Consider the following 54267-nt stretch of genomic DNA (forward strand, 5'->3'; position numbering starts at 1 on the left):
CAACACCACGAGAGCGGTGCGAGAGGAGGAATGATCCCCTCGCACACAGCGTCCTCGCTGTGTTTGTTCTTCAAAGGAACCTCGCCCCAGCAGATACTGGAGACGGGGTATCAACATATCTGGCGTTGACTTTTGGCACGCTGTTGAGTTCTCAAGGAACGGTCGCTTCCTTTGTACTCACCCTCTCGGGCTTTCCTCCGGGCGCTTCCCTTCGGTCTTGCGTTTCCGACTCTATCAGACCTTTTTCTTGACCTGACCCCCAGTCAGCGGGGTTTGTCTCATGCTTTGGGGCTTTCGCCCTGCGGCCTTCCGACATTCACCACGTTAGCCGATTCCCCCGGCAACTCATAATCGAGATCCGCAGTTGTCGAATTCGGGCGTGCGGGCACGACGAATTCGACCCCGCAGGGGGGGTGTCGTAGGTAGTGGGTTGGCCGCTCCGGCTGCTGTCTTACCGGCAGTACCCGTTCCAGCGGCTCGGGCTACGTTACGGACCTTCCAGGGGCGAGTCAAGTCGCCGACTCACCGGCTGACCGTGAGCAAGGTGCACAGCGGCTCAGGCTCCGGCGGACGGCTTGGCTCTCGGGCTCAGTCGGTACGCCGAGACCGTCGGATCACCGGCGAGGTAGAACCGGTGTTGCCAGTCATGGGCCCTGCTCACGCCTACCCGAGGACCAACCTGGATGAGGGCGGCAGGTACCGACTCGCCCTCGGACAACATGACCGAGGTACCTGTCAGCAGGTCTGCGCCGTCGTGCTCCGCCGTGATGCCGAGTGCCTGGCAGAAGTTCCCCGGACCTCGGGCAAGGCGGGGGCTCTCGACCTTCTCCCCTCTCCGCTTGCGTGCAAGGTCCTCCCCCTCGATGACCCTGCCTGCCCGGATGAGGACGGCCGAGGCGATGCCGTCCGTCCCGGTGACGATGTTGGCGCACCAGTGGAGACCGTGGGACCGGTAGACGTACAGGTGTCCTGCGGGTCCGAACATGGCGGCGTTACGGGGCGTCCGACCTCGGTAGGCATGGGAGGCTGGGTCAGCCGTACCCGAGTACGCCTCGGTCTCCGTGATGGCGATGCTCACGGTCCCCTCTGGGGTCTTGCAGGTGAGGACGCTCCCGAGCAGCCTGGGGGCGACCTCCTCAGCAGGATGGGCGAGGAGGTCGACGTTCATGCTGACCGCCTTGACCTGCCGTAGGCGGAGTAGACGTACACGTGCCCGGGCGGACCGAACATCACGTCGTTGCGGGGCGTACGCCCCCGATAGGCGTGGGAGCCGGGGTCGTTCTGGCCGTCGTAGGCCTCCACCTCCGTCAGGCGCAGGGCGATCGGACCGTCCGGGGTGGTGCGGACCAGGGTGCGGCCGAGGAGGTCGGGGGCGACCTCCAGGACAGGCCGGTCGAAGAAGGTCCCGGGGAGGGGCGTACGGTCGGGGGTCGCGATCATGCCGTCCGAGGGTAGTGGAGCCGGGCGGTGTCACGGGGTGGTCAGCGGGCCTCCGCCTTGCCAGGGTGAGGCGCGGAACCGGTCACGGCCGGATCGCGTTTGTAGGGATCAAGGGACTCTTGGGACTCTGGAGAGGGAGAGACATGGCGTTCAAGAAGCTGCTCGCGAGTCTGGGGGCCGGTGGCGCCTCGGTCGAGACGGTGCTCACCGAGGTCAACGTGGTGCCGGGTGGTGTCGTCCAGGGTGAGGTGCGGATCCAGGGCGGGTCCGTGAACCAGCAGATCGAGGGGCTGTCCGTCGGGCTCCAGGCCCGGGTCGAGGTCGAGGGCCAGGACACGGAGTACAAGCAGGACATCGAGTTCACGAAGGTGCGGCTGGGTGGGGCCTTCGAGCTGGCGGCCGGTGCCGTGCATGCGGTGCCGTTCGGTCTGGAGATCCCGTGGGAGACCCCGGTCACGATGATCGACGGTCAGGCGCTGCGCGGGATGGACATCGGTGTGACGACGGAGCTGGCGATCGCGCGGGCCGTGGACTCCAGTGACCTGGACCCGGTCAACGTGCACCCGCTGCCCGCGCAGAAGGCGATCCTGGACGCGTTCATCCAGCTCGGCTTCCGCTTCAAGAACGCGGACATGGAACGCGGTCACATCCGTGGTACGCGGCAGAAGCTGCCGTTCTACCAGGAGATCGAGTTCTACCCGCCGCAGCAGTACCGGGGTCTGAACCAGGTCGAGTTGAGCTTCGTGGCCGACGAGCACGCCATGGACGTCGTCCTGGAGATGGACAAGAAGCCGGGGCTGTTCAGTGAGGGCAGCGACACCTTCCGGTCGTTCCAGGTGGGGCTGCACGACTACCAGTCGACCGACTGGGCGGCGTACCTGAACCAGTGGCTGTCCGAGGTCGGCAGCAAGCGGAACTGGTTCTAGGCTCGCCAGTCACGGAACCAACCGATCTGGAGGTATCCCGGTGACCGAGCTGAAGAGGCGACCGCTCCCCCACGACTTCCATCCGCCCGTGCCGTCGTTCACGGTCGTGAGTGAGGACGTCGAGGAGGGGGCGACCCTCAAGGACGCTCAGGTCTACGCGGCCGGTAACACCTCGCCGCAGCTGCGGTGGGAGGGGTTCCCGCCGGAGACCAGGAGCTTCGCCGTGACCTGCTACGACCCGGACGCCCCGACGGGGAGCGGGTTCTGGCACTGGGTGGTGTTCGACATCCCGGCCTCGGTGACGGAGTTGCCCGTGGGGGCGGGCAGCGGGAAGTTCGAGGGGCTGCCGGAAGGCGCCGTACAGGCCCGTAACGACTACGGGTCCAGGGACTTCGGGGGTGCCGCGCCGCCCCCGGGCGACGGGCCGCACCGGTACGTCTTCACCGTGTACGCGGTGGACCGGGAGAAGCTCGGTCCGGACGCGGACGCCAGTCCCGCCTTCGTCGGTTTCAACCTGCGGTTCCACACGCTGGCGCGTGCCCAGCTGATCGGTGAGTACGAGGTGCCCGCCGAGGGCTGAGCGGTTCCGAGGATTCACCGAGCGTTTGCCCGCCTCTGGTCTTGAAAGTGATCAGAGGCGGGCATTTTGTTGCCGGGGGGCGCGGGGTCGCCCCCCGCGGAGCAGCGGATATTGCGTTGTCCATCTCGGCGTGCCCGGCCAGAGTTGATCCCAGCCCGCCAGGGGGTGGGCCGGTGCGCACGGGAGGTGGGCTGGTATGCGGGACACGCTGGTACTGAACGCGAGCTTCGAGCCGTTGTCGACGGTGACGCTGAACCGAGCCGTCGTTCTGGTGCTCCAGGACAAGGCCGTCGTCGAGCAGGCCCACCCCGAACTGCGGATGCGTGGCGCGGCGGTCGACATACCGGCGCCCCGGGTGATCCGGCTGTGCAGGTACGTACGGGTGCCGTTCCGAAGACAGGCGCCGTGGTCGCGGCGGGGTGTGCTGGTGCGGGACCGGCACCGGTGCGCGTACTGCGGGCGGCGGGCGACGACCGTGGACCACGTGGTGCCGAAGTCGCACGGTGGACGGGACACCTGGCTGAACACAGTGGCCTCGTGCGCGGAGGACAACCACCGCAAGGCGGACCGGACGCCTGAGCAGGCGGGTATGCCGTTGTTGCGGGAGCCGTTCGAGCCCACTCCCGCCGATGCGATGTTGCTGGCGCTGGCCTTGGAGGATGTTGAGGCGTTGCCGGAGTGGATGGGGCGGGCCGCGTAGCCCCCTCCCCGGCCGGGGGCGCGGGTTCGTCTTCGTGCGCGGGCGCGTTGTGGCTTGTCACGCAGTTCCCCGCGCCCCCTCTGAGGCGCGGGGGCTGGCGTCTCGTTCTCAGTCGATGGACGGGTTCTCGCGGCGTTCCGTGGGCTGGCCGGGGACCTTGGGGGTCGAACCGCCGTTGTTCGGGGCGAAGTTGCCCATGGCGCCGGAGAGGCCCTTGAGGGCGTCGCCGATTTCGCTGGGGACGATCCAGAGCTTGTTGGCGTCGCCCTCGGCGATCTTCGGGAGCATCTGGAGGTACTGGTAGCTGAGGAGCTTCTGGTCCGGGTCCCCGGCGTGGATGGCCTCGAAGACCGTGCGGACGGCCTGGGCCTCGCCCTCGGCGCGCAGTGCGGCGGCCTTGGCCTCACCCTCGGCGCGCAGGATCTGGGACTGCTTCTCACCCTCGGCGCGCAGGATCTCCGACTGGCGGACACCTTCGGCCTGGAGGATCGCGGCGCGCTTGTCACGGTCGGCGCGCATCTGCTTCTCCATCGAGTCCTGGATGGAGGTGGGCGGCTCGATGGCCTTCAGCTCGACGCGGTTGACGCGGATGCCCCACTTGCCGGTCGCCTCGTCGAGGACGCCGCGCAGGGCCGCGTTGATCTCCTCGCGGGAGGTGAGGGTGCGCTCCAGGTCCATGCCGCCGATGATGTTGCGGAGGGTGGTGACCGTCAGCTGCTCGATCGCCTGGATGTAGCTGGCGACCTCGTAGGTCGCGGCGCGGGCGTCGGTGACCTGGTAGTAGATGACCGTGTCGATGTTGACGACCAGGTTGTCCTGGGTGATCACCGGCTGCGGCGGGAAGGGCACGACCTGTTCACGCAGGTCGATGCGGTTGCGGATGGTGTCGATGAACGGGACGACGATGTTGAGGCCCGCGTTCAGTGTCCGCGTGTAGCGGCCGAAGCGCTCGACGATGGCGGCGCTAGCCTGTGGGATGACTTGGATCGTCTTGATCAGGGCGATGAAGACCAACACCACCAGGATGATCAGGACGATGATGACCGGTTCCATCGTCTGTTCCCCGTACCCTTCTCCGCCTCGGCGCTCTCGGCAGACCTATGGTTGCAGATCTTATGGTTGTCGAAGATCTTGCTGGTCGAGTCTGACAGACCGTCGCGTGCCGTGTGGGATCTTCGGTCACATGACGATGGCGGTGGCGCCTTCGATGTCGACGACGTCGACTTCCTCGCCCACTTCGAAGGTACGGCCGGTGTCGAGGGCGCGCGCGGACCAGACCTCACCGGCGAGCTTGATACGGCCGCCGGAGCCGTCGACGCGTTCCAGGACGACCGCTTGTCTGCCCTTGAGGGCGTCGACTCCCGTGGCGTACCGGGGGCGTTGGGCGCGGTGCCGGTTGGCGATGGGGCGTACGACGGCGAGCAGGGCCGTCGACACGGCGACGAAGACCAGGACCTGGAAGACGGCGTCACCGCCGAAGATGCCAGCGGTCACGGAGGCGGCGACGGCGCCGACCGCCAACATGCCCAGTTCGGGCATCGCGGTGACCACCAGCGCGATGCCGAGGCCCGTAGCGCCGACCAACCACCATACCCACGCGTCGATTTCCACATGGTCATGGTAGGACCGCGGGTGCCTGTGCGGACAGGGCGCACGGAGGTCGTACGGGTTCGCCGCGCGGGGGTTCGGCAGAGTCGCCGGTCAGGAGAGGGGGAGGCCCTGCGCGGTCCAGCGGTCGCCGACCTGCTCGACGACGAGCGGGAGGCCGAAGCAGAGGGAGAGGTTGCGGGAGGTCAGTTCCAGCTCCAGCGGGCCCGCGGCGAGGACCCTGCCCTGGCGGATCATCAGGACGTGGGTGAAGCCGGGGGCGATCTCCTCGACGTGGTGGGTGACCATCAGCATCGAGGGGGCGATCGGGTCGCGGGCGAGGCGGCCGAGACGGCGTACGAGGTCCTCGCGGCCGCCGAGGTCGAGTCCGGCGGCGGGCTCGTCGAGGAGGAGGAGTTCCGGGTCGGTCATCAGGGCGCGGGCGATGAGGGTGCGCTTGCGCTCGCCCTCTGAGAGGGTGCCGAACCTGCGGTCGAGGTAGTCGGACATGCCGAGGCGGTCGAGGAAGGCGCGGGCGCGCTGCTCGTCGATGTCCTCGTACTCCTCCTGCCAGGCGGCGGTCATGCCGTACGCCGCGGTCAGCACGGTCTGGAGGACGGTCTGGCGCTTGGGGAGCTTGTCGGCCATGGCGATGCCGGCGACGCCGATGCGGGGGCGCAGTTCGAAGACGTCGGTGCCGGGGGTGCCGAGGGTCTCGCCGAGGATGGTGGCGGTGCCCTTGCTGGGGTAGAGGTAGCTGGACGCGACGTTGAGGAGGGTGGTCTTGCCGGCGCCGTTGGGGCCGAGGATGACCCAGCGCTCGCCCTCCTTGACCGACCAGGAGACCTGGTCCACCAGAGCCCGGCCCTCGCGGACCACGGATACGTCCTGAAGCTCCAGAACATCGCTCATGAGCGCGTTGTCTCCCCTTGCAGTGTGGCCGGTCTCGGCTGTCGCGTACGCCTGTGGCTCGGTCCGCCGCGCCGGTGGGCGCAGTCCTCAAGGAAATCTACGCCACCGGTCCGTCGGTCCATTCCATCGGTCCGGTACTTAGGCTGGGGTCCATGCTCTCTGAACCTCGTTCTGGACGCCTCGCCTCCTGGGGAAACGCCCTGCTTGCCGGACTTGTGTCGCCGGATGACGCCGTGCTCGCCATCGTGGGTGAGGACGCCGTGCACCGGATGGTGGGGCTGCCCGGCGAGTCGGGGCCGGTGGGGCTCACGCTGGCGTTGGGGCGGCTGCGGGCGCTGGGGGTGCGCGGGCTGCGGGTCGCGCTGCCCGCGCCGGGGCATCCGCTGGGGCTGAGTGGTCCGCCGGAGTTCAACGCGCGGGCGCTGGACGCGGAGGAAGCGGTGATCTGTCACGGCGCCGGGTTCGGGCTGGTGCCGGAGGTGACGGAGGCGGGGCCCGCCGGGGACGTTCATGTGGAGGTGGTCTGGCACTGTCTCGCGGTGCGGGAGGCGCCGCCCGCGGACGTGCCGTCGCTGGGTGAGGCGGAGCGGGAGCTGGCGGAGGCGCTGCGGGAGGCGACGGAGGTGTTGTCGCGGTTGGACGTGGCGGCGTCGGGGCCGGTGGCCGGGGCGGCGATCGACGCGTACCGGGCGCGGGCCGAGCGGGAGGCGGAGGTGTTGGCGCCGGGGTATCCGGGGCGGGCGGCGCGGGTGCTGGAGCTGGCGCGGCGGGTGGGGGTGCTGGTCGCTGTCGCGTCGGAGAACGGGCACGGGGGTGCGGTGACCGGGGGTGCGGTGAGCGCGTCGGAGATGGGGGCGCGGGCGGAGGCGTTGCGGCCGGTGGAGCGGACGGCTCGGCGGGCTCGGGTCGCGGCGTACAACTCCGTTGTGGAGGAGTGGGAGCGGGGGGTGCGGTGAGGTCGGTGCGGTGTGCTGGGCGTTGGTGCTGGGCGGGGGCGTCGCGCGGCCCGGCGCTGCGGGGCGCCGCTGCGTCCACCCGTGCCGCCCCAGCGGCACGGGTGGACGCAGCTGGGGCGGCGACGGCGGGGCGCTAGCGGTTGAGGCCGAAGTTGCCGAAGGCCGGGTTCAGGACGCCGATGACGTTGACGCTGTTGCCGACCGCGTTGACCGGGACGTGCACCGGGGCCTGGACGAGGTTGCCCGAGACGACGCCCGGGGAGCCCGCGGCCGTGCCGTGGGCCGTCGAGCTGTCGCTGGCGGCGGCCATCCCGGCGCCCGCGGCCATCAGACCACCGGCCACCATCGTCACGGCCGCCGCCTTCTTCAGGTTCTTCACTCTTCTTGAGCCCTCCTGTGCGATCGCCGCGGCGGGAGCGCCGCAGCACACCCTGGAGAACGCCGGAGCGTGACGGAGGATGCGCCATCCGGGGGACATTCCCACGACGGTATGAATCTCAGCCCGGTGTTCGTCAGCCTGTCACACCGTGGCGGACGGCCCACAGCGCGGCCTGGGTGCGGTCGGCGAGGTCCAGTTTCATCAGGATGTTCGAGACGTGGGTCTTGACCGTCTTCTCGGAGAGGATCAGGGCGCGGGCGATCTCGCGGTTGGAGCGGCCGTCGGCTATCAGGCCGAGCACCTCGCGCTCGCGGTCGGTGAGGGTGCCGCCCCTGCCCTGGCCGGTGCCGGCCTCCTCCTGGGACAGCAGGGCGGTGGCGACCTCCGGCTGGAGCAGGATGTGACCGGCGTGCACGGAACGGATGGCACCGGCGAGCGCGTCGGGGTCCACGTCCTTGTAGACGTACCCCGCGGCGCCCGCGCGCAGGGCGGGGACGACCGTGCGCTGCTCGGTGAAGCTGGTGACGATGAGCACGCGCGCGGTGTGGTTCAGCTCGCGGAGCTTGCGCAGTGCCTCGACACCGTCCATGCCCGGCATCTTGATGTCCATGAGGACGACGTCGGGGTGGAGCCGCTCGGTGAGGTCGACCCCCTCGGCGCCGTCGGCGGCCTCGCCGACGACCTCGATGTCGTCCTGCACTTCAAGGAAGGTGCGCAGGCCCCGGCGGACCACCTGATGGTCGTCGACGAGCAGGACCTTGATCGGGTCAGCCACCGGGGACCTCCATCTCGATCGTGGTGCCCTTGCCGGGCGCCGATTCCACGGTCAGCCTGCCGCCGGCACCGCTGGCGCGGTCCCGCATGGAGACCAGGCCGAGGTGGCGGCCCGCGTGCCGGACGGCCTGCGGGTCGAAGCCGCCGCCGTCGTCGGTGACGCGCAGGACGGCGCCGCCGCCGCGGCGGGCCAGGGTCACGTCGACGTGGGTGGCGCCGGAGTGCCGTAGGGCGTTGTGCAGGGCTTCCTGGGCGACGCGCAGGAGGGCCTCCTCCTGCGCGGCGGGCAGGGCGCGCACCCCGCGGGCGGTGAAGGTCACGCGCGCGGTGTGGGCGCGGTCCAGGACCTGGGCCTGGGTGCGCAGGGTGGCGATCAGGCCGTCCTCGTCGAGGGCGGCGGGGCGTAGTTCGACGACGGCGGCGCGCAGTTCGTCGCTGGCTTCGGCGGCGAGGGTGGCGACCTGGTGCAGTTCGCCCTTGGCGCGGGCGGGGTCGCGGTCGACGAGGCGGGCGGCGGCCTGGGCGGTGAGGCGCAGGGAGAACAGTTTCTGGCTGACGGCGTCGTGGAGTTCGTGGGCGAGGCGGGAGCGTTCCTCGGCGATGGTGAGTTCGCGGCTGCGCTCGTAGAGGCGGGCGTTGGTCAGGGCGATGGCGGCGTGCTGGGCGAGGATGCCGAGGAGTGCCTCGTCGTCCTGGGTGAAGCCGCAGCCGCCGTCCGCCGGCACGCGGTTCTTGTTGGCCAGGTAGAGCGCGCCGATGATCTCGTCGCCGTCGCGGATGGGCAGGCCGAGGAAGTCGACCAGCTCGGGGTGGGCGGCGGGCCAGCCCTCGAAGCGGGGGTCCTTGCGGACGTCGGGGAGGCGTTCGGCCCTGGCCTTGTGGAGCATCGCGGCGAGGACGCCGTGCTGGCGCGGGAGCGGGCCGATGGCCTTCCACTGCTCGTCGCTGACGCCGTCGACGACGAACTGGGCGAAGCCGCCGTGGTCGTCGGGGACGCCGAGGGCCGCGTATTGGGCGTCGAGCAGCTCACGGGCGGAGGCGACGATCGTCTTGAGGACGTCGTGCACCTCCAGGTGCCTGCTCATGGCCAGCAGCGCCGAGCTGATCGCCGCGAGGCCGGACCGGGGGCCGTGACTCATGTCCTCACGGTACCGGCGGGGTGTGACAGCGGGGATCGGCCCCTGGACGGCCGGTGCCTAGGGCGCTGGGCCTAGGGCGTGTGGCGAAACTCCCGGACCTGGGGCGTAGGCGGAAGGGTGCGGGTGGTTCGGGGCTCGGGACGGAGGTGGGGCGGGTGGGGGCGTTCCTAGGTTGAGGGGCGTCGGCACGTCGACGGGACGGTGCCGGGAGTGAAGGGGAACGACGTCATGCCGGTAGCGGTGATCACGGGGGCTTCGAAGGGGCTCGGGCGGGCGCTCGCCGGGGCGCTGGCGGCGCGGGGCTGGGATCTGGTGCTGGACGCCAGGGGCGCCGGGGCGCTGGAGGGGACGGCGGCGGCGTTGGAGGAGGCGTACGGGGTGCGGGTGGTGGCCGTCGCCGGGGATGTCACGGACGCGGGGCACCGGTCGTGGCTGGTGGCGGCGGCCGGGGAGCTGGGCGGTGTCGATCTGCTGGTGCACAACGCGAGCGCGCTGGGCGCCGAGCCGCTGGTGCCGCTGGCGGGGCTGCCGGTGGAAGGGCTGCGGCGGGCGCTGGAGGTGAACGTGGTGGCGGCGCTGGGGCTGGTCCAGGAGGCGTTGCCGTGGCTGCGCCGGTCGGCGGTGGGGGCGGTGGTCGCGGTCAGCTCGGACGCGGCGGTCGAGGCGTACGGGACGTGGGGCGGCTACGGGGCGTCCAAGGCGGCCCTGGACCAGTTGGCGGCAGTGCTCGGGGTGGAGGAGCCCGGGGTGCGGGTGTGGACGGTGGATCCCGGGGACATGGCCACCGACCTGTACGCGGCGGCCGTACCGGACGACGACGCTCCGCGGCCCGACCCGGCGGGTGTGGTGCCCGCGTTCCTGCGGCTGCTGGACGATCGTCCGGCGAGCGGCCGTCACACGGCGTCGGCGCTGCTGGAGGGGGTCCGGTGACGCTGGCGCTGAGGGTGCCGGAGGAGTTGTCCGCGCGGGTGCCCGCCGAGCAGCGCGGACCGGGGCTGGAGCGGGACGCCGTACGGCTGCTGGTGTCCCGGGGTACGGAGGTGTCGCACCACGCGTTCCGGGAGCTGCCCGGGCTGTTGCGGGCGGGGGACCTGCTGGTGGTGAACACGTCGGTCACGCTGGCCGCCGCGGTGGACGGGTGGGTCGGGCACGCGCGCGTGGTGGTGCACTTCTCCACCCTGGGGGACGACGGGCGGTGGGCGGTGGAGTTGCGGGAGCCGGACGGCCGGGGGACGACACGCGCGCGTGCGGGCGGGCCCGCGGGGATGGAGGTGCGGCTGCCGGAGGGGGCGCGGCTGGTGTGGGAGGAGCCGTTGAGCACGCGGGGTGGGCGGCTGTGGTGGGCGCGGGTGTCGGGGCCGGGCGTGCCGGGGCTGCTGCGCGGGCACGGGCGGCCGATCCGGTACTCCTACACCGCGCGGGACCAGCCGCTGTCGGCGTACCAGACGGTGTTCGCGCTGCCGTCCGCCGAGGGGGCGGGCAGCGCGGAGATGCCGAGCGCGGCGCGGCCCTTCACGGCGCGGCTGGTGACGGAGCTGGTGAGCCGGGGGGTGCGGTTCGCGCCGGTGACGCTGCACACCGGGGTGGCGTCGGCGGAGGCGCACGAGCCGCCGTACCCGGAGCGTTTCGTGGTGCCGGAGGCGTCGGCGCGGCTGGTCAACGCCGTGCGGGCGGGTGGCGGACGGGTGGTCGCGGTGGGGACGACGGCGGTGCGGGCGGTGGAGTCGGCGGCGGGCGCGGACGGGGTGGTCCGGGCGGCGGCGGGGTGGACGGACCTCGTCGTCACGCCGGAGCGCGGGGTGCGGGTGGTGGACGGGCTGCTGACGGGGCTGCACGAGCCGGAGGCGTCGCACCTGCTGATGCTGGAGGCGGTGGCGGGCCGGGCGGCGGTCGACCGCGGGTACGAGGAGGCGCTGCGCGGGCGCTACCTCTGGCACGAGTTCGGGGACGTGCATCTCGTCCTGCCAGCGAATGACCCTCACTCAGAGCGTTGCTGACGCAACTCATGGTGAGAGCGCCGGGCGGCTGGTGTGAGCCCGCGCATAGGGCGCAGATCACGTACGAAGGCGTATAGGAGGCCGACGCCCCGCCTCAAGCGGGACATTGGGTAATTATGTCCTGTTTCGCCGATTGTTGATCCACTACCGGGCTTCGTACGTCACACCTTTGCCACGGATTTTTGCGACCGCTAACAATGGCTGCCGTCGCTCAGCGCCGCGGGTTGCCGCCCGCGGCGTTCGTGCGGGCAGGGCCAGCCAGGGCCCGTGTCCCCGCTGGTCAGCGAGCGACCTCCGCGCTATTCGAAGAGGTCCGTCCTTGAAGCTCCAGAGCATGTCCGTCCGCGGTCGCCGTCGCGCCCTGAACAAGCGCAACAAGATCGCGATCGGCGGTGTCGCCGTCCTCGGCGCCACCGCGGTCGCCCTCTCCGCGGTCCCCAGCAACGCGGGCACGGTCACCACCGCGGAGGCCGCCCCCGCCGCGGCCCCGGTGGCGCTCGGCGCCGAGCGCGTCGAGAACGTCCGGGCGAGCGTCACCGACCAGCTCGCGACCGCCAGCCTGAAGGTGGGCGCGGTCGAGGCCAGGCAGAAGGCCGCCGCCGAGGCCGCCGCCAGGAAGGCCGCCGCGAAGAAGGCCGCCGCCGAAGCGGTGGCGAAGCGGAAGGCCGCTGCCAAGGCCGCCGCGCAGCGGAAGGCCGAGCTGGCCCGGCAGGCCAAGGAGGCCGCCAGCCGGTCCGCGCAGCGCGCCCAGGTCAAGAAGGCCGCCGTGAAGACGTACCCGAACACCCTCGACGGCTGGATCCGGCAGTCCCTGGACATCATGGAGTCCAAGGGCATACCCGGCAGCTACCACGGGCTGCACCGCAACATCATGCGGGAGTCGTCCGGCAACCCGAAGGCCATCAACGACTGGGACATCAACGCCGTCAACGGCGTCCCGTCCAAGGGCCTGCTCCAGGTGATCCCGCCGACCTTCCAGGCGTACCACGTGCCCGGTACGTCGTGGAACATCTACGACCCGGTCGCCAACATCACGGCCGCCGCCAACTACGCGGCCGACCGGTACGGCTCCATCGACAACGTGTTCAGCGCGTACTGAGGTCGCGCGGACCTCAGCCTCGCGTAGGCCGAAGGGCGGCACCCTCCTGACGGGGTGCCGCCCTTCGGCGTCGTAGCAGTCGTGTCGGGGTGCTACTTGCGCATGACCTCCGGCTCGTGGCGGCGCAGGAAGCGGGCCACGAGGACGCCGCAGACGGTGGCGAGCACCAGCAGCGCGACCATGTTCAGGCCCCAGATGCCCACGGAGTGCTCCCACAGCGGGTCCGTGTTCGACGGGTCGTCCTGGTCGGGGAAGATCTTGTTGAAGTCGAGCGTCGCCCCGGCGGCGGCGACGGCCCAGCGCGAGGGGAACAGGTACGACAGCTGGTTGACGCCGATCGCGCCGTTCAGGATGAGCAGACAGCCGGTGAAGGGCAACTGCGCGACGGCGAACATCACCAGCAGCGGCATGGTCTTCTCGGCCGTCTTCACCAGCGCGGAGATGACCAGGCCGAACATCATCGAGGCGAAGCCCAGCATCATGATCGGCAGGGACAGCTCGACGAGCACCGCCCCGCCGAGGACGAGGCCCTTCTCGGGGATCTCCCGGCTGACGAACCCGATCGCGCCGATCAGCGCGCCCTGGATCATGGTGATGGCGCCGAGCACGATCACCTTGGACATCAGATAGGCGGAACGGGACAGGCCGGTGGCGCGTTCCCGTTCGTAGATGACCCGTTCCTTGATCAGTTCTCGTACGGAGTTGGCGGCCCCGGCGAAGCAGGCGCCGACCGCGAGGATCAGCAGGACGGTGGTGGCGGTGCCGTTCGGGACGATCCGGCCCTGGGCGTTGGCGCCGTTGGGCAGCAGCCCCTTGTCCGGGTCGATGAGCAGGCTGACCGCGCCGAGCACGGCGGGCAGGGCCACCGACAGCGCCATGAAGCCCTTGTCGGAGGCGATGACGGAGACGTAGCGGCGGATCAGGGTCCACAGCTGCGAGCCCCAGCCCTGCGGCTTGGGCGGGCGGATCGCCTGCATCGGCGGCATCTGTACGGCCTGCGGCGCGACGGCGTCGATGTCCGCGGCGTACATCTGGTAGTGCTGCGAGCCCTTCCAGCGGCCCGCCCAGTCGTAGTCGCGGTAGTTCTCGAAGGCGGAGAAGACGTCGGCCCAGCTGTCGTAGCCGAAGAAGTTCAGCGCCTCCTCGGGCGGGCCGAAGTAGGCGACCGCGCCGCCCGGCGCCATCACCAGGAGCTTGTCGCACAGCGCCAGCTCGGCGACGGAGTGGGTGACGACGAGGACCGTGCGGCCGTCGTCGGCGAGGCCGCGCAGCAGCTGCATGACGTCGCGGTCCATGCCCGGGTCCAGACCCGAGGTCGGCTCGTCGAGGAAGATCAGCGACGGCTTGGTGAGCAGTTCGAGGGCGACGGAGACGCGCTTGCGCTGGCCGCCCGACAGGGACGTGACCCGCTTGTCGCGGTGGATGTCGAGCTTCAGCTCGCGCAGCACCTCGTCGATGCGGGCGTCCCGCTCGGCGGCGGTGGTGTCCGCCGGGAAGCGGAGCTTGGCCGCGTACGTGAGGGCCTTCTTGACGGTCAGTTCCTTGTGCAGGATGTCGTCCTGCGGGACCAGACCGATGCGCTGGCGCAGCTCGGCGAACTGCTTGTAGAGGTCCCGGTTGTCGTACAGGACCTCGCCCTGGTTGGCGGGGCGGTAGCCCGTGAGCGCCTTGAGCAGGGTCGACTTGCCGGACCCCGAGGGGCCGATGACCGCGATCAGCGACTTCTCCGGGACGCCGAAGGAGACGTCCTTCAGGATCTGCTTGCCGCCGTCGACCGTGACGGTCAGGTGGCGGGCGGAGAAGGACACCTCGCCGGTGTCGACGAACTCCTCCAGGCGGTCGCCGACGATACGGAACGTCGAGTGGCCGACGCCGACGATGTCGGTCGGGCCGAGCAGCTGCGAGCCGCCCTTGGCGATCGGCTGGCCGTTGACGTACGTGCCGTTGTGCGAGCCCAGGTCGCGGATCTCCAGGCGGCCGTCGGGCGTCGCGTGGAACTCCGCGTGGTTGCGGGAGACCTGGAGGTCGGAGACGACCAGGTCGTTCTCCAGCGCGCGGCCGATGCGCATGACCCGGCCGAGCGAGAACTGGTGGAACGTGGTCGGGCTGCGGTCGCCGTACATCGGTGGTGCCCCCGCCGCACCACCGGGGCCCTGCTGCTGCGGGATGTGCGGCGCGCCCTGCTGCGGCTGCTGCCAGCCCTGCTGCTGCGGCACGTGCTGCTGCGGCGGCTGCTGCTGGGGCACCTGCTGCGGCGGCGCCTGCTGCCCGGCCCAGGCCGGGTTCGCGCCCTGGACGCCCTGGGCGGCGTACGGCTGCTGCGGCTGCGCGACGGCCGCGGCGGTACCGGACAGGCTGACCTGCGGTCCGTCGGTCGCGTTGCCCAGGCGCAGTGCCGTGCCCGGCCCTATCTCCAGCTGATGGATCCGCTGGCCCTGCACGAACGTGCCGTTGGTGCTGCCATGGTCCTCGATGACCCAACCGCGGCCGTTGAAACCGACCGTGGCGTGTCGCCAGGAGACCCTGGCGTCGTCGAACACGACGTCTCCCTGCGGATCGCGTCCGAGCGTGTAGGACCTGGACGGATCGAGCGTCCACGTCCGTCCGTTAGATTCCAGTACGAGTTCCGGCACTCCATGCCCCACTGAGTTGTCCCCCGAGTTACCCCCATCACAGGGAGTCTAGGGATGTCGAACATCGGGGGGAACTATTTCAGGACCGGCCCCCTGACCGAAAGTCGGGCCTTGTGAAGAGCGCGTACGCCCGGTGCGATTGGTCCGGTCGGCGGGGTTGAAACCAGCTCGGAAAGTGGTAATCCCACCCGAGGGGGACAGGCGCGGCGGCGGTGCCGTGCCGCGGATCGGGGGGTCTGCATGAACGTCCAGCACACCCGTACCAGCCGTGCCGACGGGAAAGTGCCGTGGGTCGACGTCCTGCTGTCCGCGGTCGCCTCGGTGAGCTGGGCGCTGATCGGGATGGCGGGGGCGGCGGCGCTCGGGCTGCACCTGCTGGAGGCGGACGCGTCCGCCTCGCTCGGGCCGATGACCGCGGCGGTGGTCGCGCTGGGGGCGGGCGGTTCGGTCACCCCGTCCGGCGACGTCTCCGCGTTCGGTCTGGAGAGCGCCCAGGCGACGACGGCCATCGAGATCACGCCACTCGGCGTCAGCCTGGTCGGCGCGCTCCTTTTGTCCTGGTTCTTCCTACGGTCCCTGCGGGCGGCCGTAGTTGTGGTCTCCCCCGCCGAACTCGCCGCCCGCGCGGGCACGGTGGTCGCCCTGTTCACCGCGGTGCTGGGCGGGCTGGTCTGGGCGGGGCACGACGTCATCACCCTCGACGGCGGCTCGCTCGGGCTCGACGACCTGCCGGGCGGGTCGGGCTCGGGGGGCGTGGACATCCCCGGGCTCGGGGACGTGGGGAACATCGGCGGGCTGCTGCCCGACCGGCTCGGTGACCTCGTCGACGCGAGGGCGGCGGTCGGGTTCAGCGTGGACACGGCGCCGACGCTGCTGGGCGGCGCGGGCTGGGCGGCCGGGGTGCTGCTCATCGCGCTGCTCGCCTCACGCCGTACTCCCCTGCCGCCCGGCTGGGGCGCGGTGCACCGGGTGGTACGGCCCGCGGTGTCGGCGGTGGTCACGGTGGCGCTGGTGGCGGTGGCGGCGGGGCTCGCGGCGGCCGGGTACGCCGCGGTCGGCGACGACCATCCCCGGCGTGTCGCGGGCGCGGCGCTGCTCGGCGCGCCGAACGGGGTGTGGCTCGGGGTGCCGCTGGGGCTGTTCGTGCCGTGGGACGGGGAGGCGTCGGGGGCGCTGACGCGGTTCCTGCCCGACCCGCTGGACGACCTGCTGGTCGACAGCGACCGGCCCGTCACCCTGGGCGGGCTGGCGGAACTGGACAGCCGGGTGTGGCTGCTGGGCGTCGCGGCGGCGCTAATGATGCTGCTCGCCGGGGTGCTGACGGCGGCCCGGACGCCGGTCGCGCCGGTCGGCGGGGTGGGCGCCGTGGGGTTCGCGGGGCGGTGCGCGCTGCGGCTCGGGGGCGTCACCGCGCTGACGCTGCCGCTGCTGGCCTGGCTCACGGAGGTCTCCGTGGACGCGTCCCTCGCCGTGCTCGGCTTCGACGCCTTCGGCGCCGCGATCGACCTGCGCGGGCACCTCGGCACGGCGCTGCCGCTCGGCGCGGTGTGGGGCGCGGGGGCGGGGGCGGTCGGGGCGCTGCTGGCGTGGGCGAGCGGGGCGGCGGGGCGGTGGGCGTCCCCGCTGGCACGGGGTGACGTGGGCACGGGCGGCGCGCCCCAGGGGGGCGGAGCCGGGCCCTACACCCCCGGGACGCCGTACCGTCCGCCCAACCCGGCGACCAACCCGTACCTGCGGTTGCCGGAGGAGTTGCGGGAGCCCGAGGACGCGCCCCGCCCGCCGTCGGGCGGCGACGTGTACGGCGCCCCGACCGTGACCGGGCCCCTGGAACCGCCCCGCAGGCCGCCGCGACGGCCGGCGACCTCACCGGAGGAGGGACCGCCTCCCCCGCCGGGAAGGCCGCCGAGCTGAGGGAACGCGGTGCCGTCGCCCGTGTGACAGGCTTGGGACGGCTGCCGGACACCCACTGTTCGGTGTCCGCTGGGCGGACCTCGGGGGCGGGAGGCACTCGGTGCCGGATACGGTGGAACCACCATGAGCGCTTCGCAGACCTCTGATATCCCCACCCTCCTTGTCAAGATCTACGGCAAGGACCGGCCGGGCATCACGGCCGGACTCTTCGACACTCTCGCCGCCTTCTCCGTCGACGTGGTCGACATCGAGCAGGTCGTCACCCGTGGCCGGATGGTGCTGTGCGCTCTGGTGACGCATCCGCCCCGCGGCCTGGAGGGCGATCTGCGGTCGACCGTCCACAGCTGGGCGGAGTCGATGAAGATGGAGGCGGAGATAGTCTCCGGCCACGGCGACAACCGGCCGCGCGGGTCCGGCCGTTCCCTGGTGACGGTGCTCGGGCATCCGCTGACGGCGGAGGCGACGGCCGCCGTGGCCGCCCGGATCACCCGGGTCGGCGGCAACATCGACCGCATCTTCCGGCTCGCCAAATACCCCGTGACGGCGGTGGAGTTCGCGGTGTCCGGGGTGGAGACCGGGCCGCTGCGCACCACCCTGGTCACGGACGCGGCGGCGCTCGGGGTGGACGTCGCGGTGGTCGCGGCGGGCCTGCACCGGCGGGCCCAGCGCCTGATCGTGATGGACGTGGACTCGACCCTCATCCAGGACGAGGTGATCGAGCTGTTCGCCGCGCACGCCGGGTGTGAGGCGGAGGTCGCCGAGGTGACGGCTGCGGCGATGCGCGGTGAGCTGGACTTCGAGCAGTCGCTGCACGCGCGCGTGGCGCTCCTCGCCGGGCTGGACGCCTCGGTGGTGGAGAAGGTGCGCGGCGAGGTGCGGCTGACGCCCGGCGCGCGCACCCTGATCCGCACGCTGAAGCGACTCGGCTACCAGGTGGGCGTGGTCTCCGGCGGCTTCACCCAGGTCACGGACGACCTCAAGGACCGCCTCGGGCTGGACTTCGCCCAGGCCAACACCTTGGAGATCGTCGACGGGAAGCTGACCGGCCGGGTCACCGGCGAGATCGTGGACCGGGCGGGCAAGGCGCGGCTGCTACGCCGGTTCGCCACCGAGGCGGGTGTGCCGCTGGCGCAGACGGTGGCCATCGGCGACGGCGCCAATGACCTGGACATGCTGAACGCGGCGGGGCTCGGGGTCGCCTTCAACGCCAAGCCGGTGGTGCGGGAGGCCGCGCACACGGCGGTGAACGTGCCGTTCCTCGACACCGTGCTCTACCTGCTGGGCGTGACCCGCGAAGAGGTCGAGGCGGCGGACGCGCACGAGGAGATCACCCAGCCCCCGGCGCTCTGAGGGCGCCGGGGGTTCGGGGTCAGGTCACGCGGAGGGGGCCCAGTAGTCGAGCAGGGTCGCCACGCCCGGCTCCAGGGCCTTCCAGGGGCCGCTGAAGGACAGCACGGCGAAGGCGGCGGCCGGGAACCCCCGGCGTTTCATCCGGTCACGGGCGTCGCCCTCGGCACTGCCCGCCAGGATGTCGGCGAGGCCGTGGATTCCGGGGTTGTGGCCGACCAGGATGGCGTTCTGAACGTCGTCGGGGGTTTCGTTGAGTACGGCGATCAGCTCGCCGGGAGACGCCTCGTAGACCCGCTCCTCGTAGTGGGTCCTGGGTCGGTGGGGCAGCAGCTCGTGGACGGCCAGCTTCCAGGTCTCGCGGGTGCGCACGGCGGTGGAGACCAGCGCCAGGTCGAGGGTGATGTCGGAGTCGGCCAGCTTGCGTCCGGCGACTGCCGCGTCCATGCGGCCCCGCTCGGCGAGTGGGCGTTCATGGTCGTCCACCTGCGGCCAGTCGGCCTTCGCGTGTCGGAAGAGGACGATCTTGCGGGGTTCTGCGACGCTCATGCACTCCAGCTTCGCATGAAACACGCCACCGGGCGCGGGTAGTTGACACGCGGCTTCGTCACTGGCGGATCAGCTGCTGAGCGCGCTCGATGAAGTGTGCGAAGGCCGGGTCGGCGCTGGCCGCCTGGGCGTCGGACGGGTTGAGTATGAGCGCGAGCAGGGTGATGAAGGCGAGCGTCGGCAGGGCCAGCGCCCACCAGGGCAGCCGGGTGTCGACGCCGCCCCGGGGCGCCGGGTGTGGCCGGGTGTGCGTGGGGGCCGACATGGGTGCCTCCGCTGTCCTCGAGTGATCCGCGCTCTCGCGGCACATCTCGAATCTACGGACCCGGCGGCCCGCAACCCATCCGGAGATCCACCCACTTGACCCTGAGCCTTTCCCCCTAGGGGATGCGGGGGCTAGCCCCACCCCCGGCAGGCGGGCTCACGGCGCACGGGGACCAGAGGCTCACGGCGCGGCGATGGACGCGATGACGGCGATGATCACGAAGATGGCGAGGAACGAGCCGAAGACGAGCAGCATCTTCTTCTGGCCGTCGCGGGGGTTCGGGTCGAGCACTGGCATACCGCAAGTCTCGCACCCGGCGCCGACCGCCCGACGCCGGGGTCAGCGGCCCGCCGCCTCGTCCTCCACCGTGCGGTCGCGGCCCGCCAGGACGCCCACCGCGATCTGCGGGACCATCAGGCAGGTCATCAGGGCGAGCGGCAGTCCCCAGCCCCCGCTGTGCTGGTAGAGCACGCCCACCAGGAGCGGCCCGGGGATCGAGACCAGATAGCCGGTGCTCTGCGCGAAGGCCGACAGCTGGACGACGCCCGCGCCGGTCCTCGCCCGCATCCCGACCATGGTCAGCGCCAGCGGGAAGGCGCAGTTGGAGATGCCGAGCAGCACCGCCCACAGCCAGGCGCCCCCGGCGGGCGCGAGGTACAGCCCGGCGTACCCGGCGAGGCCGCTGACGCCGAGGGCGACGACGATCGGCCCCTGGTGGGAGAGGCGCGCGGCGACCCTGGGGATGACGAAGGAGAGCGGGACGCCCATCACCATGGTGAGGGCGAGCAGCAGCCCCGCCCGGCCCGCGGGCACGCCCGCGTCCCGGAAGATCTGCGCCATCCAGCCCATCGTGATGTAGGCGGCGGTGGCCTGGAGCCCGAAGAAGACGGCGAGCGCCCAGGCGGTACGGCTGCGGGTGATCCGCACGGCGGACGGCTGCCCCACGCGCGCGTGCCCCTCGGCACCGGCGACGGAACCGCCCCCTGAGCCGTGCCCGGCAGGGGCCCGGTCCCGCACGAAGGCCAGCCACGGCACCATGGCCGCCACCGCCAGCCCCGCCCACACCGCGAGCCCCGACCGCCAGTCGCCGCCCAGCGACCGCGTCACCGGCACGGTCGCGGCGGCGGCGACGGAGGTGCCGAGGGCGAGGGCCATGGAGTACAGGCCGGTCATGGAGCCGACCCGGTCGGGGAAGTACCGCTTGACGATGACCGGCATCAGCACGTTGCTGACGGCGATGCCCATCAGGGCGAGGGCGCTGAAGGCCAGGAACCCGGCCGTACCGCCGGTGTACGGCCGTATGAGCAGGCCCGCGGCGATGGCGGCCATGCCCGCGCAGACCACCGCGCCGGGCCCGAAGCGGCGGGCGAGGCGCGGTGCCATGACGCCGAAGACGGCGAAGCAGAGCGTGGGCACGGAGGTGAGCAGGCCCGCCACGCTGCCGCTCATGCCGAGCCCGTCGCGGACCTCTTCGAGGAGGGCGCCGAAGCTGGTGATGGCGGGGCGCAGGTTCATGGCGGCCAGCACGATGCCGACGACGAGCAGGCGGGTCACCCACGCGCGCGGGGGCGTCGGCTTCCCCGCCCCGGCGTCGGGGTCGGCCGCGGATGCGCGGGTAGTCGGGGACAGATGCGTCCGGGTTGCCTGGCGTGCCATGACGCTCATCATAGAATCATGGGATGATTGGTTGTCCAGGGTGGGGTCGCCAGTCCCCACCGGTTCCGTGCGAAGGTGGGCCATGCCCTTGAGCCACCCCCGCCGTTCGGCGCTGTCCGAGCAGGTCATCGCCGAGCTGCGCAACCAGATCACCTCGGGCGAGTGGCCGGTCGGCTCACGCGTCCCGACGGAGCCCGAGCTGGTCGAGCAGCTCGGGGTCGCCCGCAACACGGTCCGCGAGGCCGTCCGGGCGCTGGCGCACAACGGCCTGCTGGACATCCGCCAGGGCTCCGGCACCTACGTGGTCGCCACCAGCGAGCTGGCGGGCGTGATGCACCGCCGGTTCGCCGGTGCGGACCCCCGGCACATCGCCGAGTTGCGCTCCACGCTGGAGTCGGGCGCGGCGAAGCTGGCCGCCGAGCGGCGCACGGAGAAGGACCTCAAGCAGCTCGACGCGCTGCTCCGGCGCCGCGAGGACGCCTGGCTGACCGGCGACGCGGAGACGTTCGTGACGGCGGACGCCAGCTTCCACATGGCCGTGGTGGCGGCCTCCCACAACGACGCGATGACCGCGATGTACGCGGACCTCGGCGAGGTGCTGCGGGACTGGCTGCGCGCGGACGTCGGCCAGGAGCTGACGCCGGAGTCCTACATGGACCACACCCCACTGCTGGACGCGCTCCGCGCGGGCGACGCGGTGACGGCCGCGGCGGAGGCGGCGAGCTACCCGTTCTCGTGCCGTCCGGACCGGGTCAGCCCGCCACCCGCTGGTGGCTGACCCACACCGCGCGGACCTCCTTCCAGCACCGCCCGGTGATCCGTACGGTCGTCGCGGGCCCGGCGTCGGCCGGGGCGCTGTCGGTGTCCAGGTCCCACCAGCGGGCGCACTCGACGTGCAGGCGCACCCGGTCGGTGTCGACGTAGGGATTGTGGCAGTGGGCGACGACGTGGGAGCCGTGGATGCGGGTACGGCACTCGGCGCCGAACGGCGGCGGGCTCCCGGCCTTGCCGGGCGCCACGCGCGCGTGGGGCAGCGCCTCGTACGGCAGGGACAGGACGAGCGTGACGGCGACGGTCACCGCGGCCAGGCTGGGGGGCAGGCGCACAACGGGACCTCCTCGGCCGTACGGGGCAGGGAGTAACGCGCGTGGTCAACGCGTATTCCAGCGTGTACGGTCGCGGCGCGTTCCGCCCGGCCGACTGGGCCGGACGGGCGACGGCGCCCGGACTCCGGAACGCGCCGACGCCCCGCCCCCGCGAACGGCGGGAGACGGGGCGTCGTACGGACGTACCGGCGGGTGCTGTCAGGCGCCGACGGCGTGCAGGCCGCCGTCCACGTGGATGATCTCGCCCGTGGTCTTGGGGAACCAGTCGCTCAGCAGGGCCACGACGCCGCGCCCGGCGGGCTCGGGGTCCTTCAGGTCCCACTCCAGCGGGGAACGGTGGTCCCAGACGGCGGCCAGCTCGCTGAAGCCGGGGATCGACTTGGCGGCCATGGAGGCGAGCGGGCCCGCCGAGACCAGGTTGCAGCGGATGTTCTGCTTGCCCAGGTCACGGGCCATGTACCGGCTGGTGGCCTCCAGGGCGGCCTTGGCCGGGCCCATCCAGTCGTACTGCGGCCAGGCGTACTGGGCGTCGAAGGTGAGGCCGACGACGGAGCCGCCGTTCTGCATCAGCGGCAGGCACGCCATGCCCAGCGACTTCAGGGAGAACGCCGAGACGTGCATCGCCGTGGCGACGGACTCGAACGGCGTGTTGAGGAAGTTGCCGCCGAGCGCGTCCTGCGGGGCGAAGCCGATGGAGTGCACGACGCCGTCGAGCCCGCCCAGCTCCTCGCCGACCACGTCGGCGAGCCGCCCGAGGTGCTCGTCGTTGGTGACGTCCAGCTCGATGACCTTGGTGGGCTTGGGCAGCTTCTTGGCGATGCGCTCCGTCAGCGTGGGCCGCGGGAACGCCGTCAGGATGATCTCGGCGCCCTGCTCCTGGGCCAGCTTGGCGGTGTGGAAGGCGATGGAGGACTCCATCAGCACACCCGTGATCAGGACACGCTTGCCCTCGAGGATTCCGCTCATGTGTTCAGTGACCCATTCCCAGTCCGCCGTCAACCGGGATGACGGCTCCAGTGATGTACGAGGCGTCGTCCGAGGCGAGGAACCGCACCGTCGCGGCGACCTCCTCGGGCCGCGCGTAGCGGCCGAGCGGCACCGACGCCAGGATGGCGGTGCGCTGGTCGTCGCTGAGCACCTTGGTCATGTCGGTGTCCACGAAGCCGGGCGCGACGACGTTGAAGGTGATGTTGCGCGACCCCAGCTCCCGGGCGAGGGACCGCGCGAAGCCGACGAGCCCGGCCTTGGAGGCGGCGTAGTTCGCCTGCCCCGGGCCGCCGTACAGACCGACGACCGAGGAGATCAGGACGACCCGGCCCTTCTTGGCCCGCAACATGCCCCGGTTGGCGCGCTTGACCACCCGGTAGGTGCCGGTGAGGTTGGTGTCGATGACCGAGGTGAAGTCCTCCTCGGACATCCGCATCAGGAGCTGGTCCTTGGTGATGCCGGCGTTGGCGATCAGGACCTCGACGGGACCGTGCGCGTCCTCGATCTCCTTGTATGCCTGCTCCACCTGCTCGGGGTCGGTGATGTCGCACTTGACGGCGAGGAAACCGGCTGGCGGCTCGCCGGACCGGTAAGTGATCGCGACCTTGTCGCCGGAGTCGGCGAAAGCGCGGGCGATGGCGAGGCCGATGCCCCGGTTACCTCCGGTGACGAGAACCGAGCGGCTCAACGGATCACCCTTTCGATAGCGGTCAGATACCCGCCCGAACACCTCGTCCACGGGCGACGACGGCAGGCGGCTTCCCTGGAAACCTATCGGTCGCGGGCCTGCGGGAGACATTCGGGCATCCACAGTGGCTTACGGGAGTGACTGTCGGGTCCCTACAGTCACCGCCCCGCGTGACCCTCCGTATGTCAGTCCGCCATCCCGGGAGCGTGAGCGGCCAGTCCCTCGGCGCGGGCCGTCTCCAGCATCCTGCGGTCGTACGTCACCAAGGCGGTCAGATCGTCCCGCAGCGACAGCGCACTGGCCACGTGGATCGCGTCCAGGGTCCGCAGTCGCCCGACGAGAGCCGCCGCCCCGTCGCGCACCTCCCGAGTGAGGAGGATCTCCGTGACCCGGGCGTCCAGATCGTCCATCGCCTTCGGGAAGTGCCCTATGAGGTCGAGGGTCCGTACGGTCTCCACGAAGCCGAGCGTGCTGGTGGCGAGCGGCTCCGTGACGCGCTGCTGGAGGAAGCCGTCCAACTCGGCCCAGTGGTTACGGCGGGTCATCCACGTCACCAACGCCGACGTGTCCATGTAGATCAACGGTCGTCCTCCGCGCGCTCGGCCATCAGCGCGGCCAGGGGGTCGACATCGGCCGACACCTCGTAGTGCGGCATGTTGTGCCGGTCGGCGGCGGTGACCGGCTTCAGCTTGATCTTTCCCTGCGCCACGAGGTGCGCGTACCGCTCCATGGGGCCACCGGCCGGTGACAGTATCGCGATCACGTTGCCGTGCCGGGTGACCTGGATGGCTTCGCCCTTCTCGACCCGGGCGAACACGGCGCTGGGGTTGTAGGAGAACTCACGGACGGAAATCGTGGTCACGATCGGCTCCCTCGATGCAGGTAGGAGTTGTATCTACCTATCCTCGATTGTACCTACAACGTGTACTCGGCCCAGACGGTCTTTCCGGGCCCCGTCCGACCGCACACCCCCCACCGCGCGACCAGCGCCGCGACGAGCAGCAGCCCCCGGCCGTCCTCCGCGTCCACCGCGCCAGCGGGCGCCCGCGACGGTTCGGGGACGCCGGGGTGGACGTCGGACACCTCCACCCGTACGACGGCGGCCGCACGGTCGTAGCGCAGCGCCAGCCCGAAGTCGCGCCCCGGGACGCGGCCGTGCAGCACGGCGTTGGCGGCGAGTTCCGCGACGACGAGCGCGACGTCCTCCGACGCCGGGCTGCCGTACGGGATGCCCCAGGAGTCGAGCTGCTGGGTGGTGAGCCGCCGGGCGAGCCGGGCGCCGCGTCTGGTGGCGGAGAGGCGCTGGGCGAACACACTCACGGTGACGGTCTCGTGGGGAGGTGGTGCGACTGGCATGGGGGCAGCCTCCTGGCCGACCGCGCCTGACCAACAGGTCCGACGCCCATACAGACGCCCTTGTATCAGTGCACACTCTGGACTGGGTGGGTAACTCCCCGTGACCGTTGTCGGGTTGGCAGGGATGACGGGGCGAGGACCTGAGCACGGGAGGCACGTGGCGATGACGACGGAAGCGGAACTCTCCGACAGTCTGCGGACGTTCGGCGCGGTGCTGAAGGCACTGCGGGAGGAATCCGGGTTGACCCAGGAGGAGTTCGCGGCGCGGGTACGGTACTCGGCCGCGTGCATCGCCAAGATCGAGCAGGGGAAGCGGTTCCCTCCGGAGAAGCTGCCGGGTCGGGCGGGCGAGGCGTTGGGGCCGGTGGCGAGCAAGGTCTTGGAGGCGGCGGCGCGGAGTCTTCGGCGGAGGGCCGGGCTGGCGTCCTGGTTCCAGCAGTGGGCCGGGATCGAGGAAGAGGCGATCTCCCTGTATGCGTACGAGTGCCGGGCGATCCCGGGGCTGTTGCAGCCGGAGAGCTACGTCCGTGCCGTGTTCGACCTCCGTCTGCCTCCGGTGACCGAGGAACACATCGAGCGCAAGGTCGCCGCTCGTCTGGACCGGCAGCAACTCCTCACCAGCCGTCCGAACACCGCGTTCAGTTTCATCGTCGAGCAGAGCGTGGTGGAGCGGCGCATGGGAGGCAGCAGCGTCACCAGGGAGGTCATCGACCGCCTGTTGGACGTGAGCCAACAGCGCAACGTCGAGTTCCAGATCATGCCCACGGTGCAGGAGGACCATTGCGGGATCGATGGTCACATGTACCTGGCCGAGACCCCGTCCCACCAGTGGATCGGCTACACGGAAGGGCAGCGATCGAGCAGCCTGATCACCGCGCCGAAAGACGTGAGCGTCCTGCTCCAGCGCTATGGCAGGCTGCGTTCCCAAGCCTTGGACTGCCGGGCTACGGTGAGGCTGCTGGAACAGATGCGAGGAGCGCTATGAGCAAGAGGGACGAGCTGAGCTTGAGCTGGGTCAAGAGCAGCTACAGCGGCAGCGAGGGCGACAACTGCGTCGAGGTCGCCGTACGCCCCGAGGCGGTCCACATCCGCGACTCCAAGGACGAGCAGATCCGCCCCCTCGTCGTCACGCCGTCCGCCTGGGCGGCGTTCACGACACTCGCGGCGTCGTCGTAGACCGTACGGAGCGGGCGGGCCACGGGAGAGAATTCCGTGGCCCGCCCGTCTTTGTCACCCCGAAGGGATTCCGTCTGTGCCCCATGAAGTCGATCCGTCCTTCCTGGCGCTGCCCCTACGCGCCCTCGCCGACGCCGCGCTCGCACGCGCGCGTGCGCTCGGTGCCGACCACGCCGACTTCCGGTTCGAGCGGGTGCGCAGCGCCTCCTGGCGGCTGCGGGACGCGCGTCCGTCCGGGTCGTCCGACACCACCGACCTCGGCTACGCGGTGCGGGTGGTGCACGGCGGTACGTGGGGGTTCGCGTCCGGCGTGGACCTCACGATGGACGCCGCCGCGAAGGTGGCGAGCCAGGCCGTGGCCATGGCAAAGCTGTCCGCGCAGGTGATCAAGGCCGCCGGGTCCGACGAGCGCGTGGAGCTGGCCGACGAGCCGGTACACGCCGACCGGACCTGGGTCTCGTCGTACGAGACCGATCCGTTCACCGTGCCCGACGAGGAGAAGTCGGCGCTGCTGGCGGAGTGGAGCCGTGGGCTGCTGGCGGCGAGCGGGGTCGACCACGTCGACGCCTCGCTGCTGACCGTGCACGAGAACAAGTTCTACGCCGACACGGCGGGGACCGTCACCACCCAGCAGCGGGTACGGCTGCATCCGCAGCTCACGGCGGTGTCCGTGGACGAGTCGAGCGGTGAGTTCGACTCGATGCGGACCATCGCGCCGCCGGTGGGGCGCGGCTGGGAGTACCTCACGGGCACCGGCTGGGACTGGGAGGACGAGCTGGCGCGGCTGCCCGAGCTGCTCGCGGAGAAGATGCGGGCGCCGAGCGTCGAGCCGGGGCTGTACGACCTGGTGGTGGACCCGTCCAACCTGTGGCTGACCATCCACGAGTCGATCGGCCACGCCACCGAGCTGGACCGGGCGCTCGGCTACGAGGCGGCGTACGCGGGGACGTCGTTCGCCACCTTCGACCAGCTGGGCAAGCTGCGCTACGGCTCGGACCTGATGAACGTCACCGGCGACCGGACGGCCGAGCACGGGCTCGCGACGATCGGGTACGACGACGAGGGCGTGGCGGCGCAGTCCTGGGACCTGGTGAAGGACGGGACGCTGGTCGGCTACCAGCTGGACCGGCGGATCGCGCGGCTGACCGGGTTCGAGCGGTCCAACGGGTGCGCCTTCGCGGACTCCCCCGCGCATGTGCCGGTGCAGCGGATGGCCAACGTGAGTCTCCGGCCCGATCCCGCCGGGATGTCCACGGAGGACCTGATCGGCGGGGTGGACCGCGGGATCTACGTCGTCGGGGACCGGTCGTGGTCCATCGACATGCAGCGGTACAACTTCCAGTTCACGGGGCAGCGGTTCTACCGGATCGAGAACGGGCGGATCACCGGGCAGCTGCGGGACGTCGCCTACCAGGCGAGCACGACCGACTTCTGGGGCTCGCTGGCGGCCGTCGGCGGTCCGCAGACGTACGTCCTGGGCGGTGCCTTCAACTGTGGCAAGGCCCAGCCGGGGCAGGTCGCCGCCGTGTCGCACGGCTGCCCGTCCGCGCTCTTCAAGGGCGTCAACATTCTGAACACCACGCAGGAGGCCGGTCGATGAGCGCGCCCGTGAACAAGCCGCACGAGATCGTCGAGCGGGCCCTTGAGCTGTCCCGGGCGGACGGCTGTGTGGTGATCGCCGACGAGCACTCGACCGCCAACCTGCGCTGGGCGGGCAACGCGCTGACCACGAACGGCGTCACGCGCGGGCGCACGCTCACGGTCGTCGCGACCGTCGACGGGAGCGAGGGCACGGCAGCGGGGGTGGTGTCGCGGTCCGCGGTGACGGCGGACGAGCTGGAGCCGCTGGTGCGGGCAGCCGAGGCCGCCGCGCGCGGCGCCGGTCCCGCCGAGGACGCCCAGCCCCTGGTCACGGGGGTGCCCGAGGCGCCGGACTTCACCGCGCCGCCCGCCGAGACGTCGTCCGCGGTGTACGCCGAGTTCGCCCCGGCGCTGGGCGAGGCGTTCGCACGCGCGCGTGCCAGCGGCCGGGAGCTGTACGGCTTCGCCAACCACGAGATGGTCTCCACCTACCTGGGCACGTCGACGGGGCTGCGGCTGCGCCACGACCAGCCCAACGGCACCCTGGAGCTGAACGCCAAGTCCCCGGACCGCACCCGGTCGGCGTGGGCGGGCCGGTCGACGCGGGACTTCACGGACGTCGACCCGGCGGAGCTCGACGCGGAGCTGGCCGTACGCCTCGGCTGGGCGAAGCGGCGCGTGGAGCTGCCCGCGGGCCGGTACGAGACGCTGCTGCCGCCGACCGCCGTGGCCGACCTGCTGATCTACCAGCTGTGGTCGGCGTCGGGCCGGGACGCGGCCGAGGGGCGGACGGTGTTCTCCAAGCCGGGCGGCGGCACCCGCGTGGGCGAGCGGCTCAGCGAGCTGCCGCTGACCCTGCGCAGCGACCCGGACGAGCCGGGCCTGGAGACGCCGCCGTTCGTGGTCGCGCACTCCTCCGGCGCCGACCAGTCCGTGTTCGACAACGGGCTGCCCGTCCAGGCCACGGAGTGGATCCGCGCGGGCGAGCTGGCACGGCTGACGACCACCCGGCACAGCGCGGCGCTGACCGGGCTGCCGGTGGCCCCGGCGATCGGCAACCTCGTCCTGGACGGCGGCTCCGACCGCTCCCTGGAGGAGATGGTCGCCGGCACCGAGCGGGGGCTGCTGCTGACCTGCCTGTGGTACATCCGCGAGGTGGACCCGGCGACGCTGCTGCTGACCGGGCTGACCCGGGACGGGGTGTACCTCGTCGAGAACGGCGAGGTGACCGGCGAGGTGAACAACTTCCGGTTCAACGAGTCACCGGTCGGGCTGCTGGGCCGGGCGGTGGAGGCGGGCCGTACGGAGCGCACCCTGCCCCGGGAGTGGAGCGACTGGTTCACCAGGACGGCGATGCCCGCGCTGCGCGTGCCGGACTTCAACATGAGCAGTGTCAGCCAGGGCGTATAACCTCGTAGGCGTTCCCCTCGGCTGTCACCCGACCGGCCGGGGACCGCTCTTGGACCTCTAGGAGACACGAGAACCGTGACGGACATCGTCGACGAGCTGAAGTGGCGGGGGCTGTTCTCCCTGTCCACTGACGAGGACGCTTTGCGCAAGGCGCTCGCGGACGGTCCCGTCACGTTCTATTGCGGCTTCGACCCGACCGCGCCGTCGCTGCACGTGGGGCACCTGGTGCAGGTGCTCACCGTGCGCCGCCTCCAGCGGGCCGGGCACCGCCCGCTGGCCCTGGTCGGCGGCGCCACCGGCCTGATCGGCGACCCGCGCCCGACCGCGGAGCGCACGCTGAACAGCCCGGAGACCGTCGCGGGCTGGGTGGACAGGCTGCGCGCGCAGATCGAGCCGTTCCTGTCCTTCGAGGGCGAGAACGCGGCCGTGATGGTGAACAACCTCGACTGGACGCGGAACCTGTCCGCGATCGAGTTCCTGCGCGACATCGGCAAGCACTTCCGCGTCAACAAGATGCTGACGAAGGACTCGGTCGCCCGCCGCCTGGAGTCCTCCGAGGGCATCAGCTACACGGAGTTCAGCTACCAGATCCTCCAGGGCATGGACTTCCTCCAGCTCTACCGGAGGTACGGCTGCACGCTCCAGCAGGGCGGCAGCGACCAGTGGGGCAACCTCACCGCCGGTCTCGACCTGATCCACCGCCTGGAGCCGGACGCCTCGGTGCACGCGCTGGCGACGCCGCTGATGACGAAGGCGGACGGCACCAAGTTCGGCAAGACCGAGGGCGGCGCGGTCTGGCTGGACCCGGAGATGACGACGCCGTACGCGTTCTACCAGTTCTGGCTGAACGTGGACGACCGGGACATCTCCCGGTACTCGCGCATCCTGTCCTTCCGGTCCCGGGAGGAGCTGGAGGAGCTGGAGCGGCAGACCGAGGAGCGTCCGCAGGCGCGGGCGGCGCAGCGGGCGCTGGCCGAGGAGCTGACGACGCTGGTGCACGGCGCGGACCAGACCACCGCCGTCATCGCCGCGTCCCGGGCGCTGTTCGGCCAGGGTGAGCTGGCGGAGCTGGACGAGCGGACGCTGGCCGCCGCGCTCTCCGAGGTGCCGCACATCCAGGTCGCCGAGCCCGGCCCGGTCGTCGACCTGTTCGCGGAGGTCGGCCTGGTCGCCAGCAAGTCGGCCGCGCGGCGCACGGTGAAGGAGGGCGGCGCCTACGTGAACAACGCGAAGGTCGCCGCCGAGGACGCCGTACCCGCCAAGGAGGACCTGCTGCACGGCCGCTGGCTGGTGCTGCGGCGCGGCAAGAAGAACCTGGCCGCCGTCGAGGTGACCGGCGCCTGACCGTCGACGAGGCCGGTGCCTGAGGGGGGCGTACGACCCTCAGGCCCGGCGTCGGTTGCCGCGCAGCGCCATGTAGAGCCGGTCGCCGACCGAGACGATGATCACCGCGGCGATCACCTGGAAGACGTGCCGCCACCAGTCGATGCCGCTGGTCGCGTCGACTCCGGCGGCCCGCGCGAGCGCGTTGCCCGCGACGGCGCCGAGGATGCCGAAGATGGTGACCAGCCACAACGGGCTGTGCTGCTTGCCCGGGATGATCGCTTTGGCGATCAGGCCGAGCACGAATCCCACGATGATCGCCCACAACCATCCCATGGCCGCCTCCTCATCCCGCTCGTTCCGGAAGGTACGCCCAGTCTCGGCCCGCCCCGTACCACCCGCACCTCGCGTACGGCCATCCGACGGACGTCCCCCGCCGGGGCCCCGTGGCCCCTTGCCCACAGAGGCGCCCCCACGCTCGAAGGCGGCGGGTGGGCGGCGTAACGTGGTGGTTGGACCGGGCGAGTCCGATGCGGGCGGATGGTGGAAGTGTGATGCGGAAGCGGCATGACGGCGGCGGTGGCGCCCAGGTGTTCCGGATCACCGGCGCCCGGCAGGGCCTCGCGGAGGACGTCCGGGGACGGCAGCGCCGGTATGTGATCTCGATGTCCGTGCGGACACTGTCGGTGATCCTCGCGGCCACCCTGTGGAACGTCGAGCGGCACGTGGCGATCGTGGCGCTGGTGCTCGGGGCGGTGCTCCCCTACATCGCTGTGGTGATCGCCAACGCGGGGCGCGAGAACGCGCCGTCCTTGCCGTCGACGTTCGTGACGGCACCGACGCCCCCGATGATCCTGCCGCCCCGGGACACCCCGCGGGACACCTCCGAGCCCACCGGTGCCGCGGAGGGTGGGGGCGGGGCACGCGACCGGCAGTGACCCCGGGGACGGCTGCGCGTCTTGTCACCGACGGTTCCAGCCAAGCTCAAGAAAAGCTCATATCGATCGTGCAGTTCCGGTGCCCGGCGGCCGGTGCGGCGTGACATACTTCGTAGGCGCTCCGCATCCCCCGTCGGAGCGACGGACCGACGCCGGGCAGCTCCCCCCGTGGCTGCTCGGCGTCGCCTTTTCCCGCGGTTGTGAGACATACCTGTGACTGACGAGACGACCCCCATCTGCTCCGCCAAGGGCTGCCGTGTCCCCGCGGTCTGGGTACTGGCCTGGAACAACCCCAAGCTCCACACCCCGGACCGCCGCAAGACCTGGCTGGCGTGCGAGGAGCACCGCGCGCACCTGTCGCAGTTCCTGGGGGTACGGGGGTTCCTGAAGGACGTCGTCACCCTCACCGAGTGGGAGGCCCGGCAGGGCGCCTGACATCCGGCGGCTACCTCTTCACCCGGCTGCGGACGGCGAGCGCGGCGAGTCCGAGCAGGGCGGGTTCGACGACGCAGGACGCCATGTCGACGTAGGTCCCCGCGACGGTCAGCTCCTGTCCGGAGGACCGGAACACCACCGAGTTGACGACCACCCGCAGCGCCTTCTCGAACCGCTCGGACGACAGGCGGCGGCCGTACGGCCCCGAGGGGTTGACGGGGTCCGGTGTGCGCGTGGTCAGGGTGACGGTGCCGCCGGTGGTCTTCCCGGTGCTCACGGGTTCGGGGGCGTTCCGCGGCAGGCCCCACAGCATCATCGCCAGCACGGTGGCCGTCACGGCGAGCAGTAGCCAGCCGAGCGCGCGCGTCGCCCGCAGACCGTAGCCGGACACCGCCCAGTACAGGTGGAGGAGCGTCCGCTCGCCGCGGGACGCGTCGGGGTCGTGACGGCGCATCTCCATCTCGCCGTAGTAGAAGTCCGCCGCTCCCGGCTCGTTCCTGCCGTCCTCCAGGGCCTTGCGGAGCTGGCGGTACACCGGCGCCAGCGCGGCGGGCTCCCGTACGTCCGCGCCGTCCGGCGCGGGCGTCCACCCGTCGGCACCGCGCCGCGCCGCGCGCCAGTGGTGCTCCTCGACCAACGTCCTCCGCCGGGTCCAGCGCACCCCGGGAGGCGGCAGGGGGAGGGGGCACCGGCCCTCCAGCTTCAGCTGGTCGAGGTGGACCGACTCCGCGAAGAGGCAGCACGTCAGGTCCACGTCGGTCAGTACCAGGTGCGCGGCGTCGACGCCCCGCAGGGACGTGAGACGCACCCGTGGGTCGGTCAGCCCCTCTTCGCTGATCTCCGCACCGTCCTCCGAGAGGAACGGGCGGGACCGGCTGGCGACGCCGACCGGGAACTCCAGGACGGCGTCGCTCAGGTCGACGGCGGCGTACCGGAGGCGGAGGGACGCGGTGGACGCCCAGCGCGTCCCCCGGCAGCGCAGCTCCCGCACGGCGGCCTCGATCGTCACCGCGGACTCGAAGACCGCGCCGGACAGGTCAAGGGCCGCCGGGAACACCACCGGGCCCAGTCTCTTCGTGCGCTGGAAGGCCGCCCGCCGGAACACGACGTCACCGCCTACGTCCGCCGCGCCGAACCCCGCGTCGCCCCCGATGATCGCGCCGACGAACATGACACCCCTGGCGAAGCGCGCGCCGTGGAACGAGACGTCCTCACGCATCGTCGCCGCGTCGAAGCATGCCTCCTGGCGGAACTCGGCCCGGTCGAACCACGCCGCCCGGGCGATCTCGGCCTGGTCGAACCGGGCGTCCCGCCGGAACACCGCACCGTCGAACCAGGCCGCGCCACCGACCGTCGCCGCGGCGAAGCGGGCGATCCCCCCGAACTCCGTCCCGCTGAACACCGCGTCACCGCCGACGGCCAGCCCCTCGAAGACGGCGTCACCACCGACCTCCCGGACGGAGAAGCGCAGTGCGCCACCGACGCCGGCCCGGTGGAACCACGCCCCGGCGTGGATCTCCACGTCCTCGAACCAGAGGTCGTGGGCGACCCGCGCCTCCCCGAACCTGACCGCGGCCTCGAACCTGACGGTGTCGAAGCACGCGCCGCCCTCGAATCGCGCCGCGCCGAACGAGGCGACGCCGGTGACGTCCAGGTGCTGGAACTGCGCGTCGCCGCTGAAGCGGGCCTCGTCGAAGTCGACCCGGCCGAGGCGGGACCGTCCCGTTCCCGGGTCCCGGAGCGCGGTCAGCAGCTCGTCCAGCAGGTCCTGGGTGAAGGGCGTGCCCCGGTGGTCGAGGTCGGCGCCGGGCTCCAGTCCGTCCAGGTACGCGGCCCGCTCGGTCGCGCCGAGATGCGCCAGGCAGGCCGGGTACGACTCGACCCGACGGCCGGGACACGGGCCACGGGCCCCGGTGCGGTCGCAGTGCGGCCAGTCGGGGGCTTCGGACGCGATGGTGCCGGGAGACACGGTGATGGTTCCGCTCCTTCTGGTGTCGGTGGCGGCTTCACGCCGTGTAGACCGTGATGACCTTGCGGTCCGCGCGCATCGGCCGTTTGACCACCGCTTCCATCACCCACTTCCCGGGCTCCCCCACCATCTCGGCCCGGAACCGGCCCGTCCCGCTGGCCGAGAAGACGACCGGCTGTCTGGCGGAGGTGCCCACGCGCCAGATGACGGCCCGCAGGTCACGGTCCTGGATGTTGATCCCCAGGACGGAGACCTCGAACGCCCGGCCAGCCGCGATCTCGGACGGGGCATGCAGGGTGATCTCCTCGTCACCGGCGAGCATCCCGCTCACCGGCTGGCCCTTCCTCATGGCGACGAGCCAGTCGCCGAGCGCGCGGGCGCCCGCCAGCTCCTCGTGCCGGTGCTCCGTCCAGAGCAGGGCCGTCCGGTCCTGGAGCGCCCAGTCCGCGACGGCCGACTCCCGGGGGACCGTGCCGTCACCCTCCCCGAGGAGACTGTCGTCGGTCCTCGTGACCAGGTGCCGTCCGTCGGCGGACAGCACGACGTTCCGCGCCGTCGGGTGGGCCATGCTCCCGACGCAGTACACCTGGTACGGCAGGCGGCCTCCGGCGTCGGTCCGCCGGTGCGCCTCCCGCTCCGCCATGAACTCCTGGTGGAAGGACCGGGCGTCCTCGACGAGGGCGGTGGGCAGACCGGGGACGGGGTACCGGCGGTCGGCGAGGCCGCGCGGGCGGCTCCTGCCCTCGACGCGGACGACATCGTCGTAGACCGGCAGCAGTTGCGCGACGGACGGGAGGTTCAGGGCGAAGTCGCGCAGGACCTCGTTGAGCGTGCGCGCGTCGCCGCCCAGGGCGGCGTCGTCGCCGACCGCGTGCCCGGTCAGGAGGCGGACGGCCTGGGCCATGCCCTTGTGGGGTGTGCCGAGGGTGACCAGCGTCCGGGCGGTCTCCCGGCCGCCGAGGCACTCCAGGTAGTACCGGCCGACGAGTCCTCCGGTCGAGTGGCAGACGAGGACGGCCTTCGGGTCGTCCGGGCGGTCCGGGTAGGAGGCGTCCACCCGCTCCGACCACCGGGCCAGCTCCCGCTGGACCCGCTCGTCCAACTGCGCGGCGACCAGCCGGTGGGACAGGCGCCAGTCGTAGGCGAAGGGGACGTACTGGCCGTCAGCCAGGTCACCGAGCGCCGCGCGGAGGTCGGGGTAGCCCATGCTGGAGAGGAGTCCGGGCATCGAGTCCGGTGTCATGAGCAGCCCGTCCGGCGTCAGCCGGAAGCGACGTTCGGGCAGTTCGTCGCCGAGGCCCGCGGGGAGGGCGGCCCGCTCCAGTGCCCGTGCGGAGGGCGGCGAGCTGAGCAGCGCGCTGCCGCACTCGTCCCAGACGTCCCGGCCGTCCCTGACCAGCCGGCTGCCGAGGAGTCCGGGGACGAACACCACGAGGTCGTGCTCCACCAGCACCCTCCCTCACCTGGGTGATGTCGTGTGTGTCCTGCTCGGTCGCCCCGCGAAGAACGCGTGGGGCAGCCGGATGAGGTCGCACCGGTCGTTTCCCTGGAGCGCCACCACCAGGCCCTCCGGGTCGGGTGCCGCCGCCGTGGCGTGCACCGCGTACCCGCGCCACGGGACGCCCGGTCCGTGCAGCCAGGCCCTGGTCCGCACGTCCCACACGCGGGGTGCCGCCCGTTCGTCGCAGACCAGCAGCACCGGCCGCTCCGGAGGACCGGCGAACACCAGCGACGCCTTCTCCGGCGTCCCTCCCGGGAGCCGCCGCGGCGGGGCGTCGTACCCGGCCGAGCAGTCCTGCACGTAGACGCCGCGCTCCCGGTCCGCCCAGGCCAGCAGGGGGAAGGACTCCGCGTCCTCCGGGTCGTACAGCTCCCCCAGGACGAGACCGGTGGGGCGTACGGCGTCCAGGTGGTGCTCCTCCCTCGGGCGTCCCTCGTCGTGGCTCCACAGCCGGAGTTCGTCACCGAGGTCGGCGGCCAGCCAGCGCGTGCCGTCCCGCATGGCCCTGGCGTCGATGCCGCAGCAGCGCAGTCCGGCCCAGGTCGGTTCCCCGGTCCGCCAGCCGTGGGAGGCGTCGGCGGGCAGGCGGGCGTGGACGACGCGTCCGCCGTCCGGTACGTAGAGCCGCGGCCCCGTGCCGTCGGGGTCGACGACGAGACGGAGCGACGGGACCCGTTCCCCCGCGTCGCCGCCGAGCGTGAGGTCGGGCAGGGCCTCGACGACGGACAGGTCCTCCGACAGGTGCCAGGTCCGTACGGTGCGTTCCGCCGCCGCGGCCACCGTCCAGCCGTCCGCCACGCGCACCGCGTCCACGGCCGTCACCAGCTTGCGGTGGGTGAGCGGGGTGACGGGAGCGCTGGCCGGAGCGCCACGGTCCGGGCGGGACACCAGGACCTGGTCGTCCCAGGTGCGGCAGAGCAGGGGCGGGCCGTCCGGTGCCCCGGCCAGGGCGACCGCCGGGTGCTGGTTGCCGGGGCGCCGCAGCGTGCCGTGGCCGGACGCGAGCGCGGGCACCACGTCGATCATCCGGATGTCGGAGCCGTCGGCCACGGCCAGCAGCCCCCGCCCGCCGGGCTCGAAGGCCAGGGCCTTCTCCCGGGGCGCGGTCGTCTGGAAGGACGCCTGGCGCCGGGGGTCCTCGACGGCCCAGATGCGGACGGCGACCTCCTCGTAACCGGCGAGGAGCAGGTCGTCGCCGTGGCGTCCGAACGCCAGTCCCCGCGCGGAGGAGTCGAGTCGGGCGACGCGTCGCACGGTGGGCGGTGCGACGGGGGCGTCCGGGTCGGTCTCGCAGCTCCAGACGTGGATGTGGCGGCCGTCGGCGACCGCGATCCAGCCCCGCCGCCCCGCCCGGCCCGGTGCCGGTCCGGGGTCCGGTTCGGCGGTCGCCGCGGCGGCCACCGCGGGCGCTTCGAGTTCGCCCAGGTCCGTGCCGTCCGAGAGCAGGCCGCCGTACCCCTTCGTCCGCCGGTCCACCTCGAACAGCCGGGCGCGGTCCCCGGCGACCAGGACGAACAGGCGGGGTTCGATGCGCAGGGCGGCGAGCCGCTCGGCGTCCATCATGCGGAGGTCGGTGAGGTGGGTGCCGTGTCGGCGCGGGCCGCCCTTCCAGGACCACATCCACATCCGCTGCCCGTCGGCCGCCAGGACGACCGTCTCCGACGCCCGCCCGGCCGCGGCCAGGGACCTGACGGCGCCGCCCCAGCGGTAGACGTAGTCGGGCAGCCGGGACCCGGAGTGCCAGAAGTAGACCGCCTCGTCATCGCGGGCGACGGTGGTCCAGTGCGGTCCGGCGCCCACCTCCCGCACCTCGGTGAGGGCGCTCCCCCGTTCACCGGTCGCGTCCCGGGTCCTGCGGGTCAGCAGCCGGGTGCCCGACTCCGGGTCCAGGACCAGCACCTCCCCGCGTCCCCCGGCGGTCAGCGTGTCCCCGGGCGTCAGTTCCGCCGCGCCCGTACCGGCGCGCCAGCTCAGCGTCCTGGCCCCGCCCAGGGGAGCGGCGCGGCGCCATTCCAGGGGGTCGGGCCGCATGTCGGTCCAGTACTCCTGCCAGGGCAGGAACCCGTCGATCTCCGCCAGCGCCCGGTAGGTGGCGTCCCGGTGGCTGACGAACGCGGTGGCCCTCAGCAACGCCTTGCGGGACAGCAGGGCCTCGGCGGACAGCGGGGAGGACGACTGCCGGAAGTCGCGTCCGACGCGTCCGTACAGCGCCGCGCCGTCACTGTCCCGGGCCAGGGTGGCCGCCAGCGGCAGCATCACGTCCGGGTTGGTCCACAGCAGGAACCGCACGTCCCGGAAGAGCGCGTGCAGTTCCCGCGGCCCGGTCTGGGCGGCGTGGGCGCCCAGGTAGTCGACGGTGTACTCGTCCGCCCTGCCCCAGTCGCCGCCGGCCTGCGCGCGCAGCGCCGTCACGACCTTCTCGTGGGCGCCGCGGGTGTCCAGTCCGGCGCCGGTGAGGAAGAACTCGCCGTAGCTGGGGTGGGCCAGCTGGTAGGTCGTGTGGGTGGTTCCGTCGCCGCGCGGAGCCCGCTGGGAGGCGATGATGCCGCCGCCGGCGCTCCGGCACACGCGTTGCAGGTCGCCGAGGGCCAGTTCCGGGGTCCCGGTGTCCCGCAGCGCGTTGGCGAGGGAGAGCCAGACCCTGCCCGGTGGCAGTCCGCGCCCCTGGATCACGGCCAGGGCGCGCAGCACCTCGTGCGCGCGTTCCGCTCCCCGCTGGGAGACGAGGTGGCCCACCTCCTCGCTGAGGCGCCGGTGCAGGTCCATGCCGCCGGAACTCGTCCAGGCCGACAGGTCGGCCTCCGTGACGACCCGGGGCCGACGGGCGAGTTCCGTCGCGGCGAGCCGGGCCACCAGGAACGAGCCGTGGCTGTGGGAGGCGACGAGCCGGGCGGTCCAGTCGCGGTCGTCGTCCCTCGCGCGCCCCTGGTACGGGGAGCCTTCCGTGGCGAGCACCGACAGGGCCATGCCCGCGATGCTCCGGCGCGCCTCGTCGTCGTCGCCCAGCACCACGGGGCGGACGCTCTGGTTCAACGTGTCGAGCAGCGACTCCTCCTCGGTCGGCGCGGTGGTGCGCCTGCGGGGCTGCGGGCGCGTCCCGACGACCAGGCGGACGCCGGCGAGGGCGGACAGCGGGTTGAGCAGGTGGCGCGCGATGTCGTGGGCCTGGTCCGGAAGCGCCTCGTCGAGCGCGTCGAAGAGCAGGTTCAGGGAGCCCGCCCGGGAGACGAGGGTGTCGACGGCGGCGCAGCACTGCTCGGGGGTGACCGGCTCCTCGGGCCGGGGGCCCACCCCTTCGACGTGCGACAGGACGCCCCACAGTGCCGTGACCAGCGAGTGCACCGACTGGCCCCGGCAGCTCAGGGCGGCGTGGACGGTTCCGGCGCGCGGCAGCGTGGCGGGGGCCAGGTCGGAGCGGAGGGTCTCCCGCCACTCCGGGAGGGAGGTGAGGGCCAGACGGCCGAGCAGAGCCGTCTTCCCCGTCCCCGCGAGGCCCGTCACCACGAGGAGTCCGCTGGGGTGGGTGTCCATCCACCGCACGACCCGGCCCAGGGCGTGGTGCCTGCCCGCGAAGTGACGGCTGAGGTGGCTGCCCTCTTCGAGTCCGAACTGCTCGGCCTCGGCCCACGGCTTCCGCTCCACCAGCTTCGCGGGCGTGTAGACCCGTCGTTCGCTGTCCTGGAAGTGGGGGTTGTCCAGGAAGCTGTTGGGCAGCGAGCGGACCTCGGTGTAGCCGGGGCGCTGCTCGGGCTCGTCGAGGCCGGAGGCGGCGGCCTCCGCGTCCACGGCGTCCCGCAGGTACGGCAGGGGCAGGTAGAGGGCGGAGGGTTCGAAGGGGCGGGCGTGGTCGGGGGCGACGAAGTCCGGCTTCGCCAGGGCTTCCTCCAGCCATCTCACCCACCGGCCCTCGGGGATCTGTACGTCGACCCCCGAGGTGCCGATGACGGCGAACCCGGCCTGCCGGGTCTGGCGGGCCCGGGACACGCTGGCCTGTTCCAGGCTCAGGGCGTGGCGCAGTGCCGCGGGGAGCTGGCTGTGGGAGGAGCAGGCGTCGATGATCAGGAGGGTGTCGGTCTCCTGGTCGGAGCGCAGGATCCGGTCCACGAGCCCCGTCACGGAGACGGCGCGCTCCGGCGCGAACTCCCCGGAGGCCCAGGAGTCGGAGCAGGCGAGGAAGTACCCGTGGTCCGCGCGGTGGACGCCGTGTCCCGTCCAGTAGAGGATCTTCCGCTCGGCGCCGTGGGCGAGGAAGTCCTCCAGTCCCGTCTCCCACAGCTGCTGGAAGTCGGTGCCCTCCCCGTCGAGGTGCAGGCTCTCCCCGAACCCCAGCGAGGTGCGCGCGATGTCGGTGAACCGGTCGCGGACGTCGGCCACGTTCCGCAGTCTCCGCCGCTGCCGTGTGTCCTCGTCGGGATGCGCGTAGTCGGCCACCGCCACGGTGCCGACCAGCGACGACGAGCGCCGCTCGGACTTGACCAGTGACAGGTGGTCGCCCACCTCGCTCCGCCTCATGACCAGTCCCGGGCTGTAGTTTTGTCAGTCGCAACAGAGCTTACTCAAGGGGGAGTTGTCCATGTCTCGGGACAGGTTCACGCTGGTCGGCCGGGAGACGAACTGCCATATCTACGAGGGTGACGGGACCCGTCCCATCCGGGAGGAGGACGTCCGCGTCCGGTACCGGCGGCAGCGGGTGGAGTTCCCCGAGGAGATCGGCAGCTGGCGGCACGCGATCGAGGAGGAGGAACTGCGCAACGAGGCCCTCGGGTTGCCGCACCGCTGGAACAACGAGCGCTTCGCCGTCGAGCGGATCACCGTGAGCCGCAACCACCTGGCGGAGGAGCCCGTGGTCACCCTCACGTTGCAGGACGCCGACTACTACGACTTCCTCACCACGTCGCTCAACCTGGAGCGCAAGCAGAAGAACGGTCTGACCCTGCGCGAGCAGTACCTGGAGGGTGAGGACCCGGCGCTGGCGCCGACGTGGATGAACTGCAGCTTCGGCATCAACGTGGCGCTGGAGACCGGGAGGGACGGCAAGATGCTGTTCTCGCGGCGCAGCGCCCAGGTCGCCGGGCCGAACAGTTCACGGTGGAACTCCTCCGCGAACGAGGGCATGGCACGCCAGCACGACCTGCCCGCGGACGGCAGCCCGATCAGCCTGCACGCGGTGGCCCGGCGCGCCCTGTTCGAGGAACTCGCCGTCCACGCCACCGACCGGCTGGACCTGGAGCTGCTCGGTTTCGGCCTGGACCTGAACAACCACCAGTGGGCCGGTTTCTTCCGCGCGGTCCTGCCCGACCTGGACGAGAAGACGCTGCGGCTGCGCTGGACCCGCGGCGTCACCGACAAGTGGGAGCACGACCGTTTCGAGTTCGTGGACGCCGACCCCGACTCCGTGCTCGGCTTCGTCGCCGACGAGCCGCCGGAGCGGTGGACGCCCTGCGCACCGGCGCTCTTCTACCTCGCCCTGGTCCGTGGCGCCGTACGTCGGGCGGGGGACGATCCCGCCGCCCGCTTCGAGGTGGAGACGGCCGAACAGCGGGTCATCAAGGCCAGGGGGCTGTGAGAGGGGCGTGGCCGTGGAGGGCCCCTACCCCCCGATCGCGGACATCGGTCGGTCCGGCTGGACGAACGTCGGGTCGTCGAGGCCCGCGCCCGCCTTCTTGCCCCACATCGCCAGCTTCCAGATGCGGGCGATCTCCTCGTCCGGGGCGTCGGAGCGGAGGGCGGCGCGGAGGTCGGTCTCCTCGGTGGCGAAGAGGCAGGTGCGGATCTGGCCGTCGGCGGTGAGGCGGGTGCGGTCGCAGGCGCGGCAGAACGGGCGGGTCACCGAGGCGATGACGCCGACGCGGTGCGGGCCGCCGTCGACCAGCCAGCGTTCGGCCGGGGCGGAGCCGCGCTCCTCGGAGCCCTCCGGGGTGAGGTCGAAGCGGGTGCGCAGGGAGGCCAGGATGTCACCAGCGGTGATCATGCCGTCGCGCTTCCAGCCGTGCTGGGCGTCCAGGGGCATCTGCTCGATGAAGCGCAGCTCGTAGTCGTGCTCGACGGCCCAGGCCAGCAGGTCGGGGGCCTCGTCGTCGTTCAGCCCGGGCATCAGGACCGAGTTGACCTTGACCGGGGTCAGGCCCGCCTCACGGGCGGCGTCCAGGCCCTGAAGGACGTCGCGGTGGCGGTCGCGGCGGGTGAGGGTCCTGAAGACGTCGGGGCGGAGGGTGTCGAGGGAGACGTTGACGCGGTCCAGGCCCGCGGCCCTGAGCGCCTTCGCGGTGCGCTTGAGGCCGATGCCGTTGGTCGTCAGGGACATCTGCGGGCGCCGGGACATGGCCGCCACCCGCTCCACGATGGAGACCAGGCCGGGCCGCAGCAGGGGCTCGCCGCCGGTGAAGCGGACCTCCCGGACGCCCAGGGAGGCCACGGCTATGTCGATCAGCCGGACGATCTCGTCGTCCGTCAGCAGGTCCGGCTTCGCCAGCCACTGCAGGCCCTCCTCGGGCATACAGTACGTGCAGCGCAGGTTGCACCGGTCGGTCAGTGAGACCCGCAGATCGGTGGCCACCCGGCCGTAGGTGTCGATGAGCACGTAACCCTCCCGGTCCTCGTACTCCGTCGAGCGTACGCGACGCCACCGACATCGCCCGAGTCCGATCCCACGGCATGGGACGCGGCCCGCGCCGTAGGGGGCTACGACGCGGGCCGCGCGGGGGAGGGAGGAGGGCTCAGTGGGCGCCGGTGCCGGTCAGGGACCGGACCTCCAGCTCCGCGTACTTGTCGGTGTCGGGCTCCTCCTTGGACAGGACCGTGCCGAGCCAGCCCATCAGGAAGCCGAACGGGATCGAGATGATGCCCGGGTTCTTCAGCGGGAACCAGGCGAAGTCGACGTCCGGGAACATCGCCTTGGGGTCGCCGGAGACGACGGGCGAGAACAGCACCAGGCCGGTGGCGACGATCAGACCGCCGTAGATCGACCACAGGGCGCCCTGGGTGGTGAAGCGCTTCCAGAAGAGGCTGTAGAGGATCGTCGGCAGGTTGGCGGAGGCGGCGACCGCGAAGGCGAGCGCGACCAGTCCGGCCACGTTCAGGTCGCGGGCGAGGGCGCCGAGGAGGATGGAGACGGCGCCGATGCCGATGGTGGCGAGGCGGGCCGCGCGGACCTCCTCCTTCTCGGTGGCCTGGCCCTTCCGGATGACGTTGGCGTAGATGTCGTGGGCGAACGAGGACGACGACGCCAGGGTGAGGCCCGCGACCACCGCCAGGATCGTCGCGAAGGCCACCGCGGAGATCGTGGCGAGCAGGATCGCGCCCCAGGTCGAGTCGACGCCGCCGAGGTGCAGCGCGAGCAGCGGTGCCGCCGTGTTGCCGGACGGGTTGGACTCGATGATCTCGTCCGGGGAGATCAGCGCGGCGGCGCCGAAGCCGAGGGCGATGGTCATCAGGTAGAAGCCGCCGATGATGCCGATGGCCCAGTTCACGGACTTACGGGCGGCCTTGGCGTTGGGCACGGTGTAGAAGCGGATCAGGATGTGCGGCAGACCCGCGGTACCGAGGACCAGGGCGATGCCGAGGGAGATGAAGTCGATCTTGGTGGTGGCGGTGCCGCCGTACTGGAGGCCGGGCTCCAGGAACGCCTTGCCCTTGCCGCTGTTGTCGGCGGCGGTGCCGAGCAGGTCGGAGATGTTGAAGTTGAACTTCAGCAGCACCAGGAAGGTGATCAGGATGGTGCCGCCGATGAGCAGCACGGCCTTGACCATCTGGACCCAGGTGGTGCCCTTCATTCCGCCGATGGAGACGTAGACGATCATCAGGACGCCGACCAGGGCGACGATGAGGATCTTGCCCGCGTCGGAGGTGATGCCGAGCAGCAGGGAGACCAGGATGCCCGCGCCCGCCATCTGGGCCAGCAGGTAGAAGATCGACACCACGATGGTGGAGGTACCGGCGGCGGTGCGGACCGGCCGCTGGCGCATCCGGTAGGCGAGCACGTCGCCCATGGTGTAGCGGCCGGAGTTGCGCAGCGGCTCGGCCACCAGCAGCAGCGCGACCAGCCAGGCGACCAGGAAGCCGATGGAGTACAGGAAACCGTCGTAGCCGAAGAGGGCGATGGCGCCCGCGATACCGAGGAAGGAAGCGGCGGACATGTAGTCGCCCGAGACGGCGAGGCCGTTCTGGAAGGCGCTGAACTGTCTGCCGCCCGCGTAGAAGTCCGCGGCGTCCTTGGTCTGCCGTCCGGCCCAGACCGTGATCGCGAGCGTGGCGAGGACGAACAGCGAGAAAAGGGTGATGATCAGCGGTCGGTGCTCGCTGGCCTCGTTCGCGGCCAGGGTGATCGCGGGGCTCATGCGCCGCCCTCCATCCGGTTCTTGATCGCCTCTGCCTTGGGGTCGAGCTTCGCGTCGGCGTGCCGCGAGTACCACCAGGCGATGAGGAAGGTGGTGGCGAACTGGGCGATACCGAAGACGAAGGCGACGTTGATGTTGCCGAACAGCTCGGTGCCCATGAAGCCGCCGGCGTAGTTGGACAGCAGGACGTACAGCAGGTACCAGGCGATGAAGGCGACGGTCAGGGGGAAGGCGAAGGAGCGGTGGGAGCGGCGCAGTTCACCGAACTCCGCGCTCTGCTGCACCTCCACGAACTCCTCCGCGGAGGGGAGTTGGTGTACGGCTTTCGAGGGGGGCGGTGCGTCGGTAGCCACGGAGTCTCCTCGTACGACGGACATGACGGCTCTGGCATTTCTGTGATGTGGGTCACACGGCCGGTTGGCGATGGTAGGCGCCGGGGGCGTGATCCAAAAGGGGGCGCTCGATGGTGCGGGCGTCTTCTGCCCAAGGTCCACGGCGCCGCGCGGATACCGGTTCAACGCAGCTTGCTTCTTTCCGGAACCGTCCCGAAGTCAGGGCGAAGTCAGTTCGAGGAAGTCATTGCTGGCCAGCCGCTTCGGGAGATAGCTTCAGCCTGCCAGACCCGTCATGTACCTGCCCGAGCACCACCTGTGTCTCGGGCCGGTTTCGTTTCCGGATGATGTGGAGACCCCATGTCCCAGCCGCGTTCCCGACGTCGACTCGCCCTCGCCGTGCCGGTGGTGCTGTCGCTGACCGCCTCGCTCGGGTTCCTGCCCACCGCCGCGTCAGCGGCGCCCAGCACCCAGCCCACCACCGCCGAGCGGGCGGCCGAGGGCACGCTGACGTACGTCGTCAACGTGACGCCGACCCGGGCCACGGTCGCGTCGGTCAAGCGGGCCGTCGCCGCGGCCGGCGGCACCGTCGTGACCACGCACGACAAGATCGGCGTCATCGTCGCGCACTCGGCCAACCCCGACTTCGCGGCGCAGCTGCGCGAGGTGCGCGGCGTGCAGTCGGCGGGCGCCACCCGCACCGCGCCGCTGGCCGCCGCGGGCACCACCGACGTCGGCGGCGCCGACTACCTCACCGCGGCCGAGGCCGCGCGGACCGAGGCCGCCTCGGCGGCTGACGCGCAGAGCGAGCCGCTGGAAGCCGACCAGTGGGACCTGCGGGCGATCGGCGCCGACCAGGCCGCCCGGATCAACCCCGGCAGCAGCAAGGTGACCGTCGCCGTCATCGACACCGGCGTCGACGACACCCACCCCGACCTCGCGCCGAACTTCTCCGCGTCCCAGTCCGCCAACTGCGTCGGCGGCGTCGCGGACACCAGCGAGGGCGCCTGGCGGCCGTACACCGCGGACGACTACCACGGCACGCACGTCGCCGGTGAGATAGCCGCGGCCCGCAACGGCATAGGCGTGGCCGGGGTCGCGCCGGGCGTGAAGGTCTCCGCCATCAAGGTGAGCGAGCCGGACACCAGCCTGTTCTACCCGGAGGCCGTGGTCTGCGCCTTCGTCTTCGCCGCCGACCACGGCGTGGAGATCACCAACAACAGCTACTACATCGACCCGTGGCTCTACAACTGCATGGACGACCCCGACCAGAAGGCGGTCGTCGACGCGGTCAACCGGGCCCAGCTGTACGCCCAGGCCAAGGGCACCCTGCACCTGGCCTCCGCGGGCAACTCCGCCCACGACCTGGCCTCCGACGCCATCGTCGACGCGTCGAGCCCGAACGACACGACCCCCGTCGAGCGGACCATCGACCCCAGCGAGTGCCTGGACCTGCCGACCCAGCTCCCGGGCGTCGTCACGGTCAGCGCGACGGGCGTGAAGGACGTCAAGTCGTACTACTCCTCGTACGGCCACCGGGTCGTCGACGTGGCCGCGCCGGGCGGCGACCGGCTCTACCAGATCCCGGACACGCCGTCGCAGAACGGCCGCGTCCTCTCCACGATGCCGAACAACTCCTACGCCTTCCTCCAGGGCACCTCGATGGCCGCGCCGCACGCCTCCGGCGTCGCCGCGCTGCTGAAGTCCACCCACCCGTGGGCCTCCCCGGCACAGCTCCAGCTGCTGCTCAAGGCGCAGGCGGACAACCCGGGCTGCCCCGAGTCGTACGACCAGAACGGCGACGGCACCGAGGACGCCGTGTGCGAGGGCGGCTCACGCGTGAACGGCTTCTACGGGTTCGGGATCGTCAACGCGCTCCGCGCGGTCAAGTAGCCCTCGTCCCGCAGCTGAAGAACTGGAGACCACCCCCTATGACAGCGACCGCTCCGCGGCACCGCCGTGCCCTGGCGATCCCGGTCGGGATGGCCAGGGCGACCGCCGTGGCGTTCCTGCCCAACGCCACGGCCACCGCGGCCGAGCCCGCCCCCGCCGCCGTCACGGCCGACGCCACCTCGCCGAAGTAGGACACGGGCGGTACCCCCGCGGGCCGGACGCCGTCGGTGGCGTCCGGCCCGCACTGCCGTCAGGCCGTCAGGCACAGTGCGGCTGAGCCTCGATCCGCCCGGCTCACCCGAACTGCCCGACCAGCACACCGACACCGGCTTCGGGAAGCGGTCGGCGACGCTGGACCTGGCCATGGCGACGGACCGGGGCGTCTTCGAGGAGTTGCTGGCCTCGGCGGACGTCGTGGTCACGGGGTACCGGCCGGGCGCCCTGTACCGCTTCGGACTCTCGCCGGAGGCACTCGCCGAGCGGCGGCCCGGGCTGGTGGTCGCCCAGTTGTCGGCGTGGGGCGGCACCGGGCCGTGGGGCGCGCGGCGCGGCTTCGACAGCCTGGTGCGGGCCGCCACCGGCATCGATGTCACGGAGGGCGCCCCGGACGCGCAGGCCCTCGACCACGGCACCGGGTACCTGCTGGCGGCGGCGGTGCCGCGGGCGCTGGCACGGCAGACCCGGGTGGGCGGCACGCGGCTCGTCCGGCTGGCCCTGGCGCGGACGGCGGCGTGGCTGACGGACGGGGGCGGCGGAACGGGGGCGGGCACCGCGCCGCCGGGGGTGGGGCGGTGGCTGGCCGGGGCCGACAGCGGGCTCGGGCGGCTGCGGTACGCGCTGTCGCCGGTCGTCTTCGACGGGGGGCCGGGCGACTGGGCGCGGCCACCGGGGGTGTGGGGGCGGACGCCGCCCGGTGGGGGTGAGCCGTCGGGCCGCTGGAGTTGCCCGCGTCCGAGACGGCTGGTGAAGATCGTGAGGTGACGTTCACACGACCGACCTCCGAGGCCGTCGGCGGGACCCGGGCGGCGGACACAGCGGGCGTGCGCCGGGCCGGGACGGTGCTGCTCCTGGTGGCGCTGGGGGCGCTGGTACCGCTGCTGGGGCCGTCCGCGGCCCTGCGCGGCACCGGGGAGGCCGCCGCTCCCGGCGCCGGGGGGACCGCCCTGCTGCGCGGGGTGGTGTGCGCGGCGCTGTGCGTGCCGGTGGGTGAGCTGTTCGTGCGCCGGCTGGCCCGTCGGGTGCCCGGCGCTCCCGAGGCGTGGCCCCGCAGTGGGGCGCCGGTCGCCGCCGCCGTGGGGTTCGCCGCCGCGCTGGGCCTCGCCTCGGTGGTGGCGGCCGGCGACCCGGTGCCGGGGAGCGTCACCGGGATCGACCTGGGCGGGCTGCACGCGTCCCGGGAGGGCAGGCTGGCGCTGCTGGAGGTGAACGCGTTCGCGGTGGCGGGGCTGTGCGTCCTGTCGCGGCGGCCCGGCACCCAGGTGTGGCCGCTGGCGGCGGTCGCCGTCGCGGAGGCGTTGCGCGCGCACCCCACGACCGAGCACACCCCGTGGGTCGGCTCGGGACTGACGCTGGTGCACCTGACGTGCGCGTCCCTGTGGGCCGGCGGTCTGCTGTACGCGCTGCGCACCCTGCGCCGCTGGGGCGCCACGGCGGCGGGCGCCGCGCTGCTGGGCCGCTACGCGCGCGTGGCGGTCGGTCTGCTCGCCGCCGTCACCGCGACGGGGGTGTGGAGTTCGCTGCGCCGGATGCCGCCCGAGACGGTGGTGGAGCAGCTGACGTCGACGGCGTACGGGCGGGTCCTGCTGGCCAAGGTGCTCCTGGTGGCCGCCGTGGCGGGGCTCGCCCTGTGCGCGCGGCGGCGGCTGCGCCACGCGGCGGACCCGCTGACCGCCTGTTCCCCGGCGCGGGCGGAGGTGCTCGCGCTGGGCGTGGTCGTCGCGGTGTCGGGGCTGCTGACGGCGTTGCCGGTGCCGGTCCGCTGGTGAGGGCCGTCCGGACGGATGTCAGGCCGTCACCGCGCGGCCCGGCCCGGCGGTGGGCACGGCGAGGGCCCCGCGGGTCAGGAGGCACTGCGCCGCCGCGTACGTCAGCATCACCCAGAGGTCGGGGGCGGGGAGCTGCGGCCAGTCGGCGACGCCGGTGGCGATCAGCGTGTCCGAGAGCAGGAACAGCGCCCCGCCGGTGGCGGCGACGGGCCCGAGCCTCGTCGCCCCGTACGCCATGGCGGTGAGCAGCAGGCTGTAACCGGCGACGGGCACGCGCAGGTCGGCGGGCAGCCCGGGCCACAGCAGCGCGACGGTGACGACCAGGGCGGTGACGTACCCCGGGAGCGCCCCACGCGCGCGTGCCACGCCGTACCGCAGGAACAGGACGAGGTAGCACACGTGGCCGACCGCGAAGGACGCCATCCCCGCGAGGAAGGCGGGCTCGGCGTCCGACAGCAGCAGGAGGTCCCCGCCCCAGCCGAACAGCAGCGCCACCAGGAGGAGTCGCGGGGCGCCGTTGAGGTGGGCGTAGGCGGCGAGCAGCGGCATGAGGAGCGCCTTGGCCACCGTGTGACCGGCGTCGAAGCCCGCGGCCAGCGAGGCCAGGTCGACGGCGAGGGCGAGGCAGAAGGCGCCGGGCAGGACGCGCGGGAGCGTCACGCGGCCACGGTCTTCTCGGCGGACCGCGCGGTGGTGCCGTCGGACGGCGCCGGTGCCCACCCCGGCCCCCGGAAGACCCGCCCGGCCCGCTCGCGCCAACCGCGCGCCGCCCGCAGGTCCCTGGCGATGGCGACGTACTCGTGGGTGGCGACCTTCAGCGGGTTGTAGGTGTCGATGTTCTTGGTCAGCCCGTACACCGGGCGTTCGGTCTCGGCGACGAAGGAGCCGAAGAGGCGGTCCCAGACGATGAGGATGCCGCCGAAGTTCCGGTCGAGGTAGCCGCCCTGGGAGGCGTGGTGCACCCGGTGGTGGGACGGCGTGTTGAAGGCGAACTCGAACCACCGGGGCAGCTTGTCGATCCGCTCGGTGTGGATCCAGAACTGGTAGACGAGGCTGGCCGAGGAGCAGAACGCGAGCGCCGCCGGGTGGACGCCGAGCGCGACGAGGGGGACGTAGAACGGCCAGACGGTCAGGGAGGTCCAGGGCTGGCGCAGCGCGGTGGTGAGGTTGAACTTCCGGCTGGAGTGGTGGACGACGTGGCAGGCCCACAGGACGCGGATGACGTGGTGGCCGCGGTGGGACCAGTAGTAGAAGAAGTCCTGCGCGAGGAGCATCAGGACGACGGTCCACCACAGCACGGGCACGCGCAGCGGCGTGAGTTCGTACAGCGCGGTGTAGAGGGCGACGATCGGGATCTTCCACAGGAAGTCGAAGCCGAGGCTGCCGAGTCCCATGGTGAGGCTGGTCGCGGCGTCCTTGGCCTCGTACCCGGCCGCGTCCTCGTCGGGGTGGAGCCGGACGCTGACCACCTCGACGACGGTGAGCAGCACGAAGGCGGGTATCGACCAGACCACGACATCGGGGAGGTTCGGCATGGCTGCACCGTAGGACCGTGACGGGGCCACGGCTAGACGTTGTTACCGACAAGTATTACCGGGGGTACGCGCTTGCTTGTTGGCGATCTCCGCCAATGGACAGCGGCGGCGGGCGGGTTCGGGCGAGCGCTGTCAGTCCCGGGCCGTATCCTCAGGGACCATGCTCGAAGACCGCACGACCGCAGGGTCGCCCCCCATCGCGTGGCCGACCGCGTATCCCCAGGGGTACGCGGTCGTTGACGTGGAGACCACCGGCCTCGCCCGCGACGACCGGATAGTCTCGGCCGCCGTCTACCGGCTGGACGCCCGCGGTGAGGTCGAGGACCACTGGTACACGCTGGTCAACCCGGAGCGCGACCCGGGCCCGGTGTGGATCCACGGTCTGACGAGCGAGGTGCTGCGCGACGCGCCCCTGTTCGCGGACGTCGCCGAGGAGTTCGCGGCCCGGCTCGACGGCCGGGTCCTCGTCGCGCACAACGCCGTCTTCGACTGGCAGATGATCGCCCGGGAGTACGCGCGCGCGGAGCGCGAGGCGCCGGTGCGGCAGCGGCTGTGCACCATCGCGCTCGCCAAGGAGCTGGCGCTGCCGCTGCCCAACCACAAGCTGGAGTCGCTCGCCGCGCACTTCGGCGTCGTGCAGCGCCGGGCGCACCACGCGCTGGACGACGCGCGCGTGCTGGCGGAGGCGTTCCGGCCGAGCCTGCGCGCCGCCGCCGAGGGCGGGGTGCGGCTGCCGCTGCACGAGTGCCGTCCGCTCACCGAGTGGTCGGACCGTCCGGCGCCGCGGATCGGGCAGCAGGCGGGCGGGCCCGGCGGCTACGGCGGCTACCGGCCCGGCAGTTGGCGCCCGGCCCGCAAGAGGCCCGCCTGCCCCTATCCCAACCCAGGCCGGTACGAAGCGGGCAAACGCCTCAAACAGGGGATGCGGGTGGCCTTCTCCGGGGACACCTCGGTCGAGCGGGAGCTGCTGGAGGACCGCGCCACCGACGCCGGGCTGCACGTCGCGACGAGCCTGTCCCGGCTGACCAGCCTGCTGGTCACCAACGACCCCCGCTCGGGCACGTCGAAGGTGGTCAAGGCCCGGCAGTACGGCACCCCGGTGGTCGACGAGGCGGCCTTCGGGCAGCTCCTCGGGGACGTGGAGCCGGCGTCGGAGGGGTGAGCCGTACGGACGGGTGATTCCCGGCGACTCGCCCACCGCCCCGCTCGCCCGCGCCGCACCGACGGCCCACCCTGTGCCCCATGGCGACATGTGAGGTATGCGGCAACAACTACGGTATGACCTTCGAGGTGCACGCCCAGGGCGCGGTCCACGTCTTCGACTGCTTCTCCTGCGCGATCCACCGCATGGCACCCATCTGCGAGCACTGCCGGGTGCAGATCATCGGCCAGGGCGTGGAGGTCGAGGGCCACTGGTACTGCGGCGCGCACTGCGCCCGCGCGGAGGGCGGGGTGGGCATCGTCGACAAGGCCTGAGCCCCCACCCGCCCCGCACCGACCCCGTACCCGGCTGAACACACCCCACGACCGAGTTGTACGGTCGTGGGGTGTACCGCTTCCTTCTGTCCCGCCAGTGGGTGATCACCACGTTGGTCGCCCTGCTGCTCATCCCCACGATGATCTGGCTCGGCTTCTGGCAGCTGCACCGGCACGACGAGCGCGCCGCCCGCAACCGGCTGGTCGAGGACGCGCTGGCCGCCGACCCGGTGCCGGTGGAGCGGCTGACCTCCCCGGGACACACCGTGACCCGCGCGGAGCGGTACCGCACGGTCACCGCGAAGGGCCGGTTCGACACCGACGACGAGGTGGTCGTCCGCCGCCGCACCAACGGCAACGACCGGATCGGCTACCACGTCCTGACCCCCTTCGTCCTCGACGACGGCAGCGTCCTGCTCGTCAACCGGGGCTGGATCCCCGCCGACCCCGACAGCCAGACCGCGTTCCCCGAGATCCCCGCACCGCCGCGCGGTGAGACCACCGTCACCGGCCGTCTGATGCCCGACGAGACGAGCGCGGCGAGCGGGATCAGGGACCTCGACGACCTGCCGGACCGGCAGATCATGCTGATCGACAGCGCGCGGGAGGCGGACCGCCTCGGCGCCCGGGTGCTCGGCGGCTACGTCGTCCAGACCGCGCCCGACCCCGAGGGCGGCACGCCGGAGCAGCTCGGCGACCCGGGCAGGGAGAACGCCGCGCTGAACATGGCCTACGCGGTCCAGTGGTGGCTGTTCGCCGCGGGCGTGCCCACCGGCTGGGTCATCCTGGTCCGCCGCGAGGCCCGCGACCGGGCGGCGGCGACGGCCGACGCGCGGGAGCCGACGGAGACAGCACCCGCCGCCGTCTGACACACCGGGAGGCGGCCCGCCGTCACCCGCCCAGCCCCGCCCCCCTGATTGCCCCCACCTCCTCCGGGAACCCGCACCTGCGTGAACCGGCGCATCGAGGACTACGCGATCATCGGCGACGAGCAGACCGCCGCACTCGTCGGCAGGGACGGCTCGGTCGACTGGCTCTGCCTGCCACGGTTCGACTCGGCGGCGTGCTTCGCGCGGCTGCTCGGCGACGAGGACAACGGCCACTGGCGGCTCGCCCCGAAGGACGCGACCGGCCCCTGCACCCGGCGCGCCTACCGCCCCGACACCCTGGTCCTGGACACCGAGTGGGAGACCCCGCACGGCGCGGTGCGCGTCACCGACCTGATGCCGCAGCGGGACCGCGCCCCCGACGTCGTGCGGATCGTCGAGGGCCTGCACGGCAGCGTGACCATGCGCTCCACGCTCCGGCTGCGCTTCGACTACGGCTCCGTCATGCCGTGGGTGCGCAGGTCCGACGGCCACCGGGTGGCGGTCGCGGGCCCGGACTCGGTGTGGCTGCGCAGCGAGCCCGAGGTGCACACCTGGGGCGAGGACTTCGGCACGCACGCCGAGTTCACCGTCACGCCCGGGCAGAAGGTCGCCTTTGTCCTGACCTGGCACCCCTCCCACCAGCCACGCCCCCCGCTGGTGGACCCGTACGAGTCGCTGCGGCACAGCGTCGCCGACTGGCGGGCGTGGACCGCGCACTGCCGCTACGACGGCCCGCACCGGGACGCCGTCATCCGCTCCCTGATCACCCTCAAGGCGCTCACCTACAAGCCGACCGGCGGCATCGTCGCCGCCGCCACCACCTCGCTGCCCGAGGAGATCGGCGGGGTGCGCAACTGGGACTACCGCTACTGCTGGCTGCGCGACTCCACGCTCACCCTGGGCGCGCTGACCGCCGCGGGCTACGTCGAGGAGGCCGAGGCGTGGCGCGACTGGCTGCTGCGCGCGGTCGCGGGCGACCCGGCCGACCTCCAGATCATGTACGGCCTGGCCGGTGAGCGGCGGCTGACCGAGCAGGAGCTGCCCTGGCTGAGCGGGTTCGAGGGCACCGCCCCGGTCCGGATCGGCAACGACGCGGTACGCCAGTTGCAGCTGGACGTCTACGGCGAGGTGATGGACTCCCTGGCGCTCGCCCGCCGCGCGGGGCTGCACTCCCGCCCGGACGTGTGGGCGCTCCAGGTCGCGCTGATGGAGTTCCTGCGCACGGCGTGGCGGGAGCCGGACGAGGGCCTGTGGGAGGTGCGCGGCGGGCGCCGCCAGTTCACGCACTCCAAGGTGATGGTGTGGGTGGCCGCCGACCGCGCGGTGCGCGCGCTGGAGTCGTACCCGCAGCTGGAGGGCGATCTGGAGGGCTGGCGGGCGCTGCGCGACGAGGTGCACCGCGAGGTGTGCGCGAAGGGCTACGACGCCGAGCGGAACACCTTCACCCAGTCCTACGGCTCCCGGGAGCTGGACGCCTCCCTGCTGCTCATCCCGCGCGTGGGCTTCCTCCCGCCGGACGACCCGCGGGTGACCGGCACCATCGACGCGATCCGCGCGGAGCTGGGCCACCACGGCTTCCTGCGCCGCTACGGCACGGACGAGACGGTCGTCGACGGGCTGCCCGGCGGGGAGGGCACGTTCCTGGTGTGCTCGTTCTGGCTGGCGGACGCGCTGCACGCGACCGGCCGCCGCAAGGAGGCCGAGGAGCTGTTCGAGCGGCTGGTCGAGCGCACCAACGACGTCGGACTGCTGTCGGAGGAGTACGACCCGGTGGCCGACCGCCAGCTCGGCAACTTCCCGCAGGCGTTCAGCCACATCGGCCTGGTGAACACCGCCCTCGCCCTCTACGGGGACGACGGGGCAGGATAGGGACCATGGATCTTGGACTGAAGGACCGGGTGTACGTCGTCACCGGGGCCACGCGCGGACTGGGCAACGCCACCGCGCGCGCCCTCCTGGCCGACGGGGCGAAGGTGGTCATCAGCGGGCGGGACGAGCAGCGCGTCGCGGACGCGGCGGCCGGACTCGGCCCGGACGCGGCCGGGCTGGCCGTGGACAACGGCGACCCGGACGCCCCCGCCCGGCTGGTCGCCGCCGCGCGGGACCGGTTCGGCGGCTTCGACGGCATCCTCGTCAGCGTCGGCGGCCCGCCGCCCGGGTTCATCGCCGACAACAGCGACGACCAGTGGCGTACGGCGTTCGAGTCGGTGTTCCTGGGCGCGGCGCGGCTGGCCCGGGTGGCGGCGGCGGAGCTGGAGCCGGGCGGCGTCATCGGCTTCGTGCTGTCGGGCTCGGTGTACGAGCCGATCCCGGGCCTGACCATCTCCAACGGCCTGCGTCCCGGCCTCGCCGGGCTGGCCAAGTCGCTCGCCGTGGAGCTGGGGCCGCGCGGCGTCCGCGTGGTCGGCCTGCTGCCGGGCCGCTTCGACACCGACCGGGTGCGCGAGCTGGACGCCCTGTCCGCCGACCCCGAGGCGACCCGGGCGGCGGCGGAGTCCCGTATCCCGCTGCGCCGCTACGG

At 72.2% G+C, this 54267-nt stretch carries 53 protein-coding genes and 2 pseudogenes (1 of these 55 only partly in view); 27 read left to right on the forward strand and 28 right to left on the reverse strand.

From position 1 onward, the window contains the following. Positions 1-556 precede the first annotated feature (556 nt). Complete coding sequence (locus ABZ659_RS04655) at positions 557-1168, reverse strand: DNA-3-methyladenine glycosylase (RefSeq protein WP_360213422.1); 612 nt, start codon at positions 1166-1168, stop codon at positions 557-559. A 29-nt stretch (positions 1169-1197) separates the two neighbouring features. Further along, positions 1198-1440: pseudogene (locus ABZ659_RS04660) on the reverse strand (DNA-3-methyladenine glycosylase); the annotation flags it as partial. 143 nt (positions 1441-1583) lie between these two features. Between ABZ659_RS04660 and ABZ659_RS04665 the strand changes: the two are divergent. The 3 genes from ABZ659_RS04665 to ABZ659_RS04675 all read left to right on the forward strand — a co-directional run bounded on the left by ABZ659_RS04665 (position 1584) and on the right by ABZ659_RS04675 (position 3646). Next, positions 1584-2366: a sporulation protein gene (locus ABZ659_RS04665; protein WP_360213424.1), complete on the forward strand. Its 783-nt coding sequence runs from the start codon at positions 1584-1586 to the stop codon at positions 2364-2366. Positions 2367-2406: 40 nt separating this feature from the next. Next, positions 2407-2946, forward strand: a complete 540-nt coding sequence (locus ABZ659_RS04670; RefSeq protein ID WP_360213426.1) for a YbhB/YbcL family Raf kinase inhibitor-like protein — start codon at positions 2407-2409, stop codon at positions 2944-2946. 196 nt (positions 2947-3142) lie between these two features. Further along, on the forward strand, positions 3143-3646 hold the full coding sequence (locus tag ABZ659_RS04675; protein WP_360213428.1) for an HNH endonuclease: 504 nt from the start codon (positions 3143-3145) through the stop codon (positions 3644-3646). Between the two features lie 108 nt (positions 3647-3754). On the opposite strand, the gene ABZ659_RS04680 is transcribed toward ABZ659_RS04675, so the two are convergent. The 3 genes from ABZ659_RS04680 to ABZ659_RS04690 form a co-directional block, all read right to left on the reverse strand. Then, on the reverse strand, positions 3755-4699 hold the full coding sequence (locus tag ABZ659_RS04680; RefSeq protein ID WP_360213430.1) for an SPFH domain-containing protein: 945 nt from the start codon (positions 4697-4699) through the stop codon (positions 3755-3757). A gap of 126 nt (positions 4700-4825) precedes the next feature. Then, positions 4826-5257: an NfeD family protein gene (locus ABZ659_RS04685; RefSeq protein WP_360213432.1), complete on the reverse strand. Its 432-nt coding sequence runs from the start codon at positions 5255-5257 to the stop codon at positions 4826-4828. Between the two features lie 90 nt (positions 5258-5347). Next, positions 5348-6145, reverse strand: coding sequence for an ABC transporter ATP-binding protein (locus ABZ659_RS04690; protein ID WP_360213434.1), 798 nt, complete (start codon positions 6143-6145; stop codon positions 5348-5350). Between the two features lie 152 nt (positions 6146-6297). Here ABZ659_RS04690 and ABZ659_RS04695 point away from each other — a divergent pair, with 152 nt between their 5' ends. Further along, the gene (locus ABZ659_RS04695; protein WP_360213436.1) at positions 6298-7101 is read left to right on the forward strand and encodes a hypothetical protein; all 804 of its coding nucleotides are present in this window, start codon (positions 6298-6300) and stop codon (positions 7099-7101) included. Positions 7102-7234: 133 nt separating this feature from the next. Here ABZ659_RS04695 and ABZ659_RS04700 read toward each other — a convergent pair whose 3' ends face one another. The 3 genes from ABZ659_RS04700 to ABZ659_RS04710 form a co-directional block, all read right to left on the reverse strand. Beyond that, a complete protein-coding gene (locus ABZ659_RS04700) occupies positions 7235-7480 on the reverse strand; it encodes a chaplin (protein WP_360213438.1) in 246 nt (81 codons plus the stop codon). Between the two features lie 133 nt (positions 7481-7613). Beyond that, entirely contained in the window at positions 7614-8255 is a 642-nt protein-coding gene (locus tag ABZ659_RS04705) for a response regulator transcription factor (protein WP_360213440.1), read from the reverse strand. Further along, entirely contained in the window at positions 8248-9393 is a 1146-nt protein-coding gene (locus ABZ659_RS04710; RefSeq protein WP_360213442.1) for a GAF domain-containing sensor histidine kinase, read from the reverse strand. Before ABZ659_RS04710 ends, ABZ659_RS04705 begins: the two co-directional genes overlap by 8 nt. A gap of 228 nt (positions 9394-9621) precedes the next feature. Here ABZ659_RS04710 and ABZ659_RS04715 point away from each other — a divergent pair, with 228 nt between their 5' ends. From ABZ659_RS04715 to ABZ659_RS04725, 3 genes are all read left to right on the forward strand, one after another. After that, positions 9622-10323: an SDR family NAD(P)-dependent oxidoreductase gene (locus ABZ659_RS04715; RefSeq protein WP_360213444.1), complete on the forward strand. Its 702-nt coding sequence runs from the start codon at positions 9622-9624 to the stop codon at positions 10321-10323. Next, positions 10320-11390, forward strand: a complete 1071-nt coding sequence (locus tag ABZ659_RS04720; RefSeq protein WP_360213446.1) for an S-adenosylmethionine:tRNA ribosyltransferase-isomerase — start codon at positions 10320-10322, stop codon at positions 11388-11390. The genes ABZ659_RS04715 and ABZ659_RS04720 overlap by 4 nt, the downstream gene beginning before the upstream one ends. 334 nt (positions 11391-11724) lie before the next feature. Further along, positions 11725-12489, forward strand: coding sequence for a transglycosylase SLT domain-containing protein (locus tag ABZ659_RS04725; RefSeq protein ID WP_360213448.1), 765 nt, complete (start codon positions 11725-11727; stop codon positions 12487-12489). Positions 12490-12581: 92 nt separating this feature from the next. Here the strand turns inward: ABZ659_RS04725 and ABZ659_RS04730 are convergent, their stop codons facing one another. Further along, a complete protein-coding gene (locus tag ABZ659_RS04730) occupies positions 12582-15134 on the reverse strand; it encodes an FHA domain-containing protein (protein WP_360213450.1) in 2553 nt (850 codons plus the stop codon). Between the two features lie 228 nt (positions 15135-15362). Between ABZ659_RS04730 and ABZ659_RS04735 the strand changes: the two genes are divergently transcribed. After that, entirely contained in the window at positions 15363-17033 is a 1671-nt protein-coding gene (locus ABZ659_RS04735; RefSeq protein ID WP_360213452.1) for a streptophobe family protein, read from the forward strand. Positions 17034-17156: 123 nt separating this feature from the next. Then, positions 17157-18383: a phosphoserine phosphatase SerB gene (gene serB / locus ABZ659_RS04740; RefSeq protein ID WP_360213454.1), complete on the forward strand. Its 1227-nt coding sequence runs from the start codon at positions 17157-17159 to the stop codon at positions 18381-18383. A 24-nt stretch (positions 18384-18407) separates the two neighbouring features. Here the strand turns inward: serB and ABZ659_RS04745 are convergent, their stop codons facing one another. From ABZ659_RS04745 to ABZ659_RS04760, 4 genes are all read right to left on the reverse strand, one after another. After that, positions 18408-18929, reverse strand: coding sequence for a histidine phosphatase family protein (locus ABZ659_RS04745; protein WP_360213456.1), 522 nt, complete (start codon positions 18927-18929; stop codon positions 18408-18410). A gap of 58 nt (positions 18930-18987) precedes the next feature. Further along, on the reverse strand, positions 18988-19194 hold the full coding sequence (locus ABZ659_RS04750) for a hypothetical protein (RefSeq protein ID WP_360213458.1): 207 nt from the start codon (positions 19192-19194) through the stop codon (positions 18988-18990). Between the two features lie 180 nt (positions 19195-19374). Beyond that, the gene (locus ABZ659_RS04755) at positions 19375-19491 is read right to left on the reverse strand and encodes an SGM_5486 family transporter-associated protein (protein ID WP_360213460.1); all 117 of its coding nucleotides are present in this window, start codon (positions 19489-19491) and stop codon (positions 19375-19377) included. Positions 19492-19533: 42 nt separating this feature from the next. Then, positions 19534-20862 carry a CynX/NimT family MFS transporter gene (locus tag ABZ659_RS04760; RefSeq protein ID WP_360213462.1) on the reverse strand — a complete coding sequence of 443 codons (1329 nt, stop codon included), beginning with the start codon at positions 20860-20862 and terminating at the stop codon, positions 19534-19536. A 70-nt stretch (positions 20863-20932) separates the two neighbouring features. Here ABZ659_RS04760 and ABZ659_RS04765 point away from each other — a divergent pair, with 70 nt between their 5' ends. After that, positions 20933-21628, forward strand: coding sequence for a FadR/GntR family transcriptional regulator (locus ABZ659_RS04765; RefSeq protein WP_360213464.1), 696 nt, complete (start codon positions 20933-20935; stop codon positions 21626-21628). On the opposite strand, the gene ABZ659_RS04770 is transcribed toward ABZ659_RS04765, so the two are convergent. The 6 genes from ABZ659_RS04770 to ABZ659_RS04795 form a co-directional block, all read right to left on the reverse strand. Continuing rightward, on the reverse strand, positions 21603-21956 hold the full coding sequence (locus ABZ659_RS04770) for a hypothetical protein (protein WP_360213466.1): 354 nt from the start codon (positions 21954-21956) through the stop codon (positions 21603-21605). The genes ABZ659_RS04765 and ABZ659_RS04770 overlap by 26 nt on opposite strands. Positions 21957-22154: 198 nt before the next feature. After that, a complete protein-coding gene (fabI, locus tag ABZ659_RS04775) occupies positions 22155-22922 on the reverse strand; it encodes an enoyl-ACP reductase FabI (protein WP_360213468.1) in 768 nt (255 codons plus the stop codon). 4 nt (positions 22923-22926) lie between these two features. Beyond that, complete coding sequence (gene fabG, locus ABZ659_RS04780) at positions 22927-23631, reverse strand: 3-oxoacyl-[acyl-carrier-protein] reductase (RefSeq protein WP_360213470.1); 705 nt, start codon at positions 23629-23631, stop codon at positions 22927-22929. Positions 23632-23816: 185 nt separating this feature from the next. Further along, on the reverse strand, positions 23817-24203 hold the full coding sequence (locus ABZ659_RS04785) for a type II toxin-antitoxin system VapC family toxin (RefSeq protein WP_360213963.1): 387 nt from the start codon (positions 24201-24203) through the stop codon (positions 23817-23819). Positions 24204-24208: 5 nt separating this feature from the next. Then, positions 24209-24493 carry a type II toxin-antitoxin system Phd/YefM family antitoxin gene (locus tag ABZ659_RS04790; RefSeq protein ID WP_360213472.1) on the reverse strand — a complete coding sequence of 95 codons (285 nt, stop codon included), beginning with the start codon at positions 24491-24493 and terminating at the stop codon, positions 24209-24211. Between the two features lie 53 nt (positions 24494-24546). After that, positions 24547-24987: an ATP-binding protein gene (locus tag ABZ659_RS04795; RefSeq protein WP_360213474.1), complete on the reverse strand. Its 441-nt coding sequence runs from the start codon at positions 24985-24987 to the stop codon at positions 24547-24549. Between the two features lie 163 nt (positions 24988-25150). Between ABZ659_RS04795 and ABZ659_RS04800 the strand changes: the two genes are divergently transcribed. The 5 genes from ABZ659_RS04800 (at position 25151) to tyrS (ending at position 30498) form a co-directional block, all read left to right on the forward strand. After that, positions 25151-25972 carry a helix-turn-helix transcriptional regulator gene (locus ABZ659_RS04800; RefSeq protein ID WP_360213965.1) on the forward strand — a complete coding sequence of 274 codons (822 nt, stop codon included), beginning with the start codon at positions 25151-25153 and terminating at the stop codon, positions 25970-25972. Beyond that, the gene (locus tag ABZ659_RS04805; protein ID WP_360213476.1) at positions 25969-26163 is read left to right on the forward strand and encodes a DUF397 domain-containing protein; all 195 of its coding nucleotides are present in this window, start codon (positions 25969-25971) and stop codon (positions 26161-26163) included. Before ABZ659_RS04800 ends, ABZ659_RS04805 begins: the two co-directional genes overlap by 4 nt. A 76-nt stretch (positions 26164-26239) precedes the next feature. Beyond that, the gene (locus ABZ659_RS04810) at positions 26240-27763 is read left to right on the forward strand and encodes a TldD/PmbA family protein (protein ID WP_360213478.1); all 1524 of its coding nucleotides are present in this window, start codon (positions 26240-26242) and stop codon (positions 27761-27763) included. Continuing rightward, positions 27760-29154, forward strand: coding sequence for a metallopeptidase TldD-related protein (locus ABZ659_RS04815; protein WP_360213480.1), 1395 nt, complete (start codon positions 27760-27762; stop codon positions 29152-29154). The genes ABZ659_RS04810 and ABZ659_RS04815 overlap by 4 nt, the downstream gene beginning before the upstream one ends. Before the next feature lie 75 nt (positions 29155-29229). Next, positions 29230-30498, forward strand: coding sequence for a tyrosine--tRNA ligase (gene tyrS / locus ABZ659_RS04820; protein WP_360213482.1), 1269 nt, complete (start codon positions 29230-29232; stop codon positions 30496-30498). A 39-nt stretch (positions 30499-30537) separates the two neighbouring features. Here the strand turns inward: tyrS and ABZ659_RS04825 are convergent, their stop codons facing one another. After that, positions 30538-30813: a GlsB/YeaQ/YmgE family stress response membrane protein gene (locus ABZ659_RS04825; RefSeq protein WP_360213484.1), complete on the reverse strand. Its 276-nt coding sequence runs from the start codon at positions 30811-30813 to the stop codon at positions 30538-30540. Between the two features lie 218 nt (positions 30814-31031). Here ABZ659_RS04825 and ABZ659_RS04830 point away from each other — a divergent pair, with 218 nt between their 5' ends. Together ABZ659_RS04830 and ABZ659_RS04835 are read left to right on the forward strand one after the other, a co-directional pair. Continuing rightward, on the forward strand, positions 31032-31415 hold the full coding sequence (locus ABZ659_RS04830) for a DUF3099 domain-containing protein (protein ID WP_360213486.1): 384 nt from the start codon (positions 31032-31034) through the stop codon (positions 31413-31415). Between the two features lie 213 nt (positions 31416-31628). Then, positions 31629-31850, forward strand: coding sequence for a hypothetical protein (locus ABZ659_RS04835; protein WP_360213488.1), 222 nt, complete (start codon positions 31629-31631; stop codon positions 31848-31850). A 10-nt stretch (positions 31851-31860) separates the two neighbouring features. Here the strand turns inward: ABZ659_RS04835 and ABZ659_RS04840 are convergent, their stop codons facing one another. From ABZ659_RS04840 to ABZ659_RS04850, 3 genes are read right to left on the reverse strand one after another with little or no spacing between them, the layout of a single operon-like run. Continuing rightward, on the reverse strand, positions 31861-33819 hold the full coding sequence (locus tag ABZ659_RS04840) for a pentapeptide repeat-containing protein (protein ID WP_360213490.1): 1959 nt from the start codon (positions 33817-33819) through the stop codon (positions 31861-31863). 37 nt (positions 33820-33856) lie between these two features. After that, positions 33857-35266 carry a hypothetical protein gene (locus ABZ659_RS04845; protein ID WP_360213492.1) on the reverse strand — a complete coding sequence of 470 codons (1410 nt, stop codon included), beginning with the start codon at positions 35264-35266 and terminating at the stop codon, positions 33857-33859. 12 nt (positions 35267-35278) lie between these two features. Beyond that, on the reverse strand, positions 35279-39832 hold the full coding sequence (locus tag ABZ659_RS04850) for a peptidase C14 caspase catalytic subunit p20 (protein ID WP_360213494.1): 4554 nt from the start codon (positions 39830-39832) through the stop codon (positions 35279-35281). Positions 39833-39893: 61 nt separating this feature from the next. On the opposite strand from ABZ659_RS04850, the gene ABZ659_RS04855 reads away from it, so the two are divergent. Continuing rightward, a complete protein-coding gene (locus ABZ659_RS04855) occupies positions 39894-40886 on the forward strand; it encodes a translation initiation factor 2 (protein WP_360213496.1) in 993 nt (330 codons plus the stop codon). A gap of 24 nt (positions 40887-40910) precedes the next feature. Here the strand turns inward: ABZ659_RS04855 and moaA are convergent, their stop codons facing one another. From moaA to ABZ659_RS04870, 3 genes are all read right to left on the reverse strand, one after another. After that, positions 40911-41900: a GTP 3',8-cyclase MoaA gene (moaA, locus tag ABZ659_RS04860; RefSeq protein ID WP_360213498.1), complete on the reverse strand. Its 990-nt coding sequence runs from the start codon at positions 41898-41900 to the stop codon at positions 40911-40913. Positions 41901-42036: 136 nt separating this feature from the next. Beyond that, positions 42037-43656: a cation acetate symporter gene (locus ABZ659_RS04865; RefSeq protein ID WP_360213500.1), complete on the reverse strand. Its 1620-nt coding sequence runs from the start codon at positions 43654-43656 to the stop codon at positions 42037-42039. Then, entirely contained in the window at positions 43653-44009 is a 357-nt protein-coding gene (locus ABZ659_RS04870; protein WP_360213502.1) for a DUF485 domain-containing protein, read from the reverse strand. The genes ABZ659_RS04865 and ABZ659_RS04870 overlap by 4 nt, the downstream gene beginning before the upstream one ends. A gap of 339 nt (positions 44010-44348) precedes the next feature. Here ABZ659_RS04870 and ABZ659_RS04875 point away from each other — a divergent pair, with 339 nt between their 5' ends. From ABZ659_RS04875 to ABZ659_RS04890, 4 genes and pseudogenes are all read left to right on the forward strand, one after another. After that, on the forward strand, positions 44349-45881 hold the full coding sequence (locus ABZ659_RS04875; protein ID WP_360213504.1) for a S8 family serine peptidase: 1533 nt from the start codon (positions 44349-44351) through the stop codon (positions 45879-45881). 38 nt (positions 45882-45919) lie between these two features. Further along, the gene (locus ABZ659_RS04880) at positions 45920-46072 is read left to right on the forward strand and encodes a hypothetical protein (protein WP_360213506.1); all 153 of its coding nucleotides are present in this window, start codon (positions 45920-45922) and stop codon (positions 46070-46072) included. A gap of 91 nt (positions 46073-46163) precedes the next feature. After that, positions 46164-46862, forward strand: a pseudogene (locus ABZ659_RS04885) (CoA transferase); the annotation flags it as partial. Positions 46863-46921: 59 nt separating this feature from the next. After that, positions 46922-47866: a CopD family protein gene (locus tag ABZ659_RS04890; RefSeq protein WP_360213967.1), complete on the forward strand. Its 945-nt coding sequence runs from the start codon at positions 46922-46924 to the stop codon at positions 47864-47866. A gap of 18 nt (positions 47867-47884) precedes the next feature. Here the strand turns inward: ABZ659_RS04890 and ABZ659_RS04895 are convergent, their stop codons facing one another. Together ABZ659_RS04895 and ABZ659_RS04900 are read right to left on the reverse strand one after the other, a co-directional pair. Then, on the reverse strand, positions 47885-48526 hold the full coding sequence (locus tag ABZ659_RS04895) for a lysoplasmalogenase (protein ID WP_360213508.1): 642 nt from the start codon (positions 48524-48526) through the stop codon (positions 47885-47887). Beyond that, complete coding sequence (locus tag ABZ659_RS04900; RefSeq protein ID WP_360213510.1) at positions 48523-49401, reverse strand: sterol desaturase family protein; 879 nt, start codon at positions 49399-49401, stop codon at positions 48523-48525. Before ABZ659_RS04900 ends, ABZ659_RS04895 begins: the two co-directional genes overlap by 4 nt. A gap of 160 nt (positions 49402-49561) precedes the next feature. Here ABZ659_RS04900 and ABZ659_RS04905 point away from each other — a divergent pair, with 160 nt between their 5' ends. From ABZ659_RS04905 to ABZ659_RS04925, 5 genes are all read left to right on the forward strand, one after another. Then, positions 49562-50563 carry a DEDDh family exonuclease gene (locus tag ABZ659_RS04905; RefSeq protein WP_360213512.1) on the forward strand — a complete coding sequence of 334 codons (1002 nt, stop codon included), beginning with the start codon at positions 49562-49564 and terminating at the stop codon, positions 50561-50563. An 80-nt stretch (positions 50564-50643) separates the two neighbouring features. After that, on the forward strand, positions 50644-50877 hold the full coding sequence (locus tag ABZ659_RS04910; protein WP_360213514.1) for a hypothetical protein: 234 nt from the start codon (positions 50644-50646) through the stop codon (positions 50875-50877). 71 nt (positions 50878-50948) lie between these two features. Beyond that, a complete protein-coding gene (locus ABZ659_RS04915; RefSeq protein WP_360213516.1) occupies positions 50949-51746 on the forward strand; it encodes an SURF1 family protein in 798 nt (265 codons plus the stop codon). A gap of 81 nt (positions 51747-51827) precedes the next feature. After that, entirely contained in the window at positions 51828-53615 is a 1788-nt protein-coding gene (locus ABZ659_RS04920; protein WP_360213518.1) for a glycoside hydrolase family 15 protein, read from the forward strand. A gap of 5 nt (positions 53616-53620) precedes the next feature. Then, positions 53621-54267, forward strand: the 5' portion of a protein-coding gene (locus ABZ659_RS04925) for an SDR family oxidoreductase (protein ID WP_360213520.1). Its footprint extends 109 nt past the window's final position; the window shows 647 of its 756 coding nt (coding positions 1-647); the start codon lies at positions 53621-53623; its stop codon lies beyond the right edge, outside the window.

Source organism: Streptomyces sp. NPDC006997 (assembly GCF_040635175.1).
Classification (GTDB): Bacteria; Actinomycetota; Actinomycetes; order Streptomycetales; family Streptomycetaceae; genus Streptomyces.

What these genes read in the sequence shown, in the direction of transcription:
- ABZ659_RS04655 (WP_360213422.1), bottom strand. Translation starts at nt 1,168, where the DNA reads ATGAACGTCGACCTCCTCGCCCATCCTGCTGAGGAGGTCGCCCCCAGG.
- ABZ659_RS04665 (WP_360213424.1), top strand. Translation starts at nt 1,584, where the DNA reads ATGGCGTTCAAGAAGCTGCTCGCGAGTCTGGGGGCCGGTGGCGCCTCG.
- ABZ659_RS04675 (WP_360213428.1), top strand. Translation starts at nt 3,143, where the DNA reads ATGCGGGACACGCTGGTACTGAACGCGAGCTTCGAGCCGTTGTCGACG.
- ABZ659_RS04680 (WP_360213430.1), bottom strand. Translation starts at nt 4,699, where the DNA reads ATGGAACCGGTCATCATCGTCCTGATCATCCTGGTGGTGTTGGTCTTC.
- ABZ659_RS04690 (WP_360213434.1), bottom strand. Translation starts at nt 6,145, where the DNA reads ATGAGCGATGTTCTGGAGCTTCAGGACGTATCCGTGGTCCGCGAGGGC.
- ABZ659_RS04695 (WP_360213436.1), top strand. Translation starts at nt 6,298, where the DNA reads ATGCTCTCTGAACCTCGTTCTGGACGCCTCGCCTCCTGGGGAAACGCC.
- ABZ659_RS04710 (WP_360213442.1), bottom strand. Translation starts at nt 9,393, where the DNA reads ATGAGTCACGGCCCCCGGTCCGGCCTCGCGGCGATCAGCTCGGCGCTG.
- ABZ659_RS04715 (WP_360213444.1), top strand. Translation starts at nt 9,622, where the DNA reads ATGCCGGTAGCGGTGATCACGGGGGCTTCGAAGGGGCTCGGGCGGGCG.
- ABZ659_RS04725 (WP_360213448.1), top strand. Translation starts at nt 11,725, where the DNA reads ATGTCCGTCCGCGGTCGCCGTCGCGCCCTGAACAAGCGCAACAAGATC.
- ABZ659_RS04735 (WP_360213452.1), top strand. Translation starts at nt 15,363, where the DNA reads ATGAACGTCCAGCACACCCGTACCAGCCGTGCCGACGGGAAAGTGCCG.
- serB (WP_360213454.1), top strand. Translation starts at nt 17,157, where the DNA reads ATGAGCGCTTCGCAGACCTCTGATATCCCCACCCTCCTTGTCAAGATC.
- ABZ659_RS04745 (WP_360213456.1), bottom strand. Translation starts at nt 18,929, where the DNA reads ATGAGCGTCGCAGAACCCCGCAAGATCGTCCTCTTCCGACACGCGAAG.
- ABZ659_RS04750 (WP_360213458.1), bottom strand. Translation starts at nt 19,194, where the DNA reads ATGTCGGCCCCCACGCACACCCGGCCACACCCGGCGCCCCGGGGCGGC.
- ABZ659_RS04755 (WP_360213460.1), bottom strand. Translation starts at nt 19,491, where the DNA reads ATGCCAGTGCTCGACCCGAACCCCCGCGACGGCCAGAAGAAGATGCTG.
- ABZ659_RS04760 (WP_360213462.1), bottom strand. Translation starts at nt 20,862, where the DNA reads ATGATGAGCGTCATGGCACGCCAGGCAACCCGGACGCATCTGTCCCCG.
- ABZ659_RS04765 (WP_360213464.1), top strand. Translation starts at nt 20,933, where the DNA reads ATGCCCTTGAGCCACCCCCGCCGTTCGGCGCTGTCCGAGCAGGTCATC.
- fabI (WP_360213468.1), bottom strand. Translation starts at nt 22,922, where the DNA reads ATGAGCGGAATCCTCGAGGGCAAGCGTGTCCTGATCACGGGTGTGCTG.
- ABZ659_RS04785 (WP_360213963.1), bottom strand. Translation starts at nt 24,203, where the DNA reads ATGGACACGTCGGCGTTGGTGACGTGGATGACCCGCCGTAACCACTGG.
- ABZ659_RS04795 (WP_360213474.1), bottom strand. Translation starts at nt 24,987, where the DNA reads ATGCCAGTCGCACCACCTCCCCACGAGACCGTCACCGTGAGTGTGTTC.
- ABZ659_RS04800 (WP_360213965.1), top strand. Translation starts at nt 25,151, where the DNA reads ATGACGACGGAAGCGGAACTCTCCGACAGTCTGCGGACGTTCGGCGCG.
- ABZ659_RS04805 (WP_360213476.1), top strand. Translation starts at nt 25,969, where the DNA reads ATGAGCAAGAGGGACGAGCTGAGCTTGAGCTGGGTCAAGAGCAGCTAC.
- ABZ659_RS04815 (WP_360213480.1), top strand. Translation starts at nt 27,760, where the DNA reads ATGAGCGCGCCCGTGAACAAGCCGCACGAGATCGTCGAGCGGGCCCTT.
- ABZ659_RS04825 (WP_360213484.1), bottom strand. Translation starts at nt 30,813, where the DNA reads ATGGGATGGTTGTGGGCGATCATCGTGGGATTCGTGCTCGGCCTGATC.
- ABZ659_RS04830 (WP_360213486.1), top strand. Translation starts at nt 31,032, where the DNA reads ATGCGGAAGCGGCATGACGGCGGCGGTGGCGCCCAGGTGTTCCGGATC.
- ABZ659_RS04850 (WP_360213494.1), bottom strand. Translation starts at nt 39,832, where the DNA reads ATGAGGCGGAGCGAGGTGGGCGACCACCTGTCACTGGTCAAGTCCGAG.
- ABZ659_RS04855 (WP_360213496.1), top strand. Translation starts at nt 39,894, where the DNA reads ATGTCTCGGGACAGGTTCACGCTGGTCGGCCGGGAGACGAACTGCCAT.
- ABZ659_RS04865 (WP_360213500.1), bottom strand. Translation starts at nt 43,656, where the DNA reads ATGAGCCCCGCGATCACCCTGGCCGCGAACGAGGCCAGCGAGCACCGA.
- ABZ659_RS04875 (WP_360213504.1), top strand. Translation starts at nt 44,349, where the DNA reads ATGTCCCAGCCGCGTTCCCGACGTCGACTCGCCCTCGCCGTGCCGGTG.
- ABZ659_RS04880 (WP_360213506.1), top strand. Translation starts at nt 45,920, where the DNA reads ATGACAGCGACCGCTCCGCGGCACCGCCGTGCCCTGGCGATCCCGGTC.
- ABZ659_RS04900 (WP_360213510.1), bottom strand. Translation starts at nt 49,401, where the DNA reads ATGCCGAACCTCCCCGATGTCGTGGTCTGGTCGATACCCGCCTTCGTG.
- ABZ659_RS04905 (WP_360213512.1), top strand. Translation starts at nt 49,562, where the DNA reads ATGCTCGAAGACCGCACGACCGCAGGGTCGCCCCCCATCGCGTGGCCG.
- ABZ659_RS04910 (WP_360213514.1), top strand. Translation starts at nt 50,644, where the DNA reads ATGGCGACATGTGAGGTATGCGGCAACAACTACGGTATGACCTTCGAG.